This is a genomic window from Domibacillus antri (assembly GCF_001936625.1).
Taxonomy (GTDB): domain Bacteria; phylum Bacillota; class Bacilli; order Bacillales; family Domibacillaceae; genus Domibacillus; species Domibacillus antri.
Genome location: NZ_MSDU01000007.1, coordinates 1 through 57,671, shown reverse-complemented (window position 1 = coordinate 57,671; position 57,671 = coordinate 1). Strand labels below are relative to the sequence as shown.

The following is a 57,671-nucleotide window of genomic DNA, read 5'->3' as shown; positions in this document are numbered from 1 at the left end:
AGCTGCAAAAAATGCTGAAAAAAGCCGTCGATGTATCATTTAACAGCGTATCGGTCGATGGAGATACAAGTACGAGTGACACGGTTGTACTGATGGCGAATGGGCTTGCAGGTGAAGTGAATGTAACGGAATTTGAAACGGTATTAACCGATCTTTGTATTGAGCTTGCAAAAGAGATTGCCCGCGACGGTGAAGGCGCAACAAAATTGGTCGAAGTACAGGTAACCGGTGCGGATGATCATACTGTAGCGAAAAAAATCGGGAAATCCATTATTAACTCGCCTCTTGTCAAAACGGCCATTTTTGGCGAGGACCCAAACTGGGGACGGATTATGTCAACGATCGGCAATTCAGAAGATAAAGTCAATACGGCATCTGTGTCGGTTTCATTTGCGGATGTGTACGTCTTTAAAAACGGCGCACCGGCAGAGGATAAACGGGCTGAACTGGCAGAATACTTGAAAACGGATGAGGTGTTAATCAAAATTTCTCTCGGCGATGGACCGGGAGCGGCAACTGTATGGGGCTGCGATTTGTCATATGATTATGTGAAAATTAATGGAGAATATACAACTTGATCTTGATCCCGCCGTCACCCACGGCGGGATTTTTCTTCGATAGCCTTGCTGTGTTGCTTTTTAACGGCTTACTTGCTAAGATAAACCTAACGAACGGTAGGTAGGTGTTTAAAGTGAGTGCTGATACAATTAAACAAGCCGCGGCGGTTCTGTTTGCCGATCATGGTTACGCAGGAACATCGCTTTCGCAGATCAGCGGGAAAGCCGGAATGAAGAAACCATCTATATACGCCCATTTTAAAAGTAAAGACGATTTGTTTATGTCACTTCTTGATGATGCCTTTTCATCTGAAACTGCACGTGTAAAGACCATGTCAAGTTTACAGCAGCTGCTTGAAGATTATGTGAAACGGCAATCCAGCGATGCGCTCTTCCGTTTTTTAATCAAAAGTTCTTTCTTTCCGCCGGAGCACTTGAAAGCGGACATGTTAAATAGATATTACTCCTTTTTAGATACGCTTGAAGAAAAAACAGGTAAACTGCTGGAAATCGACGCAGCATTGGGAATAATCCGCAGCATTGACATCGCCGATACAGCATCCATGTATACCATTATTGTCGACAGTATTTTCGTTGAGCTATGTTATGGCAGCCGCGAACGAACAGAGAAACGGCTGAATGTGGCATGGGGATTTTTTTGGAACAGCATAAAGAAAGGACAGGATCAAGTTGAATCATAAATGGCTTCTTGTATTATTTGCCGGATTTTTTGAAGTCGGCTGGGTGGCCGGATTGAAACACTCAAGCAGTTTCATTGAATGGATGTTAACTTTTATTGCGATTACAGTCAGTTTCGGGCTCCTGATCTATTGCTCCAAACAGCTGCCAGCCACAACGGTATACGCTTCTTTTGTCGGTCTCGGCACAGCCGGTACAGTTATTCTTGAAATGACACTGCTTGATGAGCCGTTCAGTTGGGTGAAGATACTATTAATTATTATATTGCTGGCAGGAATTATAGGCTTGAAAGTCGTGACAGCTGAAAAGGATGCGGTCACATCATGATGTGGGCATTATTAATTATAGCCGGATTGTTCGAAGTTGTTGGGGTAACGGGCATGTCGATGGTCAACACACGGAAACATGTGCTGTCGTGGATCGTTCTTGTCGGAGGTTTCAGCCTTAGCTTTCTCTGCTTGTCCATCGCAATGACAGCTATTCCGATGGGGACTTCTTATGGAGTGTGGACCGGAATCGGTACAGTCGGCAGCGCTGTTGTCGGCATGATGATATACGGTGAACCGCGCGATGCAAAACGGCTCCTCTTTATTGCGATGATTATTGTTTCAGTCGTTGGATTAAAAATGGTATCGTAACGCATATACGAAAAAAACTGCCGTCATCAGGCAGTTTTTTGTATGTCATGAAAATTTATAATTCAGCCAGCCGCAAAACAGAACATAATCCTGTTTGACGCGCTCTTTATAGGCATTTGATAAGAAGACAAGCTGTGCGGCAAATGCATCATAGTCGTCGCCGATTGCATTTAAAATTTCTTCTTCGCTATGGTATGAAAGCAATGAATGCTCAATATCCGCATCGGCCCGCGCATGAATTTTCGCGGCAATACCGCCAAATACATCAAGCACCTTATCGAACTCTTTTGCATTTTCTATATCTTCCGGCTTCAACCGTTTTTTATAAGGTGAACGTTCACGTACATAGAAATGCCGGTTATCGATTGTCACGTAACCGAGGAAAGGGTCATCATGGTGATGCATCGCTTTTTGCGTCGTGACCACCCGTTCTCCTTGATGGCTGTATTTAGTCCAGAACTCATCATTGTACGGCACAAAATAGGCCGGGACAGGCGCACGCACTTCTTTCATTTCCAAAATAATATCGTCGAGCTGCTCTTCGCAGTCCTTCTTTCCTTCTATCAATATATAATAACGATCCAGCCCGATGGATGCCGTGCCGGAACCATGCTTACGGACAATGTGCTTCATCTCATAAAATTCGCTCTTTTTCCGATCCGCATCGTCAAGGCTGTTAAGATATTCCTGCCAGACTGATTCGATTTTTTCACGCTCTTTCTGCGTGACCTGTACAAGATCATCGGACAGCTCAAATACACGGGTTCCATCTTCTTGAACCGTCCATTTTTCCAGAAGCCGGGCGGAATCACGTTTTTCAAGTTTTTTGAGCACTTTCCGGATCGGTCCTTTCGTATTATCGGCCGTATAAAAAAGCGTGACGGGATCTTCTTTTCCTTTCGCAAACTTTTTCAGCTGCTTGTAATAAGAGTCAAGAAATACGTGCATTCGTTCTTCCGCATTTTCAAAGCCGTACTGTTCACAATAGAGCGCAATACTCACCGTCATACGCAGCAAATCGTACACATAGGACCCCATGTAGCCTTCATCAAAATCATTGGCATCATATACAAGGTCACCTTCACTGTTTTGAAAGGCACCGAAATTTTCAACATGCATATCTCCTTGAATCCATGTCGGCTTTTCATCCGGTGTATGAAAAGAAAATGGAATTTTCGCCACATCATAATAAAATAAGTACGCACTGCCGCGGAAAAAACGGAATGGGTTTTCCGCCATTTGCCGGTATTTTTGCTTTCGCTTTTCATGATTTAATCCAGTAATGCGTGCGTCAAACTCATGGAGCACCGTTTCAAGCAAGTTCGATCGGAGTGCCCGGCGTGTTTTCTGCACTTCTTCCATCCAGTTTTCAATCATCGAAAGTCCCCTCCCTGTCCTCACTATTTTACCATAAGAAAAAAAGCGCGGCTTTAAAAAGCGGCGCTCAAATAACTGATGGATCCAAGTTCGTATCCTTTAAATAAAATGTCCGGTGTTTCGCGGTTTCCAGCTCCCATAGCGATAAAAAGAGGGATAAAGTGTTCCGGACGCGGGACCGCCCGCTGTGCATGCGGTGCTTCTTCCATCGTCCGAAATAATGTATCATAATCGCCTTTAAGCATGTTTTCTTCAAGCCAGCTGTCAAACTGAACGGCCCATTCTTCCACCTCAGTGGCGCCCCAGTTAATCTGACGCAAATTATGAACTGTGACGCCGCTGCCGATGACAAGAATATGATCCTCGCCGAGTGAACGGATCGCTTCTCCAATTTTAAATTGCTGCTCCAGCGGTAAGAACGGCTGAACAGACACTTGCACTACCGGAATATCTGCATCGGGATAAAGGTGTTTTAACAGCGTCCATGATCCGTGATCCAGCCCGCGGCGATGATCAAATTGACTGTCGATGTTAGCAGATTTCAATAATTCTGACAGACGCTTCGCCAGATCCGGCGACCCTTTGGCCGGATACTTCATTTGATACAATTCTTCCGGAAACCCGCCGAAATCATAAATCGTTTCGTACTCACCTTCCACCGATGAAATCGTCAGCACAGGTGTTTCCCAATGTGCTGTAAAAATCACAATCGCTTCCGGTTTTTCTGCCTTGCCGATTTCACTTAATACGTTTGTGTAAGCATTTTCCTGAAGCGCAATCATTGGTGATCCGTGCGCTAAAAATAAAGACGGCATCATCTTTATCACCCTCCTTTGTTTTCTTATACGAATATTTATTTCTTAAAAGATAACAGTCCGGCTCTTGATTTGTCAATCATAATATCTCTATAATAAAACTAAGTTTCCTATAAAGAAACAAGGGGGTGTTTTCATGGATATTGGCGAGAAAATAAGGACAATCCGCCAGCAAAAAAAAATGACGATTGCGTCGATGTGTGACGCAGCCGGTTTATCAAAAGGATTTGTAAGCAATATTGAAAACGGCCATACGTCTCCTTCCATTGCCACGCTGCAGCAGATTGCCAATGCGCTTGATGTGCCGATGGCGTATTTTTTTCTCGAAAAAAAAGACCGTATGCGCGTCATTAGGGAATCGGAACGCACCAAAACGGTCAGCGGAAAAATGGACGGAGCCATTGAACATATTAATTTTACAGGCCATTTGCGCATGATACAGTCGGAACTGCCGCCGGGCGGCTCAACCGGGGACGGCCATTTTCATGCAGGTGAAGAAATTCATCTCGTCTTAAAAGGAAAAGTCCTCGCCCGTCAAGGAGACGATGAAGCGATTCTGGAAGCGGGCGATTCCTTCAGCTGGAACGCGGCGATTCCCCATTATGTTGAAAACATTGGTGACGATACAGCCGTTATTTTGATGGCCATTACGAAATCGGAAACCAAATTTTAACGGGATAAATGACGATTGCTCATGCTCACAGACTAAAAGATCCCGCCCTCATATAGACAGCGGGATCTGGCAAAGGTTATTTTTGTGAACGCATAAAACGTTCTTTGATACGCTTCATGCGGGCGTGATAATTTAATATATCAAGACGCGCTTTTTCGGCTTCCGGTGCAATTGGCCGTAAATTTTCAATATCCCAGTACTTGATGATAACATCCAGTACTTGATCAAAATATTCAAGCGGGCCGTAGTTTGCTTCTTTGGCGATAATCGCCATCCGGTCTTCAAAATCCGGCATAACCGCGCCCGGCATCTGGAAGTTTTTGATGACGTGTCCTAAGTGATAACAGTAGTTCGGCTCAAGCTGCAGATGGAACTTAATAACATCACGGTAAAACGCGTAATGAAGCGTTTCATCTTTGGCCAGCCGGCGCAAAATTTTACCCAGGTCAGGATCATGCTTGTTCGCTTCTTTTGCGACATTGTTATAGAAAACCATCGTGGCAAGTTCCTGCATGGATGTATACACCATCGTTTCAAACGGTGTATGGAAATCCGGGCTCCAGCCGTTTTCAACCGTCATCTTGTGAAGTTCGTGAAGACGGCTCGGGTTTACACTGCGCGTAATAAGTAAATACGTTTCGAGCAAATTCGAGTGCTGGTCCTCTTCCGCTGTCCACGTATGAACGAAGTCTTGAATCACCGTCAGTGACCCTTTAAATGTCTGGGCCAGGTGCGATGTAAACCAAGGCAGGTTCACTTCCGTCAAGAGAGCGGTTTCAATGGCTGTAACTACACTGGATGGCAGCGTTACCTGGCTTGGGTCCCATGGTACGCGGCGGAAATCCTGTGCTTTATCCCACGGTAAGAATTCATGGTAACCCCAGTCAATTTTTGCCGAACGCTGTTTATGTTCTTCGTATAACTCAAGCAGTCTTGGTTCAAGACGAAAATCCAAATCATTTGTTAACAATATATATTTTCCTCCTTCATTTTTATCTCACTTTCTTCTATTTTACATGAAAAATGAAAAAACTACCCGAAAAGTCCGTTTTTTCGGGCAGTTTGTTACTTATTCCCCTGCAAGCATTAACTGCTCAAGTTTAAGCGGTTCAATGTACTCGCCATCTTTGTACGCGCGCATGTTGCCACCGGAAATTTCATCGATCAAAATGATATTGCCTGTCGCCTGTTCACGGCCAAATTCAAATTTAATATCGTATAAATCCAGCCCTTTTTTCGCCAGTTCTTCTTTCACAACCGCACCGATTTTTTGCGTCTGCTCTTTTAATACAGCATACTCCTCTTTCGTCAAAATACCGAGCATATCGAGCGCATCACTTGTAATTGGCGGATCTTCGCGATCGTCATCTTTAATCGTGACTTCAACGAATGCATCGAGCGGCTGACCTTCTTCCGCGTAAGCACCGTAACGGCGCAGGAAGCTGCCGACAGCACGGTAACGGCAAATCACTTCAAGCCCTTTACCGAACACGTTGGCAGGTTTCACTGTCATCGTTGCTTCGTCAATATTTGCATCCACATAATGCGTGTCAATGCCTTGTTCTTGAAGCTTTTCAAAAAAGAATTTTGTTAAACGAAGACCGGCCTGACCGGCTCCTTCAATGGTAAGGCCGACTGTGTTCGCACCCGGATCAAATACGCCGTTTTCCCCCGTTACATCATCTTTAAATTTAAGAAGGAAATTGCCATCCTCCAATTTAAATACATCTTTCGTTTTACCTGTATAAATCTGTTCCATTTTGCCATCCCTCTCACCAGAAAATTTCGGACAATTTTAATTATACAAAACAAATCATTCGGAAAAAAGAGTTTATTCAGGCATATTCACGAATAATTCTTCCACATTCGGATCTTTTTCAATTAATCCGGTTTCTTTCATCCATTCCGCTGTCTCCACCCATGGCTGCTCTTCCTGGTAGCCGAACCCTTGATCAGATGCCATCAGCGGCAGTAAAATCGACATGCTTTCTTTCTCCACTTTTTCTTCAAGAGGGAAGTTGGCTTCGTCTTGATTCGCCATTAAAATATCCAATGCTTCATCCGGGTTTGCTTCCATGTCGTTAAACCCTTTTTCCGCCGCACGCCAGAACGCTTCGATCAATTCCGGTTCTTCCTCCAGCGTCTTGTCGCTTGTGACAGCGACCAGCTCATAAAACGACGGCACACCGTAATCCGTTAAATCAAAATTGGATGTTTTGTAGCCTTCAAATTCAAGCATCGGCACTTCATGGTTAATGTACGCGCCAACCACTGCGTCCGCTTTTTTGCTGACAAGTGTGGAATTCAATTCAAAACCGATATCGATCAATTCCACTTTCGATGGATCACCGCCATCCTCTTCCACCATCGTCTTCACGATCGACTCATTTAATGGAATACCTGTGTAGCCGACTGTCTTTCCTTCAAGATCTTTCGGTGATTTGATATTGCTTTCCTCCAGAGATACAACACGATTCAAAGGCTCACGCACAATCGCGCCGACCGATTTTACACCGACGCCCTGCTCTGTCCGTGCGACAATGACGTCCGGTTGGTATGTAATGCCGAGTGTCACCTGTCCGGATGCCGCTAAATTAATCGGATCGGTCGGGTTCGCCGGAAATTGAATATCAAGATCAATGCCTTCTTCTTCAAAATAGCCTTTTTCTTCCGCCACATATAAAAAGCTGTGTACCGCATTCGGATACCAGTCGAGCATAATGCTGACGTCTTTCAGCTCTCGTTCCCCTTCACTGGCTGTGTCCGTTTCTTCTTCTGCTCCAGATCCGCAGGCCGCTAACATCATAGCAGCCATAATACCTGCTGCCGGCTTCATCCATTTTTTCATTCTGTTTTCCTCCATTTTAATGATTTATGTTCAAGCACTTTTACAATAACAAATAACACAATTCCTACTGCGGACAAAAGGACAATCGGCGCAAATACGGCCGCTCCGTCAAACTGCGTCATCATGCGCCGGCTGAAATAACCGAGACCAGCCTGGGAGCCGAGCCATTCACCGATCGCCGCCCCAATGACACTGAGCGTGACCGCTACCTTCAATCCTGAATAAAAATACGGCTTCGCAGATGGGACCTGCAGTTTAAAGAAAATGTCTTTTTTCCCTGCGCCCATTGTGAGGAGCAGTTCTCTTAATTCTTTGCTGCTTGATTTCAGCCCGTCGAACGTGCTGACCGTAATCGGAAAAAACGTAATCAGCACCGTGACAACCACCTTGCTCCAGATTGAATAACCGAACCACATAATAAAAATCGGCGCGAGCGCAATCGTCGGAATCATTTGCGATGAAATGATAATCGGGTAAAAGGCCCTCTCGGCGGTTTTGCTCATGTTCATCCAGACAGCAAGGCCCACACCAAGTACGATCGAAATAAAAAGGCCGATTAATATAATGGACAGCGTCGACGGCAAGTGTTCAAATACAAGCACTTCACGAAGTTCCCATACCTTCCATGCCACACCTGAAGGCGTCGGCAAAATAAAGAGTAAATCAATCGAACGCGCGGTAAATTCCCAAATGAGCAGAAGGACGACGACAAGACCGGCAGCCGGGAGATAGTTTTTCATAGCGGCACCCCGCTTCGAAGCTGTTCGATCAGTTCATCTTTCCAGCGAAGGACTGCGGGATCATTCAGGTTACGAAGCGAGCGCGGCCGGCCCAGCGGGACAACGACTTCCTGTAAAGTGTGTACAGGTGTATCTTGGAACACAAAAATGCGGTCCGATAAAAAAAGTGCCTCGTTCACGTCATGCGTAATGAATAAAATCGTTTTTTCACGCTTTTCCCATTGGTCAAGAAGCCATTCCTGCATCGACAGCCGTGTAATTGCATCAAGTGCGCTGAATGGTTCATCCAAAAGCAGCACATTGGAGCCGGTTAAAACAGATCGTAAAAACGACACGCGCTGCTTCATGCCGCCGGATAATTCAGCGGGATATTTGTTTTCAACACCGCTCAGCCCAAATTCGTCCAAAAGCGGCAATATACGATTTTTCGCTTCTTTTTTACTGACACCGCCGAGTTCCAGCGGCAAGGTGGCATTGTCCATCACGGTCCGCCATGGCATAAGCAAATCCTGCTGCGGCATGTACCCGACTTTACCGTGGCGGTTTTCGTGGGTTTCACCGTTGATCAAGATCGAGCCCCCGCTTTGAATTTCAAGCCCGGTGATGAGACGGAACATCGTACTTTTTCCTGAGCCGCTTGCCCCGACAATCGTGATGAATTCGCGGTCGTAAATGGTCATGTTAAGACGGTCGAGCACCGGCTTTTTACCGCCGTATGAAAACGACACATCCCGGAATTCGAGTGCCGGTTTACGCATGGCCGGGCCACATTTCTCCGTTATAGGCCATGTCCCAGAACATGTATTCAAAACGGGTGGTGTTTAAGAAGATTTCTTCTAATTTATCGAGCTCAGCTTTTGATTTCCCAGCCGTATGCTGATCGAGAAGATCGATGCACCATTGCGCCATTTGGCCAAACTCTTCCGACGCGTACATATTGATCCATTCGCCGTAAAGCTCATGGTCAGCTGCACCCGGGATGGCGTGCAGTTCTTTGCCGATTTCCCAGTAGCTCCACGCACATGGCAGGACAGCCGCGATCACGTCTGCAAGCGTGCCATTTTGCGCCGCATGAAGCATGTAATGTGTATAGGCAATGGTGATTGGCGATGGTTTCGCTGCTTCCAATTCCTCCTCTGAAATGCCAAAACGGGCCGCATACTGCCGGTGAAGCGCCATTTCTTCATTCAATGTTCCGTCTAACAGCGCGGCGAATTTCCCCATTGTCTCAAGATCATCCGCTTTCACTGCCCCGAGTGCGAACACTTTTGCATATTGAATTAAATATAAATAATCCTGCACCATGTAAAAACGGAATTTTTCCGGTTCCAGGCTTCCGTCCGCCATCCCTTTCACAAAAGGATGGTTGTGATTTTGCCGCCATACAGGTTTTAATTTTTCATGAAGACGTTGACTAAATTTCATTGTCCTTTCCTTTCTGAAACGTAGAAAAGCCGTCTCTTCACAAGGAAGAAGCGGCTGTGATGACGTTATAAAAGAATGTTACAACGATTCAAAACACCTCTTCCCTACGCCGGCATTATCCGGTTCAAGTTATAAGGGTTAAGGCAGATCGCCTCTCTCAGCTCCATTACGAGCACCCCCAGCGGTGATTCTATTTAATTTGATCTTATCAGTAGTTTTATCACACGAAAGTGTTTTATTCAATGGAAAAGGCGATTTTCCCGAGCTGTTCCGCTTTATCCATGCGTGTAAACGCCTGTTCAAATTGATCGAACTTATACACATGATCGATCACAGGGCGTATGTTGTGCTGTTCGATGAACTGTATCATTTCAGCCAGTTCTTCACCGCTGCCCAATGTGGACCCATACATAGTAAACTGACCATAAAAGAATGTGCGCAGGTTAATTGTTACTTCGTCGCCGGCGGATGCTCCAAATGTAACGATCGTGCCGCCCGTTTTCAGCCGGTCGAGCGATTTGTTAAATGTCGCTGCCCCAACACATTCGATAACGAGGTCCATCTTTTGACCGTCAAGCGCTTCAGACCAATCGCCTTCAGAATCAATGGCTTTGTCCGCACCAAGTTCTAGTGCCTTGCGGCGTTTTTCTTCCGAACGGGAGGTGACGTAAACAGCAGCCCCAGCGGCTTTGGCAAATTGAAGCAAAAATGTGGCTACACCGCTGCCGATGCCCGGAATCAGGACGTGCATGCCTTCTTTTACTTTTCCCCGTGTAAAAAGAGCACGGTAAGCGGTCAGTGCTGCCAGTGACAGGACACCCGCTTCTTCCCACGACAGATATGACGGTTTTTTGACAGCGTTTTCTGCAGGAACCACGATCGACTCCGCAAATGTGCCATGGAACGGCAAGCCGACAATTTCAAATCCTGACGGCGGCGCATCACTGTTTTTTTGCCAGCCGAGACCGGGATTAATAATGACTTCATCGCCTAATTGGACAGACGTAACACCTTCGCCGACTGCATCCACAATTCCCGCTCCGTCTGAACCGATAATGAGCGGCGGCTCGTTTTCTTTATGTCGGTGCAGGACAAATAAGTCACGGTGATTCAGTCCCGCTGTTTTTAACTTCACCCGCACTTCTCCTGCAGATGGCTGTACTTCATCCATATCCCGAAATGCAACACCTGTTAAACCCGCTGTTCCTTCATGAACGATTGCTTTCATTTCAATCCCTCCAAAATATGTACGTATAATATGATTTTAACATACACTATTTTGTAAGCAACGTCATTTAAACGTGACGGAATCCGGTTGAATATGTGACTTCCTCTCTGAACATAACCATTTCTGTTATTTCCTGAACAAGTAATCCGCATTTTATGTTTTAATGGAATATACAGGGGGTTTTTCAATATGAAAGAAATAGGTATTGGACTGCTGGCATCTGTCTTTTTTGCGGTGACATTCATTTTAAACCGCTCGATGAAATTGTCCGGCGGCAGCTGGATGTGGAGTGCATCACTTCGTTTTTTATTTATGCTCCCCTTTTTCATCATCATTGTCGCCATGCGCGGCAAAATGAAAGATTTATTCACTGAAATGAAGAGAAACCCGCTCTCTTGGGTCATCTGGAGCTTCTTCGGATTCGTTTTATTTATGCACCGCTTACATATGCAGCGTCGTCCGGTCCCGGCTGGCTTGTCGCCGGCACATGGCAGCTGACCATCGTTGCCGGTGTTCTCTTGACACCGCTTTTCTCGGACTTGATCAACGGGAAAAAAGTCCGGCGAAAAATACCGTTCGGCGCATTGGCGATTTCATGTGTCATTTTAGCAGGTATCGCCCTGATTCAATGTGAAAAAGCAGATGGTATTACCATATCAACACTCGCAGCGGGCGTTGTGCCTGTCTTCATTGCGGCATTCGCCTATCCGCTCGGCAACCGGAAAATGATGGAGCTGTGCGGCGGCCGGCTCGACACATTTACACGTATTCTCGGCATGACCATTGCCAGCCCGCCATTCTGGATGATGATCAGCATTGCCGGCTTCGCTATTGACGGTGCACCATCGGCAAGCCAGCTGACACAGACATTGATTGTCGCCGTTTCTTCCGGTGTCATTGCGACGACATTGTTTTTCATCGCAACCGACCGAGCGCGTGGACATGAAGGAAAACTCGCCTCCGTCGAAGCAACACAGTCCGCGCAGGTTTTGTTTACCATGATAGGAGAAGTGCTTCTGCTCGGCGCTTTATTCCCAGGTCCGATTGCCCTGTCAGGAATCGTTCTTATTATGACCGGCATGACACTGCACAGCTGGTACACAAAAAAACGAAAGGAACGTATTCGATGAACATACGGCCCGAACTCTTTAAAGAAAAGGAAGTGACCTCATGGATTTACCGCGTGAACCGGATCAGATTATTACTTTTAATATGAAAAAAATCCACATTCAAGCATTCCTCATTACAGTCGCAGCGATTATCATTGGTGTATTATTGATGCTGTTCATCCATACGGAAAGCGGTTTTGACCTTTCATTCCTGGGCTTTTTTTTATGGGTGGTTTTATACATTTTACTGATCGTTTTGCATGAGATCTTTCATTTAATCGGCTTCATGATCTGGGGGAAATGCAGGTGGAGTGATCTTGTGTACGGCCTAAACCGGGAGCTTGGCATTGCTTATGCAGGCACGAAAAAGGTGCTGGAGAACCGCGCAATGAAAAAAGCATTGCTACTGCCGTTTTGGATAACGGGCATGCTTCCATTTGTCATCGGAATCTGGATGAACAGTGCGGTTTTGATGATTGTTTCTGCCTTTTTAATTGGCGGGGCAGCCGGTGATTTTTCTATGTACAAACAGCTGCGAAAAGTGAAAAAAGATGCGTTCATTATAGATGATTTGAATGAGCCAACATTATATGTTTACAACGAAAACCCATCTGCTCTCCAATAGGCAGACGGGTTTTTTCTTATGAAATATCCAGTACGATTTTTCCAAACGCCCGGTTTTCTTCCATATACTTCAGCGCTGAAACGGCGTCTTTAAGCGAAAACTGTTTGTCGATCACCGGACGAATTTCGTGCTGCTCAAAAAATTGCAGCATGTCCGCAAATTCCTCCGGGCTGCCCATCGTCGTTCCCCGTATATCGAGCTGTTTAAAGAACACGCGCGGCAGCACAAATTCAGGTACAGGACCTGCTGTTGCACCGAAACTCACCAATTTCCCGCCCGGTTTCGCTAAAAAAACAAAATCTTTAAATGCTGCGCCGCCTACACCATCAATGATTACATCCGCGCCGCCCATTTCCTTATTCAGTTCCTGCACCCATTGATCCGACCGATAGTTAATGCCTCCCGCCGCACCCATTTCTTTCGCCCGCGCAATCTTCTCATCACTGCTGGATGAAACAAATACGCGCGCGCCTCTCGCAGCGGCAATCTGTAAAGCAAATAACGCAACACCGCCGCCGATGCCCGGTATAAAAACGGTATCACCTTCCGCCAGTTCACCGCGCGTAATGATCGCCCGGTACGCCGTTAGGGCGGACAGAGGGATGGCCGCTGCTTCCGACCATGTTAAATATGCCGGTTTCCTGTACACACTTTCAGCCGGAACTTTCACGTATTCCGCATATGTGCCATCGGCAGGCATTCCTAAAACATGAAAGTCCGGTGCGCTGCAGTTTAAATTAGATCCCCAATTCATCCCCGGATTGATGACAACTTCATCCCCTTCACTCAAGCCCTCCACATTTTCACCAGCCGCATAGACTATACCTGCACCGTCCGCCCCTAAAATGGACGGCAGTTTCATTCCTGGATACAACCCGTATGTAATAAACAGATCCCGTCTGTTTAATGATGCATTTTTCAAACGTACAAGCACTTCACCAATTCCTGGAACCGGCCGTTCCACATCTGTATACTGCACCTTTTCCGGCCCGCCTGTCCCATGTAATAAAACCGCTTTCATTTCTTCGGCCCCCTTCTGAACAATTCTCAACCCCTTGCCATTCCATTTTATCAAGAAAATGCCCTCGTGCCTATTCTGTAACCCCTACCCTGTAAAAGCAACATTTTTGCATTTTTGTGCTGTCTTCCCTCTTAAAAGGATCAGCCGTATATTTCAAGTTTTTTTCTATTCTTCTTTTGAAATCCCACTACAAAAAAGCGAACCGGATCTACATCCAATTCGCTTTTTATAAAACTTTGTACTACAGTCGATTAGACATTAAATTTCCCAATAGCGTGCTGTAATTCTTCGGCTCTATGCGTGAGCGACGCAGCAGCCGCTGAAATTTCTTCCATAGATGCGAGCTGTTCTTCCGTAGCCGCAGATACATTTTGTGTTCCGTCAGCCGCCGTTTCCGCCACTTCAGCAATCACGTTGATTGAATGAACAACCTTTTCAGCCGCAGCTGAAATTTGCTGAACAGAAGATGATACCTGCTCAATTTGACTGGCCACTTCGTTAACGGAATAATGGATTTTTCCAAAAGACTCACCCGACAAATCCACAATGCCAATTCCTTCTGCCACTTCTTTCGCGGCAAGATCCATTGACATGACAGTTTTATTTGTTTCTTCCTGAATTGCGGCAATTAACTGAGCAATCTTCTGTGCGGAATTGGAGGATTGTTCTGCCAGTTTTCGCACTTCATCTGCCACAACAGCAAATCCTTTCCCCTGCTCTCCCGCTCTTGCCGCTTCGATGGCTGCATTTAAAGCCAACAGATTCGTTTGTGAAGAAATATCTGTGATGACCTGAACGATCTGGCTGATTTCGCTGGAACGCTCCCCTAAATTTTTAACCGTTTCTGACAGGCTGCCGAACGTAGCACTGATGGCATGCATTTGGTTAATTGCCTGTTGAATATTTCGGGTCCCTTCTTCCGCTCTTTCAGAAGTATGAGACGCCGCAGCGGTCACATGCTGAGCGCTGTCGGTAATATGCTGGATGCCCACTGCCAGCTCAGAAATAATTCTTGAACTGTCCTCCACGCTTTTCATCTGTTTATCAGCGCCTGCTGCAACCTCTTGAACAATCAATGCAATTTGTTCGGTTGCTTTTCCTGTTTGTTCAGAGCTTGCGGCTAATTCTTCCGCTGAAGCAGCAACCTGTTCTGAATTACTTGAGATTTTCCCGACCAGATCCTTAAGACTAATAGACATTTCATTCACATGATGAAACATCCGGCCGATTTCATCATTTCGTGTTGACGTGTACGTTTTTGTTAAATTGCCCGAAGCAATTTCCTCCATCGCTCCTTGTATTTCATTCATCGGCTTTGTAATATTTTTTTTCGAATAATATAGCATAAATAAAATGGATAAAATAATAATAATAATACCGCACGCGATCAGTTTAAACATTAGGCTATGCAGCGTATTCAAATAGTCCTCCACTTCAACAGAGGCCATCATAATATGTCCGTCAGATGTTCGTTTGAATGCCATATACTTCGTTTCCCCATTTTCTTCATAGGAGAAATTCCCCTCTTCTTCAGGGGATATCAAACTCCCAAAAGAAAGCTCCTGTATGGCTTTCCCTATAAAGTCCTGTTCCGGGTGGGCAATAATTTCCCCTTGTGGATTTACAATAAAGGCAAACCCTGTTTTGGCGAACGAATTTTTCTCTATTTCATCTTGAAGATTTATAGATTCGACCACTTGCTGATACTCAACCGGCTCCATTCCTAATTGAAACATTCCATTACGATCCTGACGGGCAACACCGATATACATAAACATTTTGTTATCGGCCCCGCGGATAGACGGCTCCTGTGCCAGTTCAAAGTTTTTATTTGTGATAGCTTCCATAAAAGGTTCCGATTGTTCGAACGAATCATATTCATAGCCGATCAGGTCGGGGTTGCTGCTAAATTGCATAATTCCTTTATCATTCATGACATTGACTTCCGATACACCGATCTTATCGGCAAGCGCAGAAAGCTCTTCAATTGTGTAAGTGTCACGACCCGCAAGGATCTCCCTCACAGACTTGGCCAGCATTAAATAATTTTTTTGCAGGCTTTCTTTTAAAATCTCCACTGTTTGATCATACGAGTTAAAATCAGATACTAATTGATCCACCGTATTATCTGCTTCCGCATTCATCTGTTCCATGACCGCTTCCTTTTGGGCACTGTACGTAAAAGCAGAAAGAATGCACACCGTTGCAATAATAAAGACCATCGTAATAAAAGCGATTTTATTTCCAAAACTCCCGCTTATCATCTTTCTTTTTTTCCTGAAAATTCCCAATGGTTCCATCTCCCTGTTTCTAAAATATTAATGTACTTCCATCTTTTCTCTGATCGAAGCCCTTGAACCTAGAATATCTTGAAACGCATGAAGAGACAATAGAATTTGTTCCGATTCAATGGAACGCATAATAAAGACAACGTGAGAACGTTTGTCTTCGTCCGGCCACTCATCCAGGTGTTCCGGCGGGTGGATAATGTGCTGTACGCCATTCAGTAGAACCGGTCCTCTATCCCCAACATCAATCATCCCTTTCACCCGAAGTACATCCTGGCCCCGTGCATGCAGCAGCATACTGAGCCATAAGCCAAAGGCACTCCAGTCCAGCGGCTGATCGAATGTAAGAGAAATAGTTTGAGTATTAGAGGCATGATGCCCTTTTACAGATGTATCAAAGGAACCAGAAACGTTATGGTTTACTTTTTCATTTGGGGCAAACAGCTCAACGGAATCCACATCACCATATACGGATTCGATTATGTCAGCGGAAGGATTAATTAAACGCAGCCTGGAAACTAACTGTTCCGTTTCCTCTTTTGAAGCAATATCCGTTTTGGTTATGATCATTTTATCCGCTACGGCTGCTTGTTTCATCGACTCGGGCTGGCGGTCAAGATGAAGCTGGCCGTTCACGGCATCGATCGTAACAATCACCTGGTCGATTTCAAAGTGATGCTGCAAAACGGTATCAGTCAGTACAGTAAATAAAATCGGTGCAGGGTCAGCCAATCCGCTCGTTTCAATAATAATTCGATCCAGCGGTTCAATATCACCTCTATGATCATGATCCAGAAGCTCGCGCAGTGAGTTTACCAGATCTTCCCTTACGGTACAGCAGAGACAGCCTCCCCCTAAAAGGAGTGTTCTTTCATCCACTCTGCGCAAAAGATGATGGTCGAGCCCTACTCTTCCGAATTCATTCACGAGTACAGCTGTATTTTTTAAAGACGGGTCTTTCAGCAAGTTCGTAAGGAGCGTTGTTTTACCGCTGCCAAGAAACCCTGTAATAATCGTGATCTTGCGTTTTTTACTCATTTATTCTCCCCCTTCAGACCCGGCTTGTTCCGGACGTAAAACTTTTATTAAATAAGGGTCTAACGGATCAATTGGTTTTCCCAGAAGCTTTTCTGCAACCGTCCATAGCGCGCCTAAATCCTGAACAATTTCCGAACGTCCTTTTTTATCAGCCAAGATGTACTTGCTTCCTGTCCAGTCACTCAGTTTCAAGCCATAGACAGCTAATATTTTATTGCTCTGACGGATTCGCAAATGCCTTTCCCTAATGCGGGAACGCTGCGTCTCGCCAGCTGTTTGAATGGTAGACTGGCTCTCATTCTTATTCTTTCGATCTGTCCAATGCACTTGCAGCACGGATCCATTACATAAAACGCACATTATTAACCCTCTCTTTCCGTTAAAATAACAAAAGGGGGCTGGTTCTTATGAAAAACCAGCCATCCTTTCTTTTTTCAATTTATATTTGACAATCTTTATTTTCTCGGAGAACGATTTTTATAGTCGTCCGCAATCTCATCAAACGTTACCCAGCGTACTCCCTCATGGCTGTTAATGTACTCAATCAGGCGCTCATGCATAAGCAGTACTTGCGGCCGTCCGCTTACATCTGGATGAATGGTCATTGTAAAGACTGCATAATCGTTTTCACGATATACCCAATCAAATTGGTCTTTCCACATTTGCTCAATATCACGCGGATTCACGAAACCGTGGCTGTTCGGGGATTTTTTAATAAACATCATTGGCGGAAGATCATCCAAATACCAGTTAGCCGGAATCTCAATTAGATCCGTTTCTTCTCCTCTGACAAGCGGCTTCATCCACTCTTCGGCACTCTTTTCATAATCAATATTTGTCCAGCTGTCGCCAACCCGTACATAATATGGACTAAAATCGTTATGCATTAAGCTGTGATCGTATTTAATTCCATGCTTTAAAAGAAGTTCATTCGTTACTGTGGAAAATTCCCACCACGGCGCTACATAACCAGTTGGACGCTTGCCTGAAACTTTTTCAACTAAATCAATCGTTTTTAAGAGAACCGTTTCCTCTTGATGAGGCGTCATGGCAATCGGATTTTCGTGCGAATAACCATGGATTCCAATTTCATGTCCGGCATCAACGACCATTTTCGTTTGCTCCGGGAACGTTTCAATGGAGTGCCCTGGAATAAACCAAGTTGTTTTTAAATTATATTTTTCGAACAGCTTTAATAAACGCGGTGTACCGACTTCACCCGCAAACAATCCACGTGAAATATCATCAGGAGAATCTTCACCGCCGTAAGAACCGAGCCAGCCGGCTACAGCATCCACGTCTACACCATAAGCAACCAAAATTTCTTTCTTTTTCGTCATTATTCATCACGACTCCTTTTCTTAATATTAAATTATTTAGATTGTTTTGAAAACAGAAATCGGTTCCATACTTTTCTTCACGATTCCGCCGCTACAGGGTCCGGAGAAGTAGTGGATTCTTCATTCATAACATCCCAATCGCGCCCTACAGTGGTGCCTAAAAACTCATCAGAATAATTTGATTCTACTTCCGCCTGCTTATGTTTCTTTAAATACCAGAATTTCATTAACAGATAGTACGAAATAAAACCAAGCGGGAATCCGACAAGATACATATATTCGATGAAATAGAGCGCTGAGCCGCCGCCGATTACCCAGGCGATCAGTCCTGCCAGATTCCAACCTTTATCGTATTGAAATTGGCCGGTTTCGCTGTATAAATCATGAACATTCAATCGTCTTTTACGAATAACATAGTAATCGCATATGATAATGCCAGCTACTGCCGATAAAATAGCACCGTAATAGCCAAGATAAACAAATAATTGATCCAAGATCGCCCATGGCTGAACAATCGTTCCGATAACGCCTGCTAAAACAATACCCGTCACCATCGGCATTTTAATTCCCGCCCCGGCATTAACAAATGTTAAAGCGGCCGGAATAAGATTGGCTGCAGTATTCGTAGACCATTGAGCTAATACGACCATGATGAGAAGAACGACATAAGACCAGCCGCTTGCTGTTCCCTGTATAACTTCGATCGGATTCCAGTTATTAGCCCCCAATATACTGACAGCCCCAATGATACCCATAAATGTCTGCACAAGCGGAAGAGCTGTTACATGCGGCCAAAAGCTATTCCAGTTTCTCTTAAACCAATTTCGTTCTCCCATCGGCGCCTTTACATAGCGGGTGAGATTTGGAATATCAACAGCCAGTGCGGACCAAAAGCCCATATTGACGACCATAATCAGAAACCAGCTTGTTGTCTGAGCTGTCCCTTCATAAGCAGCTATATCAATTCCTTTTTCCTCAGCCATTCCCATCATTTTAAATAAGATCCAGAAAGAAATAATAATAATAGATGGTGCAGCCACGACAGCTAATCGGTCAATCGCTTTAATTCCCATCGCTGTATTAATGATTTGAACAGCCGCAAAGATAAAGTACCAGGTCAGCCAGGAATCAAAGCCTGTCATCTGGGCAACTAAGGCGTTCAACGCAATAGCTCCTAAGTACGTTTGAATACCAAACCATATAGCAGCTACGATCCCGCGGCTCACGGCAGGCAAGTGTACGCCAATCGTTCCAAAAGGCGCCCGTAAATAGGCCGCAAAAGACAAGCCGTGTTCAATTCCGATATCCCCGCTAAGACTGGCAATAAGAGCAATAACTAAATTCGCAATTAAAATAGCCGAAGCCACTTCCCATAGAGACATAGAATCAATTCCATTACCGCCAATTTGGAAAGTGGCAATAATAACCGCCATTCCCACCCATATATTAAAGAATCCAAAACCACTGATAACCCGACTGCTATTTTTTACTGGAACAATATCCGGTGAAATTAACGTATTTCTACCTTTTTTCGACATTGAAAAGCCCCCCTTCATGTTTAACCGTGTTTTAAGATTACTCCAGAAATCCCTTTATAATGGCGCTTTTGTTCCAATCCCGTAAATATGGAATCGTCCGGCGCTGTTTTGTCACGAAAGAAAGATCAATTTCCGACACAATGACTTCTTCATCCTGTCCTGCTTCTGCCAGGACGGTCCCCATTGGATTGATAATCCGGCTCGTCCCGCCAAACGTTGTTTCCTCTTTTTCCGTCCCGGTAAGATTTGAGGCAATGACATATAAACCGTTTTCAAGTGCTCTTGCGCGGGTCGCAATATCCCATGCATACAGTCTCGCTTTGCCGAACGCCGAAGGATACACTACAATATCTGCTCCCTGCATGGCAAGGATACGCGCCCCTTCCGGAAACCCGACTTCATAGCAAATTTGCATGCCTAAACGGGCAAAACCTAAATCAAAGACCGGATAATCCTCCCCTTTTGTGAAACGGGTATTTTCCGCATCCCAAAGATGGATCTTCCGATAGCTGCCGATTAAGCCTTCCGGTCCAGCCGCAACCGCTGTGTCATAAATATTGCCGTTCACAACGCTTTTTTCCAGAATAGCCCCGATTAAATAAATCTGATGTTCACGAGCAATCCGGCAAAACCAATCCGCCGTCTCGTCTGGAATCACTTCAGCGAGTGCTACATCTTGCTCTTCTACGCGGTATCCTGTACTGAACAATTCAGGAACAACAACAAGCTTTGCCCCCTTTTTAACAGCCTTTAAGATTAACGATTCGGCTTTTTGAAGATTCGCTTCTTTGTTGCCAAGAATACAGCTCATTTGAATAGCCGCTGCTTTCAACGTATCGGGGGTACCCATACATTCCCTCCTTTTCTTTTTTAAAATTCCCCACACTTACACATAAGCAAGTTTTGTGCCAACTCGATAAAAAAGGAAAATAAACGCTATTTAAATAGACACCGCCCCCTTGGCGCATTAAAATTTCGTTCTATTTGGCTAGAAAAAAAACCAGTACTATGCATTGATGCATAGTACTGGTTCGAAATATTCACAAAATAGACTAAATTAAAAGCGTATACAGTACATTTTTATATACTATGCATATCCACATAAACATTATGCGAATATGCATAGATTTATAACAATTTCATTTTGCTTATTTTCCTGCTTATAGTAGATTGGTTAACGCCGAGAACTTCAGCCATTTTCACAGTCGTTTGGAACTTTTGTTTAGCAAGCGTTAACAACTGCTTTTCTACTAATTCAACCGCCTCTTTCATTGGCATAATATCACTCACATAAATTGATGGAGATTGTTTTGAAACGGCAAAGCCTTCAGGGAGATGATCCACCTCGATCACCGGCTGGTCGATCGTCACAATTAAACGTTCAATAATATTTTGCAGTTCCCTCACGTTTCCCGGCCACGAATACTCTTGAAGCACCTCTAAAACTTCATGTGAACATGTCTTATCCCGCTTATATTTATGATTGAATTTTTGAATAAAAAAGAGCGCAAGCGGCAGGATATCTTCTTTTCGTTCACGTAATGGATGAATAAAAAGAGGTACGACATTTAAACGATAATACAAGTCTTCACGAAAATGCCCCAGACGGGTCTCTTCCTGTAAATCGCGATTGGTAGCCGTAATGATCCGGACATTCGTTTTTACCGGTTTTGTTCCGCCAATTCTGACCACTTCTCCTTCTTGCAGAACCCGCAATAATTTCACTTGAAGCGGCAGAGGCACTTCCCCGATTTCATCCAAAAAGAGCGTCCCTTCATGAGCTAACTCAAATAAGCCCGGCTTGCCATGTTTCGAAGCTCCAGTAAAGGCCCCTTTTTCATACCCAAACAGCTCTGATTCAAGCAGGTTTTCGGGAATCGCTCCACAATTCACCTTAATAAATGGTTTATTTTTCCGATCGCTATGTTGATGAATGTAAGAAGAAATGACTTCTTTTCCGACTCCGGATTCTCCCTGAATCAGGATTGTCGAATCCACTTCCGCAACCTTTCGGGCCAGTGTCGTGATGGATTTCATCTTTTCACTCTTAAAAACAAGAGAATCGCTTTCTTGTGTCATCTGTCTCAATTGATCCAATTCCTGCTTATATCCTTCCACCAGCAGCTTCATATCATCCAATTCAGATTTTAATTGGCTTTCTCCGGTAATATCTCTGGATGCATTAACGACACGGACAATATTTCCTTCATTATCCTTGATGGGTGTACCGATCACCATAAGCCTTCTACCTGTTTTTGTCGTCTGAATCACTTGAACTTTATCCTTTTTTTCGAGAACCATCCTCGTAATAGATGGTTTGAATACGCCTTTTTCCTCCAATTCGTATACCGTTTTTCCGACCAGGTCTTCATCTTTATATCCCCATAGCTTCTCACAGGCAGCGCTCACCCTTAAGGTCAATCCCTGACCATCTGAAACATAAATCACGTCATAGCTGGACTCGAAAATGGCTTTCAGATCCATTGCCATGCTTTCAAACTGATTCAAATTCATCGCAACATCCTCTATCTCTTCTGCCTCCCAGTAAACCTGGATCGCTCCTGTACATTCATCCTTATCCATTACTTTCGTTTGCGTTAATATCCCTTGTTTGTCATCTGTAATTTTGACAATGTTTTTTTCCTGTGAAGAGGTTAACAGCTCTTCTACGGTGGAATTTGGATAAAATTGATGAATGTTCTTGCCAATGACCTGATCAGGAGTCACTCCGTGTGTCGCTAATACTTTTTGATTGGTAAAAAAGATCCGGGACTGCCGGTCAATGACGGTTACTTCATGAGGAAGAGAGAACAAAATAGAACGGTACTGATGATAAAAAAAAGCATAGAGCTCTTCCCGGCGGACCCATCCTGCTACGTCCCCATTCGGATTCAGCACAATAATCACAGTGTAGTTTTCCCAGTTTGCCTGCGGATTTGCCAGCTGCTCGATCATGTAAATCCCCGGGACGATTCGTTTGGAGATCTCCTCCTTCATTGCCATCCCAACTATGCGATGATCTTGATCGATGATGATATATGGCTGGATGCCTAAGTCAGACTGAGTTCCCCATTGCTGCTCGCTGATATACGTAAATTCTTTATGAAGAATAGTCTCTATATTCACACTGCTTCCCCCATTCCAAATACTCGCAACATTTTTATTCATAGTATACAACAGTTTAAAACAGAAATTTGAGCGGATCGGCGTCTCTGCTTAAATGCTTAACTTGATTTGACAAAAATGAATTCACAAAAAAAGAACAACAACTACACTGTAAAGAGCGGGCATTGCCATGCAGCACAGAAATAATTATCAGTTGTACAGCGATGAGATAGAACTTCTATCCAACGAAAAATCCGAAACAAAAATCCCCTTACGCAAAGCATTGAAGCATCAAAAATTTACTCTTCATTATTTTTACATAACGGATATCCTGTGAGTTAAGATGTAATCGGATTGATCCCACATTCCTTTTAAGAGATTTCCCTTTTCTTTAGCCGAAATCCAAAATATCTATTGGTGAAATGATATTACCTTATTGAAAAACATGCTGAAAAAATGGTATTTTCAGATTGGAAAAGAAATTGTTTTGTCATTACAGCAAAAAATATAAAACGACTTAATGGAGGCGGGCATCATGAGAAAGCGATTAGTATGGATCATTCTTATTGTGCTCGTTTTTTTTCTTGGGAAAGGGCTGTTAAATATGTTTTGGTTTGGTCCGCTTCATGATGTCAAATCGTTTCACATTTTTTACGGAACGCCGGATGAAGAGAAATTGACAGAATTAAGCGGACAGGATGCAGCGGTGATCGAATCGCTCGCATTTTCGGAACAAGATGTGGCGTATTTGAAAGAAAACGGTGTGAAACTGTTTGGATATGTGAGCCTTATGCAGCTGGAAAATTGGAATGAGGAGCTGAAGGAGCGCATTGCGGAATCAGATTATGCAGAATCGGGCGGAAATCGGATTTACATAAAAGAGTGGGATACGTATGTGATGGATCTTCGCGAACCGAATTATCGGGACGCGCTGCTTTGGAAAGTGGAGAAATATGTGACGCAGCGCGGATTAGATGGTGTATTTTTCGATACGGTGGATGATCTTGATTATTATTTTCGCGATGAACCGGCTGTGGAGCAAGCTATGAGAAACGGCTATGCGGCACTGCTGGACGAACTGAAGAAACGCCATCCGGATTTGATCGTTATACAAAACAGAGGATTTGAAACATATGAAACCCTGTCCCGTTCGTACGTTGATGGTGTTTTATGGGAAGGCTTTGATGCGCAGGATATAAAAGAGAGCGAGTGGGCGCAAAAATGGCTGAAATATTTTAAGAAAGAACAGCGGCTGGGACGCGTCCGCGTGCTGACAGTGGTGACGGATGAAAAAAGCAGGCAGTTAAGTGAGAAAAATAAGTTTCCTGCCTACGTCCGGAAAGGAGATACTTATCAATAAAAAAGCTGCCGGCGCGGCAGCTTTTTTAGACGGCGTAATCGCCATTATATTGGACAAGCGACACATCACGAACGCCTTCCACATTGCTGAGGGAATTCATAAAAGCGGTATTGTCAATTTTCAGCCGGACTTCAGCGGTCATCTCCACGATATTTTGCCGGACAATTTTTGATTTGAGCGTGTAATCCAGTTTTTGCAATTCCCTTTTGACCTCTTCGTTCGCTTCCTCAGTATAATGAATGACGAGCAAATAGACAGTATCGGTATGTTTTTTGCGTGATAGAACGATGATCACTACGCCGATGATAAGAGCGCCGAACAGCGTTAAAAAGTAAAGACCTGCGCCGCTTGATATACCGGCTGCGATGGCCCAGAACATAAAAACAACATCAAGCGGATCTTTTATGGCAGTCCGGAAGCGGACAATACTCAGCGCGCCTACCATGCCGAGCGATAAGACGACGTTTGTACTGATCGTCATAATGACAAGAGATGTGATCATGGTCATCACAAGCAGTGTGGCATTAAAGCTTGGGCTGTACAGGACACCTTTATACGTATATTTATAAATCCCGTAAATAAAAGCGCCTGCCATAAATGCGGTCAGCAGACTGAGTAAAATATCGACCACAGATAACGTGCCAAACATGTATTCACGTAAAAAGCTTTTTTTCAAAATATCATTGAATGTAGTAACATTATCCAATTAAACAACCTCCCTTTACATGCCGTGATACTGAATAGACGCCATCCGGCATAAGATGTATTTAGAAATGGCTGACCGGTTATGGGCGTCAATCTGGATAAGCTGGCGAATGTAATCGGGCAGAAATTCATCAAATTTCACTTCCATAATCATCAGCGGATGTGTCAGCACTTCTTCTGAAATGTTACTGAAATCAAATAGATCAATTGAATTTGTAACGAAGCTTAACTCTTTATCAAAGGTAATCCGGACGTTGCTGATGTGTCCAATATACGCTTCACGGATATAATCGACGATGACGCGGGGACGCATATATTCACGGTTCAGATATTGATAAAATTCGTGATAAAGAGGATCTTCTTTTTTCTTTAAAAATTCATAATCCCAGTCAAGCAGTTTCATATATTCTTCCCGGGTAATTGACACCGACGTTTTTAAAATGTGCTCCCCTTGCCGGCTTTTTTTTTCAAGCTTGATGATATGATCCGAATGGTTGTATATACGAATCCGGAATTTTTTACGCCGGAAAATACCGTTATTTTTTTGAAACAGGTCGTTGTCATATACATTATCAAAGTAGAGGCTCCGGATTAAATAGCCGCGCTGATCAATCGAATGCCGGTCCTGCTGCAGGACGAGAGCCAGCTTTTGACGGAGCGTCAAATAGTCATGCTCTGTAATGTAATATTTCAGCTCATGGCGGAATTTTTTCATTTTCCTGCTCCTTTTGGCGCGATAATTTCCTGCACTCCCCAATAATAGATACCGTCATTATCCATATAATAATCGAATGGAATCTGCGTATGGCCGTTTCCGTCTTTTATCAGAACACGCCAGTAATAACGGCCGGACGGCAATGCTGGTATGTTATGCGCAAACCCTGTGGCATTTTCAACATTTGTGATTACAGATGTGAAAGACGGATCTTTACTCAGCTGAAAATGATACGTCAGTGCATCACCCTGCAAGTCATGCGACGGTTCCCATGAAAAAACGTCCCGGTTATTTTTCCGCTCATAATGCAAAAAGATCGGCATCGGATATTGCAGTGATTCTTCATATTTCTTTTTATAACGGGTAGTAACCGCTTCAAGCTGGTTGTAAAATGTGGCAAACTGTGCGGCTTCAATGTTTAAATATTTTATGTCCGGACTTCGCAAGGCATATGATTTGACGACCGGATAATATCGGTCAATCATCTCTCTCGTTGTTTCTTCGTTGATAATCGCGGACAGTTCTTCCATTTTGGCCGTCAGCTTTGCGGCATTTTGCGGGTCGCGCAAGTACCGCTTATGAAGGACCGTCCCCCAATAGCGCTGAATGCCTTGCTGCCAGGCCGGAAGGATATCTCTTCGTTCGGCGTCACGGCCCAGCGCTTTATCAAAATCCCACGGAATAAAATACCACTTCTCCGAGTTCAATGGGCTGTATAAATAATAGTTCGTGGACATCGTGTCGTAGTTGCCGAATAAAAGGTTCACCGCCAGCCATGTTAAATAGTTATCTTCATGAAAATATTTGTCAAAAACAGCATCAAAAGGCTTCGACATATCATTAACATCATCCAGCATGCTGAACAGTTCTTCATGGTCATCACTTCCGTTTATTTTTAAGACGGATTCAAATATTTTTTTATCATACGCCGGATCGTCCGCAGTCTTTAATTTGTCCGGATAACGGTAAAATTCAAAGTTTTCGGCTTTGTACAGATGACCGTCCGGGTTAAGTCCTCGAGCCGCGAGCGCCCGTTCGTTCAGCTGTTCAATATGTGTATACAGTCCATAATCTTCAAATGAAGCGCCGGCTTGCGGATTCGTTAAATCTTTGACATGCAGCTGTACAAAATTCGTCCGCAGACTGATTAAATCTGGGATTTTTTGAAAATAATCGAACGCCAGCTTGTTGCGGACACGGGTACGGTCATCAGCGTGTTTGTTCAAGTTGATCACATTTTGTCCATACCAGAGGCCGCCGTTGTCAGTAAGGCGGATCTTATACGATTTTTGCGCTTCAAGACGGCTCGAACGGCCCCGGAGTTCAATTGTCGCATTCGGCGAACTTGATCCAGCATCTATAAACCCGTTTTTCTCTGGTCCTTCCACTGTGCCAGTTTGAAATAAAATGTCCAGTTTTGGACCTGAATCAAGATTGCTGTATTGTTTGTATGATTCATTCAATTCGTAAAAAGTAATGTCGTTTTCAGGAACACTGTCCTGGTCGAAAATAGTAATGTAGAGATGCTCTACTTGATTACCGTTATGTCCTTCATAAACACGTTTATCCTCCACAAGCGCTTCATCTCCTGGTTCTTCAGGCAAAACTGGAGAAGACGCTTCCTGCACTTGTTGAGGCCCGGGCGCCGTATTTTGCGTGCCGGCCGCATTTTTCATAACAAGCAGAAAGACAAACAGCACTCCCAGAGCGATCGCTGTTTTTGTATAAGGCGGCATTTTCACGCCCTTCACTCCTGTCAATCCAGGCTGCCGATTCGTTTTAGCAGCCATTCAATTTTCGTTTTGGATTCTTTGTAAATAATCGGCTGTGAACAAAATGTCGTGTAGTCAATCTCATTTAATCTGGAAATAAGCAGACGGCTGCCGATCAAAACGCTAATGAGCGCGGCGATAAACATGCCGCCGCCGTATTGGTTGAAAACATTCATGGCGATAATAGTCAATGTGAAGCTGAGTACGGCATAAACACCGGTCAGACGAAACGCCGCTTTCTTTTCATCAAAATAAAGCAAAATAAGAAAAATGGTGATCATTAAGCTCAAAAACCAGCTGCCAAGCACGACAATCATAAAGATATCAATCTGATCCTGTGTCAAACCGAGAAGCGGGAGAAAACGGACGCCGATAAATAAAAAGGCGAATGTAACAAGCAGCTGTACCTGCGCAAGGAAGAGAATTTCCAGCTTCAGCACACGGTACATCTCCTGTTTGGCACTTTCAATGTCCTGGAGCGGAAAGCCATTTAAAATACGCCCGTAATATTTTTTATAGACCGGATAAAAACTTGTTTCTACGGTGACCATAAATAAAATGAGCGCTGGCAAGACGCTTAAATATGCATAAAAAACTGGTGTATCATAATAGGGCGCCATGACAAATGTTTCTTCCACCACAATGCGCCGGTTTCCGAGCCAGACGGCCATGTTGTGTCCATATAAGCCAATGTAATAAAATAGTCCGATGAAAAATAAATACGGATATTTTTCGATATAGGTTAAAAAGTGAAAATACTGCTTATTGTTCAGCTGGAAGTAATGGAAAATATCGCGCATTAACAATATCACAATGACTAAAAAACCGATATCAAGACCGATAAAAACCGTCACAGCCGTCATTTGACCGAATACGCCGGTCAAAAGCCAAATCCACACGGCGGCAATAAGCGTTCCTAACATGTAGCTTTTTACAATTTTTTTATAATCTTTTAAGGCGGAAACGTACATAGACAACACCCAGATAATGCTCAGCTCAGTAAAAAATAAATACGTGAGCAATTTAAACAAGAGAGGAAGCGGCGACGTCCAATAAAATAGCACCGCGCCGATAAAGCCAATGAAAACCGTAATGCCAATAGTTCCATACATAGACGACAGTACATTTTCTTCCCGTTCCATAAACGTCTGATCGGCAACATACCGTGAAATCACGAATAAAAAGCCTCCGGTGAAGATTTGAGAGAAAACAAACGCATATTGCACTGCCGCCATAAAAACGTTTATTTCATCAGCAGGCGCTTTTAAATAGAGCAGCCATTCGCGTGAAGCCGTGATTAGCAGGATGGTTAAAAACATCGGACCAACGGCGGTGATGGTGGAATAGCCATAGGCACGGAGCTGTCCGAAAAAATGTGACTGGTCATACAAAGCTTTCAGTTGAAATCCGATCCCAGCCATGAGTATTCCCCCACCTTTCATATCGAGATTGATACCGGCTGATCATAAGTGGAAGAGTATATAGGCTTCGAACACGCCTCAAGCCGTTTTGCCCGTATTCCGTCCTCTTTTCGGTGTCACGCGACAGGTCAATGATTTCCCGTGCCAGCAAATGAAAATGCATCACTGGCACGACGCTTCCAGCCCGGCCAAAGTGATCATTCGGTCCGAGCAATAGCTCGGAACAGCTCCCGACATCTGTTGCGACATAAGGAATACCCATCGCCAGACCTTCCAAAATGACTAGCGGCTGTCCTTCACTTATGCTCGACAGAACGAGTAAATCCATAAAAGCTAAATACTCCATCACGTTAGCTTCACCGGTAAAATGAATGTTGTTCAGCCCGAGGCTGTCGGCCAGATCGACGCATTCCTCATAATATTCTTCGTCTTCATCATATGGGCCAATGATATAAAAAAACGTATCAGGCAATTCCCTTTGGACAATCGCAAAGCTTTGCAGCATTGATTTAATGTCTTTGATCGGCACGACGCGGACAATGGCGCCAATATGAAGTCCTTCTTTTTTGATCCGGTTTTCCGGCTTAAACTTGGTCACGTCAATCCCATTCGGAATGACCGACGTTTTTTCAGGGGGACAGCCAATTTCCATTTGAATCTCGCGGCTCCGCTCAAAAAGGGAGATGACTTCATCCGAATATTCATAGGCACAGTTTGACAAGTTGTAAAAGTAGTCAATCCAAATGTCTTTAAAATAGCCTTTGATCCAATTTGCTTTTATGATTTCTTCTTCCCGTTCGCGTGTATAAATACCGTGTTCGCTTAACAGAAAAGGCTTGTTGTACTGATGCTTTGCCAATGCGCCAAGCACACCCGCGTACCCGGTGGAAACACTGTGATATAAATCCGCTTCAGGCATTTTCTGATCAATGCATAAAAAGAGAGGCAGCACCATGGAACGAAGCGCCCAGAACATATCAGTAAATGGCACGTGAACGAAGCGTTCCTTGCAGAGCGCCTGGACGATATCAAAAAAGTCTTTACTGGCCAAAAAATTTAAAATCGAATCAATCCTGCCGCTGACAAATAAGTTAAATAGCAGAGGCCAATTTGTATCTGTTCCGCCAATCAGCGACAAAAAAGCCTGTTTTTCTTCCTCGGTAATATTGTAGCGTTTGCCATAGACAATATCGTCGGAAAGAAAAGCACCAAGATGAATGTCGCGCACTTCCAGTAAATTTGGAGGGGCTTCATACCGCTTTTTGGCACCGCTGTTTTCCTTTGCTGAAATCGAAAAAACAATAAACTCATGTTCCGGCATCCGGGTCATCAGGGACTGAATCCAGCTGGATACACCGCCGGTTACATAAGGATAGGCGCCTTCAGCGAGCAGACAAATTCTCATATTCATCCATCCAATCCAATTTTAAATGTAAGATCCTCCGCTTGAATTAAATAAAGATTGTTTCCGATTTTGGTCACTTCACAGTTTTCAGTTGACGTAATCCGCTGATCCGTTGAAAAGTAAAAATAAGCGGGAAAGACAAGTGTATTGACATGAAAAGCAACGCCTTGCCCTGTTTTTTCTTCAAAAACGACGGTATTGGTATAATTTGATAACGATCGTGCCGCGTTCGACAATGTCAATCCTCTCAGCCATGGAACGTCTTTTTTGAGCCGCTTTTGAAAATCTGTCAATTCCTGAAAGGATTCCTCAAAAGAGTCTTCATAAAGAAAAGACTGGGGCATAAGCGAGTGTGAAAAAAATCCGGAAGAAGCGAGTTCATTAAAAACAAGCCAGTCCGTATAGGCGGTTGAATCAAATCCGGTGATCGTCTTTGGCAGAACAGCAAGGCCGTCATCTTGTATAAAAGCTTCCTCAACCGGCGCCATTACTGCGCGCAAATCCGGAAAGACGGTCCGAATAACGGACAGGTGAGAGAACGGATTTTCTTGTTCCACTGGGATGTATGACCGAACAGAATACCCCGGCAATGCATGAGCAATGCGATCAGCGGTATCCTGCTGCAAAATGGCCACATCTGATTTGTTCATTCCGTCAATCGGCAAATGGTTGTAGCCCTGCACTGCAACCTCACCGCCCATCCGCAGAAGCTCGCGTCCGTATACAATCGCATTTTCTTGAGCGGATGACAGTTCGTACGGATTAAACTTTGTTTGTTGATCTTCAAATGAGGCGACAAATGAAGCCGTATAATTTAAATCAAATTTTGCTTCCAGCCGCTGCATACCCGCCCAGAATGTGTGCCGAAAAAACTCTTCATTCGTCATATTGCCTATTTCATGGCGTCCTTTTGGAACCGGAAATGGAAATCCTTCCAGAGCGGTCACTTTTGCATTCATCACAGGATAAATAAAGTGCGGTACCATGAGCTGCATGCCCTTAATAAAGAGCGCACTTTGGGAAGAATCAGCAAGCATGGAGCCATTAAAGACAATGAATCGGCCGCTTCCATGCATGATTTTCCATAAGAGCGGTGTACCATCTGTGGAAGATGCGTAAAGTGAAGCCGTATTGTCAAGCCGGACAGCAAGTGATGAATTTTGAATTCTCTTTGAAGGAAAGGATTTACTGAATGACGAATCAAAAAAAGGCTCTGCCAGTTCAATACCGCCTGTTTCAATAAATGTTCCCGTTTCCACCATGCCTAGGTGCTGATAAAGAGCCGAAAGTGCCGGACCTGGAGATGGCCGGACAGCAAAAAAAACCGAGCCTCCTGATTCTGCATATGTGAGGATCGCTCCAACATCCGGCATGGCGTGAATATTTTCAGTGGCAATGATAATACCCGCATAGCTGGAAGTCAAACGAAGCGGTTCACTAATTGACTGTTTTGTCACTTTTTTGCCTAGTCGTTCAATCACTGATGTTAAGGTTTCTGCCAGATCGGGATAGTCCGGGCTGACCAGCATCAAAAAGGACGGCTGTTCATATGAACGTGCAAGCTGATCGACAGACTGTTCCGGCGGATCAGCTTCCACGGTGTAGCTAAAATGCCGGTATTGGACAAAATACTCCGACCGGATTGCCATGAAAAAAAGACCAATAATTGCGACGAAGATCATCATCATATAAATACTTTTTTCTATATTAAACCTGTTGTTCATGTACATCACCTTGGAGCCAGAACCGGAGCTGATTGAGTCCATCCGGGGATAGTCGGGTGCCGGATGATGCAAGCTGGTTCAGAACGTGTTTAAAATCCGGTTCATTGCGCATATGAAAGTGAACATTCATGGCGCAAAAATAAGCTTCTTCATGATCCGGAAATAGAGCGAGAAATTGCTCGGCTGTCTCACGTGCGCTTTTATGCTCATTAAGAGAAAGCGCCACTTTGATTTTCTCCTCAAGATTGCGGGCATCGCGGGCTGGGGATAAATGGATGAGCTTATCAAGGGTTTGGAGGTAGGAATACATATATTTTTTCCGTGTATTCTCGTCCAAAAATTCAATCCGTATATATTGTTTCAGCGTGTCACGATAAGCTTCCAGTACATCGTAATCCGCTTCATTATCCGCTAACTGCGCTTCCAGACCGCGCATATTTTTCAGTAAGTCGCTTTTTGCCTGCTGAACGGCCGTCGCTGCATAATGAGACGTTTCCGAATCCTCATTTTGAAGGGCGAGTTCAAGAGCGTCCACATTTTTCATAAATTCTCCTTTTAGCAGATCGATCAGCATTTTCCGCTTTATTTTGTTATCGTTCAGCACCAGCGCGTCATCGATTGGAATAATGTTGATTTCTGCTTCGGTATCAGGCGGGCGTAAAGCTACATCTTCATATTGTTCGCGGCGCAGCAGCCAGTCAGGCAGCATACCATGACGATTCGGTGTTCTGGACATGGCATACAGGAGAAAGAGGCTGATAAACGGGCATGCAATCAACATCATCGCCTGCAGCCCGGCACCTTTTCTCCGTAAAATGAAAATGACAGTTACGTAAATGAGCGACAAAACATAGTAAGCAATGAGGACCCTAACTAACATACGGCACCTCCTCCTCAACCGGTACAGCTGTAATGCCTTTTTGATCGAGGCGTTCGATGACAAATTGTGAGTCTTTAAGATGCACATTTGACAGCAGAATAAACAGATGTCCTTCTTCATCAAAGCCGAAATAATCGTTTGTGCGCAGGAGTGAACCGATCAGCCGCAGCACATCCGCTGAATAATCCTCTGACAGCACTTGAAGTTTGACATAGGGAATCCGCAGCTCTAAAAAGGCTTTTCGTTTGTTATCCAAAATACGCTGAAAATAATATGGCATCAAAGCATTTGTTTCCCCCACGTAACGCTCCGTATTAATTTCCTTCATATAGTCATACGCCCGGGCAAGCGATGCCGTAATCAGCCGGCTGACCACGTCAATTAAATTTCGGTAAGACAGTGTCAGCTGTTCAAAGCCTACGTCATAACAGGCAATGACCGCCACAGTCTTGCCGTCCTGTACAATCGGTGACACAAAGAGCGGTTCATCTGCCTGTAGAGATGTATTATAATGAATTTTCTGTTGGGATACCGCCCGGCCAATCAGTGAATCAGGCGACATTTTCAATGAAGCGCCCGGTTGAAAAGCATCATCAGCCGATTTTGCGGCCAGCCGCATGTATCCGCTCGGATTGACAAGATAAATGACGAATTGACGCGCCTTTAATGTCCGTTCTAACACATGAATTGCGCCATTAAACAAAGCTTCCGGTTCAAGGCTGTCTAGTTCCTTTGTCGCGTGATAAATTTTGCCGATTCCGTCCTCCGTTCGCAAAATCTGCTCCTGCAGCTGTTCTTTCACCTGGCGTGTATCTTCATAAATTCCCGTTAAAAACTCATATTTTGATTGAGCGGATTCCAGTTCATCTTTCATAAATTGCAGTTCGATTTTTCTGCGGTCTACCACATAGCTGACGATAAAACCGACAAGCAAATAAATCGTAAATGCAGCCAATATAGAATTGTCGATAAACAGGGATGACCATTCTCGGCCCTGAGACACCATAACGTACACATAAAAACCGATGGCAAGAAAGGATGCAATCACAGTCTGTGTTTTACCAAACAGAAGCGCCGCAATCAAAATATAAACAAGCCATACATCCACGGTGTCCACCATAGGTGCCAAGAATGAGGAAATACAAAGAAATAGTAAAAACAGAACAACATTTTCCACAAATGATAAATAAGGAATTTTATAGGAAGGGGCTCGCGATTCGTTTTGCTGGATGAGCGGTTCCGGACGGTTTTTATAATATTCAAAAGTCTTCGACAAACCTTCATGCAGCGTATATTTTGGCACCCAGTCAAGATCTGCTTTTACTTTTGTATTATCGAGGCGGGAGCGATGAATGTCGCCTGGACGATTTTCAATACGTTGAATATCCGTGATATTGTGGAAAGCGGATAATTCGTCCACAAGCTCGTTTATGCTTGTTTCACTGTTACTGGAGAGATTGTATGTGCCTGATAAACCACTGATAACACCTCTGTAAATCGCTTCTGCCACATCACCGACGTAAATAAAATCACGTGTCTGATCACCGTTTCCGTGAATAACGAGGCTTTTATTTTCAATTAGCCGATTTGTAAAAGTCGCAATAATACCGCTTTCCCTGCTGAGATGCTGACGCGGTCCGTACACATTTGAAAAACGGAAAATAAGGGATGACAAACCATACATTTCTTCCCATTTCCGGCAGTAAGTCTCGCCGGTCATTTTATTCAGACCGTATAGAGAGATTGGACGCCCTTCTTCTATTTCCTTCAAAGGAAGCACCTGGTTATCGCCATAAATCGAAGCGGAAGACGCAAAAACAAATTTCTTCACACCGTACTTTTTCGACAAATTGAGCATGTTAATGAGCCCAAGCAAATTCGTCGACGAATCGCGCAGCGGTTCATCAATTGACTGCTGAACGTGTGTCTGGGCGGCACAGTGTATAACAATATCAAATGAATGAGCTTTAAAAAATTGTTCACACCGCTCATCCTCAATATCGGCAATGAGCGCCTTGTGTCTGAAGTAAATATTCTCTTTTTTCCCTGCAGTTAAATTATCAATAATAAAAATGGAGTGATTTTCTTTGAAAAACCGCTCCGCTACAAATGAGCCGATAAACCCATAACCGCCTGTGATTAAAATATTCATTATACTCACACCTTGGCAATTTTTTGTTTATTTTATACTATAATTATAACGATGGCAACGAGATAAGGAGATTTCGGCGGGAAAAGAATATACATTACTCGGTATAGTAATGATGACGAATCCATAATCCTCCATGTTGTCAAAATACAATATACTGCTTTTGGCTTCCTATGGACAAATTTCATGCCTCTGCAGCTCTTCATTTTCAAATACAGCATCTTCCCACAACGAAACCAGCTGCCCCCTCATCAATTCGAATTAAATCCGCGTTCCGTCACATAACCATCCATCGCCCATACGCCAATCTCTTTCTTTTTTGCAATGCTTTCCTTTGCTTCAAATTCGTCCAGATAGCGCGTATTTGGCGGATACACATAGGCAACCCGCGCCAATCCTTCCTCCAAAAGTATTTCCTGTACACTTTTTCCGTCAACATATACATATACGAGAATTCGATCATACTTATCCAGACGCTGGCCAACATCAAATTCAAGCGTAATACTGCCGCTTGCCAATAATTCTTCTGTCCGTTCCTTTGCCTCATTACCAAGCGGCTGTTTTCCAAGCTGAGGATGGCGGGTCTCCGGCGTATCAATCAACAAGAACCGCGCACTGTACTCTTCCTCTTTCCCATCTGCATCCGCATCAAATGCAAACACGGCAGTATCACCATCGACTGGTCTGACAAGCTTGGCAGGAATGGGCTCCATCGTCCCTTTCGACTTTAAAAGATTGGTTGATCCATTAACCGGTTCTTCCTCACTTGCTGAATCCGTTTCTCCCTGTTCTTGTTCAATCGCTGTCAGCACATCATCCGTTACTTCAAGAAATTCACTCACTTCCTGCACGGTGCAGGCGGATAAAAAAAGAAGACTGCTGATAATGACCGCTGACAAAAATTTGTATCTCTTCATCATAGTCTCTTCATTCCTTTCGTTCCTGTTTCCATTTTATCATCTGATCCAATAAAAAAACCGCCTTAAAAAAGACGGTTATTGTTCAACAGATTCTTCTAAATATTCCGCAATTACCGGAATCGTAAGCTCAAGATTGCTCGTTGCCAGGCTGTTTTTCACATACGTCAGTTTGCTGCCATCACTTGCATACGGCTGGATGCCAAGCACATTATTAATGTACAAAATGCCTTCATTTGTAATCATCGGCTTAATGATCTGTCCATCCGTTTCATCATACAAACGAATTTTTTCAAGTCCGTTGATAAGCCCTTTATCAAACAAATCATTCATAGCAATTTCATACACCGCCGGCTCCATATTTTCACTCATCTGCTCGTGCAGCTCGTACATTGTATCCGGCGTGTTTTTTAAATAATACTGCACATAATACGCAAGAAGCACCTGCTCTTTTACCGCTAATTTGTCCATTTGCAGCCCTCCTTTTTCCTGTCCTATACATTATTTCGCCATAAGATCATCAATTCCCTTTTCGTCCCTTTCGCTTTTACAAAAATGCTATAGAACCTTATTGTGCATCCTATTTAAAGATATCATTACTTTCATTCAGCCTTCCAGTGTACTCATCATATACAGAAAACATTCTTTCATATGTCAGATCCATACAGCTCAATTTGAACGCAAGACATATCCCTAACCTTAAAAATCCGATTCCGTTCCAGTGAACGCAGGAGCGCTCTACCCGCATATGATGAAGAAAGAACGGGGGGGGATTTGCATGGCTCATATAGGTTCAAAAGGATGGTATGTAAAAAAATTAAAAAATGAATTTAGCGTGTCGAGAATTGAAGGGAAAAAGATAGAAACATTGAAAACGCATATTTTGCATAACCATTATTATTACCTGGCTGAAAAGAACACAAAAACGGATTAATTCAATCTTTTTAAGTCAGCGAATTTATATAAATGAAGCTGATTAAGCTGCTTTTCTTGAATATGCATCATAAAATCCTTTCTGGTTTAAAGCAAAAGAAAATGGATTCCAGCTGCTGTGCCGGAATAGCTATTCGTATACACGTCAAAGATAAAAACGAATCGATGATGAATGTCGATTCGTTTTTATCTTCAAAATCTCTCTATCCATTTTCATCTCTCGAAAAATCCTTAACTGAGCCTTACTTTTTTCGCGGAATGGTGCTGCCTTATATAGATTAACAAAAACAACACGATCACAATGAGGTAAAACGCGGTGGCTGCCAAAACGGATATGTGCTGCCAATAATCAATGAGCAATAAAAAGGCGGGAATGGCGGCCGTTACCCAGGATTGTATAATGGCGACCCATCCCGTAAAGACCGCAATATCCTTTTTCTTTGCAAGAAGAAGGTAAAATAACGCCCATAAAAAAGACCAGAACAGCCAGATGATACCAAACTTAACATCTTGAAAATAAGAAAGTTGACAAAAGAATAACCGACCGCTAGAATCGACACCCACAGTGAGTAATAGCCGATCCCGCTTGAATCGGCGTTCATTAAGTTGGCGATCCCAACATACAAATACGTAAATCCAAAAAGAAATATGCCCGACGCCTGAAAAACCGCCCACTGTTCCCCGTCTGCTGTCACAATCAAAAAAAGAGGCGTAAACACCTGCAGTCCGCCGATAAACAAATTGAAGATGCCGGCGCTTATCGGCTCCACTTTTCCAATCAGTATTAACCCATTTATAAATAAAACGGCCCTAACGTATAATAGACCGCCATTTGACATCGCTATTCCCCCTTTTCGACTGGATGAAAGGTCAGTTGTTGTCCATCAGCAGAAACTGTGTAATATACTTTCTCCTCATGATGGGCTTGTTCCAACAGACCGGCGAGAGGAATTTCCAGATGCTTTCGGACAGCGCGTTTAAGCGCCCGCACGCCATACTGCTTGTCATAACCGTTTTTCATTAAAAAATTTTTTGCCTCCGCCGTTAACGCTAGTTCAACTTGATGTTTTTCAAGACGCTTATTCATTTCAGCTGTCAATTTGTCAATAATGGAATGAACCGATTGATCATTAATAAAGTTAAACACGAGGATATCGTCAATCCGATTCAGAAATTCAGGACTGAATTTTTGCTCCAGCTGCTTTTTGATGATCTTATTCAGTATCGCATGATCCGCTCCCGACCAGTTCCCCAGCTTTATCCGATAAAAAAGCTTTTTTAATTTCGCTTTAAAATGACGATTTGAAAATTCGATGATTTCTTTTGATCCGAGATTGCTTGTCATAAAAATCATTGAATTCCGGAAATCAATGGTATGGTCTCCTGATGCAATTAAAAGCCGTCCATTATCCATGACGTTCAAAAGCGACTGAATAACCGTGTTGTCCGCCTTTTCAATTTCATCGAATAAAACAATACCGGGCTTGCTGAACGATCCTTTAATTTTATCTTCGTCAAATAACGTGTTGCCTTCTTTGCTTCCGACGTACCCGGGAGGCGCTCCTGTAATGGCGGCGGAATAGTGTTCCTGCACGAGCGTATTCATATCGATTCTGCATAACGCTTCCCTGTCGCCGTAAATGGACTGGGCCAGAATCCGGACGGTTTCTGTTTTTCCTACACCGGTCGGACCTAAAAAAAGGGCAACATAAAGCGGCCGGTGCTGTTCTGTAATATCAACATGGACAACCCGGAGTAAATCTTCAATTTGATCAATCATTTCATCCTGCCCAAAAATGGTATTCCGCAATTTTTCCACAATCGGCTCCGTTTGGAACACAAAGCGGCTGCGGTTATTTTTCACTTTTCTTTCCTCTTGCTCATCACCTGGCATTTTACTTTTTTCCAGCTTGTCCTCCTGCGTCCGCATCCGGTCAGTGATAAAAGGCATACAGCTTCCTCCTCACGCAAGTATAGGAATGGAGGCAGACCAGATGGCGTGCCTCCATAACATTTTTTATCTTATTTTCCGGCTTCCTGCTCTATTTCTTCGTGCGGAATTCCTTCGATCGGACATTCTGCTGTTCCGACAGTCCGGCGCGTAATTTTTTCTACGTTTTCCCTTGCCTGCTCCGCGTCCATTACCCACGTACGGTAAAAATCAAATGGACACTCCGCTACCCCTTTATCGCCGTCGCCTGATTTAATCGTGCCCGTATAGCCGCGGTGAAGAAGCTTAAATAAATGGTTTTGCGACTGCCAGTTTTGACGGGCATCACGAATTTGAGAAATCGACATTTCCGCATACTGAATGCCGTTTTCTTCTGTTCCGCAAGCTCCGAGAACACTGCCGTCGAATCCGATCAGGCTTGAATGGCCGAAAAATGAATAGACGCCATCAAATCCGCTCGCATTTGCCACGGCCACATACGATGTGTTCATCCAGGCCATCGTTTTCGCCACCATAATTTGCTGCTCTTTAGCCGGATACATATACCCCTGGCATCGGACAATGAGTTCCGCGCCTTTCATGGCACAATCACGCCAAATTTCCGGATAGTTGCCGTCATCACAGATAATTAAGCTGATTTTCATTCCTTTAGGGCCTTCAGCGACATGGGTTGTATCGCCGGGATACCAGGCTTCGATCGGGTTCCATGGAAGTATTTTCCGATATTTTTGAACAATTTCCCCGCGGTTGTTCATTAAGATCAGCGTGTTATACGGCGTTTTAACCGGATGATCTTCATGACGTTCCCCCGTTACGGAAAACACGCCCCAAACATTCGCTTTACGGCACGCTTCGGCAAAAATGTCCGTTTCCGGTCCCGGTATCGTCGTAGCGGTTTCATTCATTTCCTGTTCATCGTACATAATTCCTTGTGTGCTGTACTCCGGAAATACAACGAGATCCATACCGGGAAGCCCTTTTTTCATTCCGATAATCATATCACTGATATTGCGGCAGTTTTCCAGCACTTCTTCTTTCGTATGAAGCCGCGGCATTTTGTAATTGACGACTGCTACCCCTACCGTGTCTTTGCTGCTGCTAATGTCTCCATGTCTCATCTCATCCTGTCTCCCTTCAATTTTAATGTCTGCCCATGAAAATCCGCTAACGGTATGGATTGTCCGGGATTACTGTTACTATTGCAACTAGCGTGCCAATGATGAAAAAAGCCTATTTTACGGGATTTCTCGTTTTTTCGACAAAATTGATTGTGTCAAATTGACACAATTCAACTAGCATTAAGTTTTCAGAATTATTAAAATTGTGTATACTAAACCTTGTACATTGTTTGTCTCATTTTGACACACTGTCTTATTTTGAGACTGACAACGGAAGGAGGAACATAATGCATACGATCGGCTTATTATTCTCGTTAACCGGCACGACAGCTTTTACAGAAAAAGCCATATTTGACGCCTCTATTTTTGCATTAGATGAACATAACGCCAATACCATTCATAAACAGGACCTCATTCAATTGATCATTCGCGACATTCAATCCGATCCGGCAGAAACCCGAAAACAAGCGGAAGCACTCGCAAAGGAGGGTGTGCGTATTTTTATCGGCACCTACACATCCGCCTGCCGAAAAGCGATTTTGCCTGTCCTTGAAAAATATGGATGCCTTCTTCTCTATCCCGCTTTATACGAAGGCCACGAAACACATCCGCATGTCCTTTACACAGGAGAAGTTCCGAACCAGCAAGTCGATACGATGATGAAATTCATAATCGAAAACGTCGGCCCAAATATTTATTTAATCGGCAATGACTACATTTATCCAAGAGAAACAAATAAGCAAGTGAAAAAATATATTAAATCATTAAATGGAAAAGTAGCCGGAGAACACTATTATCCATTCGGTCATTCACAATTTACAGAAGAATGTCAAACGATTATAAACAGCAAAGCGGATGCCATTTTCTCCACAATCGTCGGTGACAGCTTAATTCCCTTTTACCGGACATTTTATCGGCTTGGTCTGAATCCGAAGAAACTGCCGATTTTCAGCCCGATCACGAAAGAAACAGAAATTAAAGCCATAGGAGAAAAATACTGCGCGGGCCATTATGGCGGAGGAAGTTATTTTCAGTCGATTGATTCGCCTGAGAACCATGCATTTACCGCTAAAATGAAGAGCCGTTTTGGAGAGGAGATTGTCGTCTCTTCCTTAATGTTCAATACCTATCTCGGTGTCAAGATGCTGCTCGATGAATTGAAAAACGATGCTGCCTTCGACTATAAAAATGTACTGCTCTCGTTAAGAGAGAAAACCTTTCACACACCATGCGGGCCGGTAAAAATTGAAAAGAACAGCCAGCATTTATCCCGGCCTGTCCGCATCGGAAAAATTGACAGCTCCGGCCAGTTTTCGATTGTATGGGACTCCAAAGGCGCTGTTCAAGCTTTCCCTTATTTCAAAAAAAAGGCGAATTTTTTTGAGCTGGAGCAGCTGAATTGGAAAAAAGCCGTACAAGGATGGGCACAAGTAAGCGATGAAATGGTGATCGTCATCAATGATGAACAGGAAGTCATTTACACCAACCCAAGTGCGGCAAAAGAACTCCGCCTTCATATCGGTCATTTGTTTACGGAAGAAATGATAGAAGATCTGAAGATGCAATATATGTACCATTCGATTGACCTTGATGTATTCAAAATGAATAAAGTGATTATTCTGAAGCCGAAAAAGGATTTGGCTCAATCAGATGATGAAAAGAAAGCAGTCGTAACATTTCATAACATTCATACCCGAAATCCGGTCTTTCAAAACGAATTAAAGGTCGCAAGGGGCGCTGCTGAATCGGATGCAAATGTATTGATTTTCGGGGAAACCGGCTCCGGAAAAGAAGTGATGGCCCATGCGATTCATAAAGAGAGCCATCGAAAGAACGGTCCTTTTATCGCCATTAATGCGGGAGCGATCCCGCGGGAACTGATCGCAAGCGAATTGTTCGGGTTTACAGACGGAGCGTTTACGGGCGCCAAAAAAGGCGGTCAGCCCGGAAAATTTGAAGCAGCCGATGGCGGGACGCTTTTTCTCGATGAAATCGGCGATATGCCGCTCGATTTGCAGGTGTCTCTCCTTCGCGTTCTGGAATCACGAAAAGTAACGAGGCTCGGCGAACATACAGAACGCCCTATTAATGTCCGGATCATTGCCGCCACAAACAAAAGCCTGAAAGAAGAAATTGCCTATCAAGGGTCCTTCCGATCTGATTTATATTACCGGCTCCATGTACTATCTATTACCATTCCGCCGCTGCGAAAACGAATGGAAGATCTTCCTCAGCTGGCGGAACAATTTGCCCGCCATTTTCACTTGTACTACGGAAAAGGGCCGGTACAAATAGCGAGTGACGCCTTGCATTTATTACAAACATACCAGTGGCCCGGCAATATACGCGAATTGAAAAACATTATTGAGCGGGCGTTTATTCTCGCTATGAACAGCGACTTTATTGGCAAAGAGCATTTCCCCGCCGAATTGATGTTTAACGGTCCATCCCGCAGCAACAATGGACCTCAGTCTCTGCAGGATGCCGAAAAGCAGCTGATTGAAGAAGCCATAAATAAAATAGACAGCATGAGCGGCGCCGCAGAACATTTAGGGATCTCGCGAAGTACACTATACCGAAAATTAAAAACATATGGATTAAAAAACGGCTCATTTAAATAAAAAATTTTTAAAAACAAAACACATCCCTTATCAGACGAAGCACAGCGGATAAAGGGATGTGTTTATTTTGACAGTACATAGCCCGTCTATATTATTATATGTTTTGGTTTAACCAGGCCGTTTCAATCTTTTCTTTTGTGAGCGGTTCACTATAATAGTAACCTTGTACGAATTTACAGCCTTTCTCTTGAAGGTATATGAGCTGTTCTTTTGTTTCGACGCCTTCACATACGACATCGAATCCTAAACGGACGGCAAGCGATAATAGGCTTTCTATGATGGCCCGGTCCTTTTCCTTCAAAGGAATGTCCATTATATAGGAACGGTCAATCTTCAATTTGTCAATCGGCATGTCCTTCAAATTTTTGAAAGACGAATAGCCTACCCCGGCATCATCAAACGAAATACCGATGCCCAGTTCTTTCATTTTATGCATGAAAGAATACACTTGATCTATATTGTTCACCAGCGTAGCTTCTGTCAATTCAAATTCCATTGTACCCGGACGTATTTCAAACTCGTCCATATATTGCTGAACCGTTTCGGGAAACAGCTGGTCTTCAATCACAGATGAAGAAATGTTAATAACAATGGATATTTGTCCATATCCGGCTTTTTCCCACTCTTTTTGCTGTTTAAAGGCTTCTCTTATAACCCATTCTGTCACTTCATTCATAATGCCGTTTTTTTCACATAGAGGAATAAATTCCAATGGAGGAATCATACCGATTTGCGGATGGGTATACCTCAATAAAGCCTCTACTCCGGCCTGCCTGCCTTCTTGAATATTCATTTGCGGCTGATAAACTAAATGAAAATGTTCTTTGGAAACAGCTTGCCTCAATCCTTCTTCTATTTCCATTGTTCTTGTAATCTGTGTCGCCAGTTCGTCAGTAAAGAAATGATACATATTCCGGCCTTTTTCTTTTGACTGATACAAGGCTTGATCAGCATGGGCCAGCAGTGTATCCATATCCAATCCATCATTCGGAAAAAGGGCAATGCCGATGGAAGACGTCGTGATGAATTCATGTCCATTGAGATTCCACGGAACCTGTATGTTTTGAATAATTCGATCCGCAATGCGCCCGACATCTTGAACGGTGTCAAAACCGTCCAACAGAATCGCGAATTCATCCCCGCCGAAGCGGGCTAATGTGTCGGTTTCCCGAATGCATTTTTGCACTCTTTCCACAAACCCCTTCAACAGCAGATCGCCGGTATCGTGCCCATACGTATCATTGACCCATTTGAACCGGTCGCAATCTAAATAAAAAAGCGCAAGTTCCCCGTTATTCCTCTTTGCTTTTGTAATGGTTTGCGAGAGCCGGTCATAAAATAACCGCCGGTTTGGAATGCCCGTTAATACATCATAAAAGGCCATTTTTTCCAACTTTTCTTCATACTGTTTACGTTCCGTAATTTCCCGGGCGGTGACAACAAAATGCGACATCACTCCATCATTCATGATCGGAGAACTATGGGCTTCAATCCATATCCAGTAGCCTTCTTTATGCCAAGATCGGTACTCCACAATGGCGCTTTTTTTTTCCTGGAAATGATAAGCATATTTTTTCTTTAAATTTTCCCGATCATCCGGATGAACAATGGCATCATACCGCTTTCCAACCAGCTCATCTGGCGAATAGCCTAAAACATGCTGATGCGAAGGAGAAGCATAGCTCACAGTACCGTCTACTTCGACAATCCGGATCAAATCGGACGAGTTTTCGGCAATTAACCGGTACTGCTCCTCTTTTTCCTTTAACTGTTTCTCAATCTTCAGCCGATTTGTAATATCTTTGACAATGGTATGCACCCCGTCAATGCGGCCTTCTAAAAGCATCGGGACCATTTTGACCTGCAAAGAAAGTTCGTGCCCGTCTTTATGATGAATCCGTACTTGAAATTCATACGGCGTCCCTTCTAACGATTTATCAAAAACCATTGAAACAAAAGAATGGTCATCCGGATGAATATAAGCATTAAATGTCGTCCCTTTTAACTCTTCCAGCGTATATCCTGTTAAAGCTTCAGCTGCTGCATTCGCATTCAAAACCATCCCATCTTTATTAAAAATAAAGATTCCATCTGTATTATGCTTAAACAGAGACAGATACTGAAGTTCTTGACGGTGCGCGTTCCGTTCAGCTTCTGTTTTGGTCTTATGAGAGACGACAAGACCCGTTCCAGCCAAGAGAAAAACGACCGCTGCTACAGCCATGACTAATGAATTTTGATTCATTTCCAGCACATGTTCGGCCAGGTAGTTCGGTTGAAGTTTCACCGCAAACATACCTACATAATGGATCGATGAAATCGCCAATCCGAATAAAACAGCCGCCCCTGTCTTCATCATAATCGTTTGATATTTTTCATATTGAAGGCGTTCCCATAAAAAAAGAAAAAGAGTGGATAAAGCAATCGCGTAGATCACCGATAAAATGACAAGCGGGACCTGATAGTGTACGGTGAATACGAGATTCATGGTATTCATTCCGATATAATGCATGGTGATAACACCAAGACCCATTATCGCGCCGCTCTGTATGAATTTCCGCTTTCTTTCCTTTTGTTTATAAAAAAAGAAAAAAGCAATCGTTATGCTTGAAATCGATGCGAGCAGCGAAACAAATGTTAAGCCTGCATCGTATTGATGAACGGAATGAAATGAAAGCATCCCGGTAAAATGCATAGCCCACACACTAATCCCCAGCATTACAGAACTGCCTGTTAACCAGAAAAGGCGATTATGCTCCGCTGAAGTAAACCGATGCATTAATTCTAAAGACGTATACGCACCAATGACGGCAATGAAGATCGATAAAACGACGATATCCGCTTGATAAGACAGTTGAAGAGGTTCCATTAAAATACCGCCTTCCTCATCATCCAATATAAAAGATAAAAATGATTAAACCTATCATATATAGGCCAATATGTGAAAGCAATATATATTTTTCGAAAAATGTCGAACATTGTCGAAAAAACAACAATTAAGGTTTCAATCCCTTCGTATCCTTCGTAACAAAAATCAGATATGTGTGACAAATCTATTGCATTCTATTTTAATAAGGAGTAGACTTTTGTCGAATAGAATCCCCGGGGGTCTGTGGAATCAGGCTGAGAGTACGGCTAATCTGCCGTAGACCGTTATAACCTGTTGGGTAATGCCAGCGCAGGGAAAGTGATGAAAGATATTTATTATTTACACTTTGCTTGCGCAAAGTGTTTTTTATTTTTTTACGAAAGGACGGGAAAAAATGAAACCACATCAGGACATCGTGCAGCAAGTTGCTCAATTTATACAAAAGGACCGTTCTGAAGAAACGGATTTTAATGAAATGGCTTTGCGTTTATATTCGTATCAATATCAATCCAATCTGCCCTACCGGACATTTTGTATGCAAAAAGGGAAAACACCAAGAATGGTGAAAACATGGCGGGATATCCCCCCTGTTCCGATCAATGCATTTAAGGAAGTCACACTAAGCTGTACAGATTCGGAAAAAGCGGCTGCGATTTTTATGACGAGCGGAACGACACAAGGCATTAAAGGAAAGCATTATCATCCGGATTTGCAGCTTTTTGATCAATCGATGATCGCAAACTTCAAAGAGCGGTTTATGAAAAAGACAGAAAAAATCCGCATGGGAATACTCTTTCCCACCGAGCAGACGATGCCTAATTCATCACTGGCCCATTACTTGGCGCTTGCTGTGAACGAGTTTGGCACAGACGGCAGCCACTATCTTATGAATGACAGCGGCATCGATATAGAGCGCTTGCTGGAGGAACTGCGCCGTGCTGAAGAAACAGGTGAGCCATATGCCCTTTTAGGCGCTAGCTTTAGCTTTGTTCATATGCTCGAAGAATTAGAAAGAATGGGCAAAACATTTGCTTTGCCAAAAGGCAGCAGGATCCTTGATACAGGCGGTTTTAAAAACCAATCAAAAGAACTGTCCTTAACGGATTTTTACCGCCTGCTCTCCGACGCTCTCGGTGTAAAGCGGTCAAATTGTATCAATATGTACGGCATGACCGAGCTTAGTACACAATTTTACGATGATGGAAATGAACAGATCCCGTCCGTTAAATCCGGTCCGCACTGGATACGCACCCGCGTTATTAACCCTTTAACAGGCAATGAGGTGCCTAAGGGGGAACGCGGTGTGCTCGTCCACTGTGATTTAGGCAATGCCAACTCCGTTACGACCATTTTGACAGAAGATGTCGGTGTCGAGCTGGATCACGGATTCCTGCTCTTAGGAAGAGTGCAAGGAACGGAAGCAAAAGGCTGTTCAATTGCAGCAGAAGAATTTTTAAATGGAGCAAAGGGGCTTTCAGAATGAAGGAACGCGCCGGTTATCTTCCCGATATAGGCGTGGAAGAGTTCGAAATAAAGACCTTATCATTTCAAGGAAAAGAGGCAGCAGTCGAAGTCGAAATCCCGCTTCTTAACCGCGAACAAATGGATAAGGTCATTGAAAAGGTGAAAAAAGCCAGTACGGAAACTTTCAAGTCCTTTTCTGTTTCGGACATTGTTCATATCATCGACCAAGCCATCGCCAGGCTTCTGGATCGGAGCTCGCCGCATCGTCAAAAAGCTGAAACGATTTTACCCATTGTCACGGGCTATGATGCGGAAATCATCCGGCTCGGCCTGACATCCTATTTAAAAACCTTTCGAAAGCATGAGCTTCAGCGCTTTCTTGTTGAGGATTTAGGCAACCCCTTCATGCTGGACGACTTTCAGCCCCGTGTGAAAGGCGGTTTTTCAAAGGCAATGGGCCCGGAGCTGATCACGCATATTTGGTCCGGGAATGTGCCGGCTCTTCCTTTATGGAGCTTGATCTCGGGCCTGCTTGTCAAGGCGGGAAATATCGGAAAAGTTCCCAGCAGCGAGCCGCTGTTTTCAGGCTGGTTTGCTCATTTATTAGTAGAAATCGAACCGAAATTAGCCGACTGCTTCGCTGTTGTTTGGTGGAAAGGCGGCGATGAAGAGCGGGAGCGGTCCATCTTTACACAATCGGATGTGGTGGTCGGGTATGGAGGCAATGAATCGCTGCAGTCACTTCAAAGCCGGATGCCGGTTACAACCCGCTTCCTGCCATTCGGCCATAAAATCAGCTTTGGCATGGTCTCTCAATCAAGCCTTGATACGAGAAAAGCGTGGCAGTCTGTTCACCGGGCGGCGCTGGATGTCATTCGGTTTGATCAACAAGGATGCTATTCACCGCACATTTTTTATGTTCAAGACGGCGGCAATGTGTCTCCAAGAGAATTTGCGCGATTTATGGCTCATGAGCTGGAAAACTTTCAAACAACATATCCGCGCCGCGGCCTTTCAATAGAGGAATCCGTTTCATTATCCACATGGCGGCAAAAAGAAGAGATGAACCTTTTTACCCATCCTCATAATGAAGTGCTGGGAAATCAAACCGGTGATTGGACGGTTGTCTATGAAGAGAGCGATATTCACTTTGCGCCCAGCTGTTTAAACCGGGTCATCAAAGTGATGCCGTTCAACAAAATAGACGACATTTTGCCGGTCATTGCCCCGCACCGGACTTTTCTCCAGACAGCCGGCATCGCCGCAAATCCGGAAGAATTGTTCAAATGGGCAGAGCAGCTTGGGAAAATAGGCGTAACCCGAATCACCGCTTTAGGTTCAATGACATCCCCTGAAGCGGGCTGGCATCATGACGGGCGCTTTAATTTGCTGGATTTAGTGACGATGGTCGATATCGAATCGAGCGCAAAAGAAGCCAGTGAACAATTTGCCCCTTACATTGATTAGGAGGTGGAGCATGAGCTTTTTAACGATTAAAGATGGGACGTATGGCTATCAAGGAAAAGAGCCGATCCTGCACGGCATCAACTGGGAAATTGAAAAAGGCGGCTTTCATTGTTTATTAGGCAAAAGCGGCTGCGGAAAGACCACCCTGTTAAAACTGGCAGCCGGGTTACTCAAGCCCGATTCGGGACACATCTATCTGCATGGAAAAGAAATGACCGAACCGTCTCATGAATGCGGATTTGTTTTTCAATCTCCTACATTATTGGAATGGAAAACCGTCATGGATAACGTACTGCTCCCTCTTTCGCTTAGACGAAAGCTGACCGGCGAAGACCGGGAACATGCAGCTTCTATATTAGAGCTGATCGGGCTGTCCGAACACCTTAACCGCTACCCGGCCCAGCTGTCGGGAGGACAGCAGAGCCGGGTAGCGTTAGCCAGAGCGCTTATCCAACACCCATCTATGCTCTTTTTGGATGAACCATTCGCAGCGCTCGATGCCATTACAAGAGAAGAATTACAGGATGACCTTTTAAAAATTTGCCAGCTGCACAACACAACCGTCCTCTTTATTACGCATGATATTGCAGAAGCGGTCTACTTATCCGATCGTGTCGCTGTCATGGATCAAGGACGCATTATTCACGCTGAAGATGTGAATTTGGCAAAACCGCGTACGATGAAGATGAGGTATGACCCTTATTTTAATGAGCTTTGTTTACAATTACGTCAAATAATGAGCGGAGAACCATCATGAAACATGTCAAATTTTATTCCTTTCTGCTGTTGATTCTCCTGCTTGTTTCATGGGAAATGATAGCAGGCAGCATGTCGGAGCTTGTCTTGCCGGCTCCTTCTGTCATCTTTATAACTCTTTTAGACGGCATCCAAAGCGGCTATTTTATGCCTCATATCATTCGGACGACAACTGAAATTCTGCTCGGGTTGTTTTTCGGCGGCCTGTTTGGATTTATCATCGGCATTTTAATGGGGGAAAGCGAATTTTTACGAAAGCTGCTGTTCCCTTATGTCATTGCCAGTCAAGCCGTTCCTAAACTGGCGCTGGCTCCCTTATTTATTCTCTGGTTCGGCTTTGATATAACGTCTAAAGTCGTGATTACAGCGTTAATTTGTTTTTTCCCTCTGCTAGAAAATACCGTTACGGCTATTCAGCATGTGGATAAACAAAAAGCAGACCTGTTTCGAATGCTAAAAGCGAGCCGATGGCAGACATTGATTCATTTAAAAATCCCGGCCGGCCTGCCAGGCATTTTGGCCGGTCTCCGAGTGGCGGTCGTTCTCGCCGTTGTCGGTGCCGTCGTCGGTGAATTTATCGGGGGCAGCGAAGGATTGGGCGCGGTGATCATCGCTTCACAGGGAATGATGGACACCCCGCTCATGTTTGCCTCTTTGCTGTTACTCACCTTCATCGGCATGCTGCTTTATCAAGTGATTACAATACTGGAAAAAAGATGGTTAAAACCATACATGAAGGAGACAAAAAAATGAAAGCGAAACATTTCGTGACACTATTACTCATTTGCGCGTCTGTCTTTCTAACAGCGTGCGGAAACACAGAAGAAAAAAGGGAAACAGCGGAACCGGCAGAAAACGAAAACCTCCGTCTAGCAAGCTGGAGCCAGCCGATTACAGAGCAGACAAACTTATTAGTAGAAGAAGAAAAAGGCTTCTTTCAAGATCAGGGATTAGATGTCACGATTATTCCCGGAGCCGGCGGCGGGGATGCCATTAAAAATATTTTGTCCGGACAAGCGGATATCGCCTTTACCGATCCCGGATCTCTTTATTTCGCACTCGATAAAGGAGAAAAGCTGAAAGTCATTTATAACGTGTATCCCCAAAACGTGTTTAATATCGTTTCCTTGAAGGAAAAAAATATTACGAAACCGGAAGATTTAAAAGGAAAAACGATTGGTGTTTACAGCTTATCAAGCGGCACCCGTCAAAACCTGCTCGTCATGCTGAATCAAGCCGGCCTTTCTGAAAAAGATGTCACGATTGTTGAAACAGGCATTTCCAATTTTGCTCCGTTAATGCAGGGGCAGGTAGATGCGACTGCCGCAACCGATACAGGACTGGCAGCTGGGAAACAAAAAGGCTTAGGTGACGTCAATGTCCTCGAAGTAAAAGATTCGCTGAATGTCCCGAGCGATGTTTTTGTTGTGACAGAGGAAACATTTGAGAAGAAAAAAGAAGAATTAAAGAAATTTTTACAAGCGTATCAAAACAGTGCACAATGGATGATTGAACATCCTGAAGAAGCGGCTTCTTTAGCAAAAGAATATGCCATTGACGGAAAAAATGAAGAGCTGAATGCGGAAATCATTAAACTCCGCAATGCCTCAAGTGTTTCATCTTTAACAGAAGAGCGCGGATTAGGCGCTCTTGATAGCGGCATCCTTCAGCAAGGAGCGGATACGTATCAGCAGCTTGGCTTAATTAAAAACCGCCTTCAATTGGACGGAGTTGTCACAGAGGAGCTTCTTCCTAAAAAATAACGGGGGGCCGGCAATATGGGAAAATTTCAAGGAAAAGTCGTCCTTGTCACAGGGGCCAGCCGCGGAATTGGCGCTGCCATTGCACTCGCTTTCGCGCAAGAAGGAGCGGCTGTCGTCATCAATTATCTTCAAAACAAAGAAGGGGCTGAAAAAGTTGCCTCATCCTGCCGGGAAGCAGGCGGAGACGGCTGGTCCCTTCAGGCAGATGTCACGTCGGAAGCCGCAGTTCATGGAATGATCGAACAAATATCGCTGGAAATGGGCCGAATTGACGTGGTGGTCAACAATGCGTTTAAGCCATATGTATTTAATCCCGATACGCGGAAATTGCTCTGGGAATTGAAATGGGAGGATTATCAGGATCAACTGGACGGGGCGCTTCGTTCTACCCATTATATATGTCAGGCGGTTCTTCCGTTGATGAAAAAGCAAAGCAGCGGAAACATTGTTAATGTGATCAGTAATTTAGTGGAGAGACCCATTGTCCCTTATCACGAATACAATACCGCCAAAACCGCGCTGATGGGCTACAGCCGTAATCTGGCGGCAGAGCTTGGTCCTTTCGGGATTCGAGTCAACTGCGTCGCACCCGGCCTTGTTTATCCGACAAGCGCCAGCCAGTACACAAAAGAAGAAATGAAAGAAATGATCATTGCCCAGACTCCGCTTCGCAGAATTGCACGGCCTGAAGACATTGCAGGACCTGTGTTATTCCTTGCATCCGACTGGAGCCGATTTATGACCGGACAGACATTATTTGTGGACGGCGGATTCATCATGTAGCCTTTCAAGATTCATTCTGTTTTTTCAGAAAACAGCAAAGTGGCTGTCCCATAATTTGCGGCTGGATGGCCGGATTCTACACCATTTAGGCCGATTTATCCATTTTTCGGCCGGATTCTGTATCCTAAAGGCCGGATTACCAAAAATCCGGCCTTTAGAGCAAACATTCCGGCCCAAAATCAGAAAATCCGGCCTTCATAACAATAAATCCGGCTATAGAAATGAAGGAAGGGAATGTTTCAATGAACCTTTGAAACATTCCCTTTTTTTATATAGCCTGCTTCACAGAATCATTACGTTTATAAACGAATTGTAAGACAATCAGCAGAATGAATAATCCCAATCCGATCATATCTGTGATGCCTTCCGGATAGATCAGACATACTCCCCCGACCATACCGATTACTCGTTCGATTCCGTTCAGCTTGCGGAACCAATACCCGATGACCCCCGCTCCGATCGCCGTCATTCCGGCTAATGCCGTAAATACCACCCAGATTAAATAATACCACGTTGTATCAATCATCAATAGCTCCGGTGAGAGAACAAACATATATGGAATGATAAAAGCGGCAATCGCGAGTTTAGACGAGTTTACACCTGTTTTGATCGGTTCTCCGCCGGCTACCCCTGCTGCTGCAAAAGCGGCCAGCGCAACGGGTGGTGTGATATCCGCAATAATACCGAAGTAGAATACGAAAAGGTGAGCTGATAAATCAGGTACGCCTAACAAGATGATGGCCGGCGCCGCAATCGTTGAAGTAATGACATAGTTGGCTGTTGTGGGTGATCCCATCCCCAGAATGAGCGCCGCCACCATTGTCAGCACTAAGGTCGGGATTAAATACCCGCCTGCCAAATCAAGCAGGCCATTTGCCATTTTTAACCCAAGGCCGGTTTTCGTGACGACTCCGACAATAATACCTGCTGCCGCTGTAGCCGCTGCTACTCCCAATGCGGTCCTTGCCCCGTCTACTAAAGCATCAATAAAATCCCTGAATCCCATACGAGTTTCCTTTCGTACTGCGCTTGCTGCAATCGTAATGACGATGGACCATAGCGCCGCACGTATCACACTCATTCCCGTCATTAACAAAATAATGATGGCCAGTATAGGTAACAGAAGATATATATTCTTCAGTACTTCTTTCCGATCTGGCATTTCTTCATCTTTTAATCCGCGAAGCCCCAGACGCTTTGCTTCAAAGTGCGTCATTATCCAAATACCGGCAAAGTAAAGCAAGGCCGGTATAGCGGCTGCTTTGGCTATATCCCAATAGGTGATGCCGCCTCCTATGAACTCAACCATGAGGAAGGCCGCGGCTCCCATGATCGGCGGCATAAGCTGGCCCCCGGTTGAAGCAGAAGCTTCTACCGCTCCGGCAAATTCTTTCTTGTAGCCAAGCTTTTTCATCATTGGAATTGTAAATGCACCGGATGTCACAACATTGGCAACAGAGCTTCCACTGATTGTTCCTTGTAACGCACTGGAGAAAATCGCCACTTTTGCCGGGCCCCCTATTCGTTTTCCTGCGATTGAAACAGCCAGATCATTAAAATACTGACCTACACCTGTTTTAACGAGGAAGGAACCAAAGAGAAGGAACAGAAAGATAAATGTGGATGAAACCCCTAATGGCGTGCCAAGAATCCCTTCTGTAGTAAAAAACATTGTTTGCACAAGACGCTCTAAATCCAGCCCTCTATGAGCAAGGAATCCTGGCATGTAAGGCCCATAAAGAGCATATACCATAAACAAACCGGCGATAATCGTGATAGGCAGTCCAACCGTACGGCGGGTTGCTTCCAACACTAAAATAATTGCCATTAATCCTGCATAAAAGTCCAGCTCGGTCAGACGGCCCGCCCGCATGACAATCTCGTCAATCATAAGCGGCCAATACGCCCCCGCTGCTACACCTAAAATAGCCAGAACGATGTCGTACCAGGCAACTTTTGTTTGGTGCCCCCGCTCTTTTTTTCTTGCTGGAAACAATAAGAAAATAAGCGCCAGCGCAAAGCCTAAATGGACCGAGCGCTGCAGCTGCGCCGTTAACATGCCGAAGATCGCCGTATAAAGATGGAATAACGAAAATGATAATAAACCAATGAAGACAATCCAGCCCATGAATCCCGTCAGTTTTCTCGTTCTAGCCTCAGGATCATATTTCTCCAATAGCTTCTGCTGTTCTTCCAGAGATAACGTTTCCTCCTTATTGCTCAAGGATATTCACTCCTTTCAATAGCTGCAGCGCATTTAACTTTTCCGCTTTTATATGAACCAGTGTCCCCGGTTCTATGTAGAGAGAAAGGGGATACTCTTTCTCTCTGAAAATCACCGTATGATTCGCCCTGACTTTTCCGATCCTTAAGTCAAAGGATGGAAAAATACGGTTCATATTTTTCATGAAATATTTCCCATCCTTTTGTTCGAATATTTCTCCATCCAAAGCGTTTTCCGGCATACCGACCGCAAAATCTTCATACATCAGCTCATCTTGCACGATCTGCCCATCTTGAGTGATGTGATAGCTTTCTACCACATCCGACAGATGAATGGAATGAGTATACTTTATTTTAAATGAGTTATTCTTTGTCAATGGAAGGTAGGCCAGCACGTTTTCCGTATTTACATATTGAAAAACTAAAACCTTTGTAAACGGGATGAAAAATAGGAGGGCAATGCATGTCATGATAATAGGTGCCAATACCAATAGCCATTTCCTTGTTATTTTTTCTTTCATATCAAACCCCACCCAAATGCGGTTCTTTGCTAAAAAATAGGGCCGGCGCACATCCCCTAATCAGGTTGACAGCCGGCCTTATTTTATAAAAGAGAACTACTCAGCAGCCTCTATGCCTTTTTCCTTATAATATTTCTGAGCGCCCGGATGGATATCAATTCCTACACCATTCACGGCATTCTCTGCTTTTATTAACTCTCCCTTCGCATGCGTCACTTTATCGGTGTTTTCAAAAATAGCTTTTGTAATGTCGTAAACAACATCTTCAGAAAGGTCATTTGAAACCACAAGCATCGCCTGAACAGCTACGGTTGAAACAGCGTCTGCCAGTTTGTATGTGCCGGCAGGGACTTCATCCTGAATATAGTATGGATATTTCTCAATTAACGCATCAATTTTGTCCTGTTCAATCGGAACAATCACGATTTCTTCTGTTGCCGAAAGACCTTCTACAGCACCGGTAGGCGTACCGGCTGTAACGAATGCCGCATCAATCGTGCCATCCTGAATGCCTGCAGTGGACTCGTCAAAGGAGAGATCCTGCTTCTCGATATCATCAAATGTCATTCCATGTACTTCAAGAATCTGCTCCGCGTTCGGGTTTGTTCCTGAGCCGGGCGCTCCAACGGATACCTTTTTGCCTTTTAAATCTTCGACTGAAGTAATGCCGGATTTTGCTGTCGTTACAATCTGGATCGTTTCAGGATAGAGTGTCCCGATGGCACTGACATTGTCGATCTGGTCCCCTTCAAACATTAATGTACCTTCTTTCGCATAAGAAGCGATGTCTGTTTGAGAAAAGGCAATCTCCGCATTGCCATCACGCAATGTGTTCATGTTCTCAGCCGATGCACCGGATACTTCAGCGTTTACCTGAATACCTGTTTCATCCGAAATAATTTCCGCAAATGCACCGCCAAGAGGATAGTATGTACCTCCTGTTCCGCCCGTTACGATGCTGAGGAATTCCGGTCGATCAGCGCCGCCTTCCCCGTCATTGTCTCCGGCATTCTCTTCCGGTTCACTGCCGCATGCAGCAAGCACCATCGAAAACACCAACAATACAACCATCGGAATCAGAAACTTTTTTTGCCTCAACGTAACTCCCCCTTTTAAAATATTCAAACTATTCAAATTATATAATACCATATATTTGCCTATAATTGTGAAATTATTGTTATTTTTCCATTGTCATATGAATCTTCATGATATTTACTGTGCATTTTTCTTGAAAATAGGAATGATGACGGTAAATTCACTCATAATTTACTGTTACTATACTTCCTTGCCTAACGATAAAAAAGCAGAGACGATTGCCAATGGGCTTTTCTCTGCTTTAATCATTTATTGTACCAATGTTAAGCTTCACATGTCCAGACAGCTGGTTAGAAAGATATTCGTCAGCTGTTCGAACGCTTTTGTATTAGGTACCGCAAAATGTTCGGTAAGGTATAGCTGATGGCTCAGGTAGTTTGGCGTAATCATCCTGTTCAGAGGTGTGCGCATAGGGACTTGAAAGAGCATCAAGAAGCCGCTCCATCACGCTGTAGTCTCCTTGTTTCACTGCGGCGTCTAATGCCTCTTCTACCCGGTGGTTGCGAGGAATTAGCGCAGGATTGCTGTCTTGCATCCACTTTTGCGAGGAGGCTTTCGGTTCCTGCTGCCTGCCCAGTCTCGCCTGCCACCGCTCATGCCACTGACCAAATTCCTTCGTTCCACACAGGACGGTATCCTCGAGTCTATCAAAAGTGAGTGCACGGAAAGTATTGGTATAGTCCGCACGATATTTCTGCATCATGCTAAGGAGGTCTTCAATAAGCGTTTCATCTTGCTGCTCCTCGTTAAATAGCCCAAGTTTCGCTCTCATTCCAGCGAGCCAATGACGGCGGTAGAGCTCTGGAAAACCTGAAATCGCATCCTGGGCAAATTGAACAGCCTGTTCCTGATTGTCATGTAGCAGCGGCAATAGCGTTTCAGCAAATCGAGCGAGATTCCACCCGGCAATAGACGGCTGATTGCCATAGGCATAGCGGCCTTGAATGTCAATAGAGCTAAATACTGTTGCCGGATCATAAACGTCCATGAAAGCGCAAGGACCATAATCAATGGTTTCACCGCTAATCGTCATGTTGTCGGTGTTCATCACTCCGTGTATAAAGCCGGTCAGCTGCCATTTGGCAACGAGTGAGGCCTGACGCTTGACCACTTCCTGAAGAAGCGAAAAATATCGATTCTCATCCGCTTCAACGTCTGGATAATGGCGCTTTATTGTATAGTCAGCCAGAGCCCTCAGTTCCTCTACTGCGCCCCATTTTGCCGCGTATTGAAAGGTGCCAACGCGCAGATGACTGGACGCGACGCGAGTCAAAATGGCACCCGGAAATTCTGTTTCGCGAAAGACGGACTCACCCGTTGTCACCACCGCCAGACTGCGGGTGGTCGGTATACGAAGTGCATGCATCGCTTCGCTGATAATGTATTCGCGCAGCATCGGTCCAAGTGCCGCCCGCCCATCGCCCCCACGGGAAAATGGCGTTCTGCCTGCCCCTTTCAGCTGTATATCAACCCGCTCACCTGCGGGCGTAATCTGCTCGCCAAGCAGCACAGCCCGGCCGTCCCCTAACATCGTAAAATGCCCAAACTGATGCCCCGCGTAAGCTTGCGCAAGAGGCAATGCACCGTCGGGAATCCGGTTGCCGGCAAATATCGCTTCGCCATCACTGTTTTGCAGCGCCTCGTCGTTTAACCCCAAGGATGCTGCCAGCCGAGAATTGAAAATGATCAACTTCGGTGAGCTTACAGGAGCTGGGTTAAGGCTTGAAAAAAAGGCTTTCGGAAGACGTGCATAACTGTTGTCTAAGTTCCATCCCGCTTCTATTGCTTCTTTTCTCTTCGTCATCATATCCCCTTTTCTGCTTTTAGCTTTTTCTTTGTTGTCAATAACCCTCTCTTTTGAGTACTTAATACGCATCATACTATATTATGCCCAGTCTGTAGATAAACAAAGGAATAAAAAAAGACAGGAAATGCAGTCACTGACTTCATTTCCTGCTTCAAGAGCTAATTATGTTGTTCAGTAAAAATAATCTC

General features: G+C 44.2%; 49 protein-coding genes, 2 pseudogenes and 1 riboswitch (1 of these 52 running past the window's edge). Of the genes and pseudogenes, 16 read left to right on the top strand and 35 right to left on the bottom strand.

Features of this window, described 5'->3' with window-relative positions:
• The 4 genes from argJ to BTO30_RS03925 form a co-directional block, all read left to right on the top strand.
• Positions 1-578: the 3' portion of a bifunctional glutamate N-acetyltransferase/amino-acid acetyltransferase ArgJ gene (gene argJ, locus BTO30_RS03940; protein WP_245796322.1), read on the top strand. 571 nt of this gene lie to the left of the window's left edge; only the last 578 of its 1,149 coding nucleotides appear in the window; its start codon lies beyond the left edge, outside the window; its stop codon occupies positions 576-578.
• A 113-nt stretch (positions 579-691) separates the two neighbouring features.
• The gene (locus BTO30_RS03935) at positions 692-1,258 is read left to right on the top strand and encodes a TetR/AcrR family transcriptional regulator (protein ID WP_075397417.1); all 567 of its coding nucleotides are present in this window, start codon (positions 692-694) and stop codon (positions 1,256-1,258) included.
• The gene (locus BTO30_RS03930) at positions 1,248-1,583 is read left to right on the top strand and encodes a DMT family transporter (RefSeq protein ID WP_075397416.1); all 336 of its coding nucleotides are present in this window, start codon (positions 1,248-1,250) and stop codon (positions 1,581-1,583) included. Before BTO30_RS03935 ends, BTO30_RS03930 begins: the two co-directional genes overlap by 11 nt.
• A complete protein-coding gene (locus BTO30_RS03925) occupies positions 1,580-1,894 on the top strand; it encodes a DMT family transporter (protein ID WP_075397415.1) in 315 nt (104 codons plus the stop codon). Before BTO30_RS03930 ends, BTO30_RS03925 begins: the two co-directional genes overlap by 4 nt.
• A 45-nt stretch (positions 1,895-1,939) precedes the next feature.
• Here BTO30_RS03925 and BTO30_RS03920 read toward each other — a convergent pair whose 3' ends face one another.
• Together BTO30_RS03920 and BTO30_RS03915 are read right to left on the bottom strand one after the other, a co-directional pair.
• Positions 1,940-3,271: a DUF2252 domain-containing protein gene (locus BTO30_RS03920; RefSeq protein ID WP_075397414.1), complete on the bottom strand. Its 1,332-nt coding sequence runs from the start codon at positions 3,269-3,271 to the stop codon at positions 1,940-1,942.
• 53 nt (positions 3,272-3,324) lie between these two features.
• The gene (locus BTO30_RS03915) at positions 3,325-4,089 is read right to left on the bottom strand and encodes a DODA-type extradiol aromatic ring-opening family dioxygenase (RefSeq protein ID WP_075397413.1); all 765 of its coding nucleotides are present in this window, start codon (positions 4,087-4,089) and stop codon (positions 3,325-3,327) included.
• Between the two features lie 133 nt (positions 4,090-4,222).
• Here BTO30_RS03915 and BTO30_RS03910 point away from each other — a divergent pair, with 133 nt between their 5' ends.
• Entirely contained in the window at positions 4,223-4,759 is a 537-nt protein-coding gene (locus BTO30_RS03910) for a cupin domain-containing protein (protein WP_075397412.1), read from the top strand.
• Positions 4,760-4,835: 76 nt separating this feature from the next.
• On the opposite strand, the gene BTO30_RS03905 is transcribed toward BTO30_RS03910, so the two are convergent.
• From BTO30_RS03905 to BTO30_RS03875, 7 genes are all read right to left on the bottom strand, one after another.
• Positions 4,836-5,729 carry an acyl-ACP desaturase gene (locus tag BTO30_RS03905; protein WP_075397411.1) on the bottom strand — a complete coding sequence of 298 codons (894 nt, stop codon included), beginning with the start codon at positions 5,727-5,729 and terminating at the stop codon, positions 4,836-4,838.
• A gap of 99 nt (positions 5,730-5,828) precedes the next feature.
• Complete coding sequence (locus BTO30_RS03900; protein WP_075397410.1) at positions 5,829-6,518, bottom strand: phosphoribosylaminoimidazolesuccinocarboxamide synthase; 690 nt, start codon at positions 6,516-6,518, stop codon at positions 5,829-5,831.
• Between the two features lie 72 nt (positions 6,519-6,590).
• Positions 6,591-7,607, bottom strand: a complete 1,017-nt coding sequence (locus BTO30_RS03895) for an ABC transporter substrate-binding protein (RefSeq protein WP_075397409.1) — start codon at positions 7,605-7,607, stop codon at positions 6,591-6,593.
• A complete protein-coding gene (locus BTO30_RS03890; RefSeq protein ID WP_075397408.1) occupies positions 7,604-8,347 on the bottom strand; it encodes an ABC transporter permease in 744 nt (247 codons plus the stop codon). Before BTO30_RS03890 ends, BTO30_RS03895 begins: the two co-directional genes overlap by 4 nt.
• The gene (locus tag BTO30_RS03885) at positions 8,344-9,105 is read right to left on the bottom strand and encodes an ABC transporter ATP-binding protein (protein WP_075397407.1); all 762 of its coding nucleotides are present in this window, start codon (positions 9,103-9,105) and stop codon (positions 8,344-8,346) included. Before BTO30_RS03885 ends, BTO30_RS03890 begins: the two co-directional genes overlap by 4 nt.
• Complete coding sequence (tenA, locus tag BTO30_RS03880) at positions 9,098-9,772, bottom strand: thiaminase II (protein ID WP_075397406.1); 675 nt, start codon at positions 9,770-9,772, stop codon at positions 9,098-9,100. The genes BTO30_RS03885 and tenA overlap by 8 nt, the downstream gene beginning before the upstream one ends.
• Positions 9,773-9,856: 84 nt before the next feature.
• Positions 9,857-9,962: riboswitch (TPP riboswitch) on the bottom strand.
• Between the two features lie 45 nt (positions 9,963-10,007).
• A complete protein-coding gene (locus BTO30_RS03875; RefSeq protein WP_075397405.1) occupies positions 10,008-11,000 on the bottom strand; it encodes a zinc-binding dehydrogenase in 993 nt (330 codons plus the stop codon).
• Positions 11,001-11,189: 189 nt separating this feature from the next.
• On the opposite strand from BTO30_RS03875, the pseudogene BTO30_RS03870 reads away from it, so the two are divergent.
• Positions 11,190-12,130 (top strand): annotated as a pseudogene (locus tag BTO30_RS03870) (DMT family transporter).
• 40 nt (positions 12,131-12,170) lie between these two features.
• Complete coding sequence (locus BTO30_RS03865; RefSeq protein ID WP_075397404.1) at positions 12,171-12,734, top strand: DUF3267 domain-containing protein; 564 nt, start codon at positions 12,171-12,173, stop codon at positions 12,732-12,734.
• 16 nt (positions 12,735-12,750) lie between these two features.
• Here the strand turns inward: BTO30_RS03865 and BTO30_RS03860 are convergent, their stop codons facing one another.
• The 8 genes from BTO30_RS03860 to BTO30_RS03825 form a co-directional block, all read right to left on the bottom strand.
• Positions 12,751-13,755: a zinc-binding dehydrogenase gene (locus tag BTO30_RS03860; protein WP_075397403.1), complete on the bottom strand. Its 1,005-nt coding sequence runs from the start codon at positions 13,753-13,755 to the stop codon at positions 12,751-12,753.
• A 251-nt stretch (positions 13,756-14,006) separates the two neighbouring features.
• Positions 14,007-16,019, bottom strand: coding sequence for a methyl-accepting chemotaxis protein (locus tag BTO30_RS03855; protein WP_158023562.1), 2,013 nt, complete (start codon positions 16,017-16,019; stop codon positions 14,007-14,009).
• 54 nt (positions 16,020-16,073) lie between these two features.
• The gene (locus BTO30_RS03850) at positions 16,074-17,081 is read right to left on the bottom strand and encodes a CobW family GTP-binding protein (RefSeq protein ID WP_075397401.1); all 1,008 of its coding nucleotides are present in this window, start codon (positions 17,079-17,081) and stop codon (positions 16,074-16,076) included.
• Positions 17,082-17,441, bottom strand: a complete 360-nt coding sequence (locus tag BTO30_RS03845) for a hypothetical protein (protein WP_075397400.1) — start codon at positions 17,439-17,441, stop codon at positions 17,082-17,084.
• A gap of 95 nt (positions 17,442-17,536) precedes the next feature.
• Positions 17,537-18,421 (bottom strand): polysaccharide deacetylase family protein, encoded by an 885-nt coding sequence (locus BTO30_RS03840; protein ID WP_075397399.1) that lies wholly within the window; start codon positions 18,419-18,421, stop codon positions 17,537-17,539.
• 77 nt (positions 18,422-18,498) lie between these two features.
• Complete coding sequence (locus BTO30_RS03835) at positions 18,499-19,959, bottom strand: NCS1 family transporter (protein WP_075397398.1); 1,461 nt, start codon at positions 19,957-19,959, stop codon at positions 18,499-18,501.
• 37 nt (positions 19,960-19,996) lie between these two features.
• Positions 19,997-20,809: a carbon-nitrogen hydrolase family protein gene (locus BTO30_RS03830; protein WP_075397397.1), complete on the bottom strand. Its 813-nt coding sequence runs from the start codon at positions 20,807-20,809 to the stop codon at positions 19,997-19,999.
• 278 nt (positions 20,810-21,087) lie between these two features.
• Positions 21,088-23,085 carry a sigma 54-interacting transcriptional regulator gene (locus tag BTO30_RS03825; RefSeq protein ID WP_075397396.1) on the bottom strand — a complete coding sequence of 666 codons (1,998 nt, stop codon included), beginning with the start codon at positions 23,083-23,085 and terminating at the stop codon, positions 21,088-21,090.
• A gap of 514 nt (positions 23,086-23,599) precedes the next feature.
• On the opposite strand from BTO30_RS03825, the gene BTO30_RS03820 reads away from it, so the two are divergent.
• Complete coding sequence (locus tag BTO30_RS03820) at positions 23,600-24,424, top strand: endo alpha-1,4 polygalactosaminidase (protein ID WP_075397395.1); 825 nt, start codon at positions 23,600-23,602, stop codon at positions 24,422-24,424.
• Positions 24,425-24,449: 25 nt separating this feature from the next.
• Here the strand turns inward: BTO30_RS03820 and BTO30_RS03815 are convergent, their stop codons facing one another.
• The 10 genes from BTO30_RS03815 to BTO30_RS03770 all read right to left on the bottom strand — a co-directional run bounded on the left by BTO30_RS03815 (position 24,450) and on the right by BTO30_RS03770 (position 36,583).
• Positions 24,450-25,130, bottom strand: coding sequence for a DUF4956 domain-containing protein (locus BTO30_RS03815; protein WP_075397394.1), 681 nt, complete (start codon positions 25,128-25,130; stop codon positions 24,450-24,452).
• 15 nt (positions 25,131-25,145) lie between these two features.
• Entirely contained in the window at positions 25,146-25,844 is a 699-nt protein-coding gene (locus BTO30_RS03810) for a polyphosphate polymerase domain-containing protein (RefSeq protein ID WP_075397393.1), read from the bottom strand.
• The gene (locus tag BTO30_RS03805; protein WP_245796324.1) at positions 25,841-27,580 is read right to left on the bottom strand and encodes a CotH kinase family protein; all 1,740 of its coding nucleotides are present in this window, start codon (positions 27,578-27,580) and stop codon (positions 25,841-25,843) included. Before BTO30_RS03805 ends, BTO30_RS03810 begins: the two co-directional genes overlap by 4 nt.
• 20 nt (positions 27,581-27,600) lie before the next feature.
• Complete coding sequence (gene pelG / locus BTO30_RS03800) at positions 27,601-29,037, bottom strand: exopolysaccharide Pel transporter PelG (protein ID WP_075397391.1); 1,437 nt, start codon at positions 29,035-29,037, stop codon at positions 27,601-27,603.
• A complete protein-coding gene (gene pelF / locus BTO30_RS03795) occupies positions 29,000-30,442 on the bottom strand; it encodes a GT4 family glycosyltransferase PelF (RefSeq protein WP_075397390.1) in 1,443 nt (480 codons plus the stop codon). Before pelF ends, pelG begins: the two co-directional genes overlap by 38 nt.
• A 2-nt stretch (positions 30,443-30,444) precedes the next feature.
• Positions 30,445-32,166, bottom strand: a complete 1,722-nt coding sequence (locus BTO30_RS03790) for a DUF2194 domain-containing protein (protein WP_075397389.1) — start codon at positions 32,164-32,166, stop codon at positions 30,445-30,447.
• Positions 32,150-33,046 (bottom strand): hypothetical protein, encoded by an 897-nt coding sequence (locus BTO30_RS03785; RefSeq protein WP_075397388.1) that lies wholly within the window; start codon positions 33,044-33,046, stop codon positions 32,150-32,152. The genes BTO30_RS03790 and BTO30_RS03785 overlap by 17 nt, the downstream gene beginning before the upstream one ends.
• Positions 33,036-35,198 (bottom strand): NAD-dependent epimerase/dehydratase family protein, encoded by a 2,163-nt coding sequence (locus BTO30_RS03780; protein ID WP_075397387.1) that lies wholly within the window; start codon positions 35,196-35,198, stop codon positions 33,036-33,038. The genes BTO30_RS03785 and BTO30_RS03780 overlap by 11 nt, the downstream gene beginning before the upstream one ends.
• A 248-nt stretch (positions 35,199-35,446) precedes the next feature.
• Positions 35,447-36,115: a thermonuclease family protein gene (locus BTO30_RS03775; protein WP_075397386.1), complete on the bottom strand. Its 669-nt coding sequence runs from the start codon at positions 36,113-36,115 to the stop codon at positions 35,447-35,449.
• A 75-nt stretch (positions 36,116-36,190) separates the two neighbouring features.
• Positions 36,191-36,583, bottom strand: a complete 393-nt coding sequence (locus tag BTO30_RS03770; RefSeq protein WP_075397385.1) for a hypothetical protein — start codon at positions 36,581-36,583, stop codon at positions 36,191-36,193.
• 307 nt (positions 36,584-36,890) lie between these two features.
• On the opposite strand from BTO30_RS03770, the gene BTO30_RS03765 reads away from it, so the two are divergent.
• Positions 36,891-37,046, top strand: coding sequence for a DUF2639 domain-containing protein (locus BTO30_RS03765; RefSeq protein ID WP_075397384.1), 156 nt, complete (start codon positions 36,891-36,893; stop codon positions 37,044-37,046).
• Positions 37,047-37,276: 230 nt separating this feature from the next.
• On the opposite strand, the pseudogene BTO30_RS03760 reads toward BTO30_RS03765, so the two are convergent.
• The 3 genes and pseudogenes from BTO30_RS03760 to BTO30_RS03750 all read right to left on the bottom strand — a co-directional run bounded on the left by BTO30_RS03760 (position 37,277) and on the right by BTO30_RS03750 (position 40,114).
• A pseudogene (locus tag BTO30_RS03760) lies at positions 37,277-37,884 on the bottom strand (AmiS/UreI family transporter).
• A 2-nt stretch (positions 37,885-37,886) separates the two neighbouring features.
• On the bottom strand, positions 37,887-38,996 hold the full coding sequence (locus BTO30_RS03755; protein WP_075397383.1) for an AAA family ATPase: 1,110 nt from the start codon (positions 38,994-38,996) through the stop codon (positions 37,887-37,889).
• A 71-nt stretch (positions 38,997-39,067) separates the two neighbouring features.
• On the bottom strand, positions 39,068-40,114 hold the full coding sequence (locus BTO30_RS03750; protein WP_075397382.1) for an aliphatic amidase: 1,047 nt from the start codon (positions 40,112-40,114) through the stop codon (positions 39,068-39,070).
• Between the two features lie 287 nt (positions 40,115-40,401).
• On the opposite strand from BTO30_RS03750, the gene BTO30_RS03745 reads away from it, so the two are divergent.
• Positions 40,402-42,735, top strand: coding sequence for a transporter substrate-binding protein (locus BTO30_RS03745; protein ID WP_075397381.1), 2,334 nt, complete (start codon positions 40,402-40,404; stop codon positions 42,733-42,735).
• A 94-nt stretch (positions 42,736-42,829) separates the two neighbouring features.
• Here the strand turns inward: BTO30_RS03745 and BTO30_RS03740 are convergent, their stop codons facing one another.
• A complete protein-coding gene (locus tag BTO30_RS03740; RefSeq protein WP_075397380.1) occupies positions 42,830-45,604 on the bottom strand; it encodes an EAL domain-containing protein in 2,775 nt (924 codons plus the stop codon).
• 394 nt (positions 45,605-45,998) lie between these two features.
• Between BTO30_RS03740 and BTO30_RS03735 the strand changes: the two genes are divergently transcribed.
• The 6 genes from BTO30_RS03735 to BTO30_RS03710 are packed head-to-tail and all read left to right on the top strand — an operon-like array spanning position 45,999 to position 51,837.
• Complete coding sequence (locus tag BTO30_RS03735; RefSeq protein ID WP_075397427.1) at positions 45,999-47,087, top strand: LuxE/PaaK family acyltransferase; 1,089 nt, start codon at positions 45,999-46,001, stop codon at positions 47,085-47,087.
• Positions 47,084-48,535 carry an acyl-CoA reductase gene (locus BTO30_RS03730; RefSeq protein WP_075397379.1) on the top strand — a complete coding sequence of 484 codons (1,452 nt, stop codon included), beginning with the start codon at positions 47,084-47,086 and terminating at the stop codon, positions 48,533-48,535. The genes BTO30_RS03735 and BTO30_RS03730 overlap by 4 nt, the downstream gene beginning before the upstream one ends.
• A 10-nt stretch (positions 48,536-48,545) precedes the next feature.
• Positions 48,546-49,292, top strand: coding sequence for an ABC transporter ATP-binding protein (locus BTO30_RS03725; protein WP_075397378.1), 747 nt, complete (start codon positions 48,546-48,548; stop codon positions 49,290-49,292).
• Complete coding sequence (locus BTO30_RS03720) at positions 49,289-50,044, top strand: ABC transporter permease (RefSeq protein WP_075397377.1); 756 nt, start codon at positions 49,289-49,291, stop codon at positions 50,042-50,044. Before BTO30_RS03725 ends, BTO30_RS03720 begins: the two co-directional genes overlap by 4 nt.
• A complete protein-coding gene (locus tag BTO30_RS03715; protein ID WP_075397376.1) occupies positions 50,041-51,054 on the top strand; it encodes an ABC transporter substrate-binding protein in 1,014 nt (337 codons plus the stop codon). The genes BTO30_RS03720 and BTO30_RS03715 overlap by 4 nt, the downstream gene beginning before the upstream one ends.
• Positions 51,055-51,069: 15 nt before the next feature.
• A complete protein-coding gene (locus tag BTO30_RS03710) occupies positions 51,070-51,837 on the top strand; it encodes an SDR family oxidoreductase (RefSeq protein WP_075397375.1) in 768 nt (255 codons plus the stop codon).
• Positions 51,838-52,105: 268 nt separating this feature from the next.
• Here BTO30_RS03710 and BTO30_RS03705 read toward each other — a convergent pair whose 3' ends face one another.
• The 4 genes from BTO30_RS03705 to BTO30_RS03690 form a co-directional block, all read right to left on the bottom strand.
• Positions 52,106-54,061: a TRAP transporter permease gene (locus BTO30_RS03705; protein WP_075397374.1), complete on the bottom strand. Its 1,956-nt coding sequence runs from the start codon at positions 54,059-54,061 to the stop codon at positions 52,106-52,108.
• Positions 54,051-54,581, bottom strand: a complete 531-nt coding sequence (locus BTO30_RS03700; RefSeq protein WP_075397373.1) for a DUF1850 domain-containing protein — start codon at positions 54,579-54,581, stop codon at positions 54,051-54,053. The genes BTO30_RS03705 and BTO30_RS03700 overlap by 11 nt, the downstream gene beginning before the upstream one ends.
• Before the next feature lie 96 nt (positions 54,582-54,677).
• Positions 54,678-55,652 carry a TAXI family TRAP transporter solute-binding subunit gene (locus BTO30_RS03695; RefSeq protein WP_143331905.1) on the bottom strand — a complete coding sequence of 325 codons (975 nt, stop codon included), beginning with the start codon at positions 55,650-55,652 and terminating at the stop codon, positions 54,678-54,680.
• A 352-nt stretch (positions 55,653-56,004) separates the two neighbouring features.
• Positions 56,005-57,480 carry a protein adenylyltransferase SelO gene (locus tag BTO30_RS03690; RefSeq protein WP_075397426.1) on the bottom strand — a complete coding sequence of 492 codons (1,476 nt, stop codon included), beginning with the start codon at positions 57,478-57,480 and terminating at the stop codon, positions 56,005-56,007.
• Positions 57,481-57,671: the final 191 nt, after the last annotated feature.

Bases quoted from the DNA above. Each gene is read 5' to 3' on its own strand.
- BTO30_RS03690 (WP_075397426.1), bottom strand. From the start codon at position 57,480: ATGACGAAGAGAAAAGAAGCAATAGAAGCGGGATGGAACTTAGACAAC.
- BTO30_RS03875 (WP_075397405.1), bottom strand. From the start codon at position 11,000: ATGAAAGCAATCGTTCATGAAGGAACAGCGGGTTTAACAGGTGTTGCA.
- BTO30_RS03695 (WP_143331905.1), bottom strand. From the start codon at position 55,652: ATGGTTGTATTGTTGGTGTTTTCGATGGTGCTTGCTGCATGCGGCAGT.
- BTO30_RS03810 (WP_075397393.1), bottom strand. From the start codon at position 25,844: ATGAAAAAATTCCGCCATGAGCTGAAATATTACATTACAGAGCATGAC.
- BTO30_RS03885 (WP_075397407.1), bottom strand. From the start codon at position 9,105: ATGCGTAAACCGGCACTCGAATTCCGGGATGTGTCGTTTTCATACGGC.
- BTO30_RS03910 (WP_075397412.1), top strand. From the start codon at position 4,223: ATGGATATTGGCGAGAAAATAAGGACAATCCGCCAGCAAAAAAAAATG.
- BTO30_RS03735 (WP_075397427.1), top strand. From the start codon at position 45,999: ATGAAACCACATCAGGACATCGTGCAGCAAGTTGCTCAATTTATACAA.
- BTO30_RS03730 (WP_075397379.1), top strand. From the start codon at position 47,084: ATGAAGGAACGCGCCGGTTATCTTCCCGATATAGGCGTGGAAGAGTTC.
- BTO30_RS03850 (WP_075397401.1), bottom strand. From the start codon at position 17,081: ATGAGTAAAAAACGCAAGATCACGATTATTACAGGGTTTCTTGGCAGC.
- BTO30_RS03890 (WP_075397408.1), bottom strand. From the start codon at position 8,347: ATGAAAAACTATCTCCCGGCTGCCGGTCTTGTCGTCGTCCTTCTGCTC.
- BTO30_RS03820 (WP_075397395.1), top strand. From the start codon at position 23,600: ATGAGAAAGCGATTAGTATGGATCATTCTTATTGTGCTCGTTTTTTTT.
- tenA (WP_075397406.1), bottom strand. From the start codon at position 9,772: ATGAAATTTAGTCAACGTCTTCATGAAAAATTAAAACCTGTATGGCGG.
- BTO30_RS03750 (WP_075397382.1), bottom strand. From the start codon at position 40,114: ATGAGACATGGAGACATTAGCAGCAGCAAAGACACGGTAGGGGTAGCA.
- BTO30_RS03925 (WP_075397415.1), top strand. From the start codon at position 1,580: ATGATGTGGGCATTATTAATTATAGCCGGATTGTTCGAAGTTGTTGGG.
- BTO30_RS03845 (WP_075397400.1), bottom strand. From the start codon at position 17,441: ATGTGCGTTTTATGTAATGGATCCGTGCTGCAAGTGCATTGGACAGAT.
- BTO30_RS03790 (WP_075397389.1), bottom strand. From the start codon at position 32,166: ATGAACAACAGGTTTAATATAGAAAAAAGTATTTATATGATGATGATC.
- BTO30_RS03775 (WP_075397386.1), bottom strand. From the start codon at position 36,115: ATGATGAAGAGATACAAATTTTTGTCAGCGGTCATTATCAGCAGTCTT.
- pelF (WP_075397390.1), bottom strand. From the start codon at position 30,442: ATGAGAATTTGTCTGCTCGCTGAAGGCGCCTATCCTTATGTAACCGGC.
- BTO30_RS03835 (WP_075397398.1), bottom strand. From the start codon at position 19,959: ATGTCGAAAAAAGGTAGAAATACGTTAATTTCACCGGATATTGTTCCA.
- BTO30_RS03780 (WP_075397387.1), bottom strand. From the start codon at position 35,198: ATGAATATTTTAATCACAGGCGGTTATGGGTTTATCGGCTCATTTGTA.
- BTO30_RS03920 (WP_075397414.1), bottom strand. From the start codon at position 3,271: ATGATTGAAAACTGGATGGAAGAAGTGCAGAAAACACGCCGGGCACTC.
- BTO30_RS03900 (WP_075397410.1), bottom strand. From the start codon at position 6,518: ATGGAACAGATTTATACAGGTAAAACGAAAGATGTATTTAAATTGGAG.
- BTO30_RS03710 (WP_075397375.1), top strand. From the start codon at position 51,070: ATGGGAAAATTTCAAGGAAAAGTCGTCCTTGTCACAGGGGCCAGCCGC.
- BTO30_RS03785 (WP_075397388.1), bottom strand. From the start codon at position 33,046: ATGTTAGTTAGGGTCCTCATTGCTTACTATGTTTTGTCGCTCATTTAC.
- BTO30_RS03865 (WP_075397404.1), top strand. From the start codon at position 12,171: ATGGATTTACCGCGTGAACCGGATCAGATTATTACTTTTAATATGAAA.
- BTO30_RS03770 (WP_075397385.1), bottom strand. From the start codon at position 36,583: ATGGACAAATTAGCGGTAAAAGAGCAGGTGCTTCTTGCGTATTATGTG.
- BTO30_RS03860 (WP_075397403.1), bottom strand. From the start codon at position 13,755: ATGAAAGCGGTTTTATTACATGGGACAGGCGGGCCGGAAAAGGTGCAG.
- BTO30_RS03805 (WP_245796324.1), bottom strand. From the start codon at position 27,580: ATGCCGCCTTATACAAAAACAGCGATCGCTCTGGGAGTGCTGTTTGTC.
- BTO30_RS03840 (WP_075397399.1), bottom strand. From the start codon at position 18,421: ATGACGAAAAAGAAAGAAATTTTGGTTGCTTATGGTGTAGACGTGGAT.
- BTO30_RS03700 (WP_075397373.1), bottom strand. From the start codon at position 54,581: ATGAAAGAAAAAATAACAAGGAAATGGCTATTGGTATTGGCACCTATT.
- BTO30_RS03720 (WP_075397377.1), top strand. From the start codon at position 49,289: ATGAAACATGTCAAATTTTATTCCTTTCTGCTGTTGATTCTCCTGCTT.
- BTO30_RS03745 (WP_075397381.1), top strand. From the start codon at position 40,402: ATGCATACGATCGGCTTATTATTCTCGTTAACCGGCACGACAGCTTTT.
- BTO30_RS03725 (WP_075397378.1), top strand. From the start codon at position 48,546: ATGAGCTTTTTAACGATTAAAGATGGGACGTATGGCTATCAAGGAAAA.
- BTO30_RS03755 (WP_075397383.1), bottom strand. From the start codon at position 38,996: ATGCCTTTTATCACTGACCGGATGCGGACGCAGGAGGACAAGCTGGAA.
- BTO30_RS03740 (WP_075397380.1), bottom strand. From the start codon at position 45,604: ATGGAACCTCTTCAACTGTCTTATCAAGCGGATATCGTCGTTTTATCG.
- BTO30_RS03895 (WP_075397409.1), bottom strand. From the start codon at position 7,607: ATGAAAAAATGGATGAAGCCGGCAGCAGGTATTATGGCTGCTATGATG.
- pelG (WP_075397391.1), bottom strand. From the start codon at position 29,037: ATGGCTGGGATCGGATTTCAACTGAAAGCTTTGTATGACCAGTCACAT.
- BTO30_RS03715 (WP_075397376.1), top strand. From the start codon at position 50,041: ATGAAAGCGAAACATTTCGTGACACTATTACTCATTTGCGCGTCTGTC.
- BTO30_RS03830 (WP_075397397.1), bottom strand. From the start codon at position 20,809: ATGGGTACCCCCGATACGTTGAAAGCAGCGGCTATTCAAATGAGCTGT.
- BTO30_RS03915 (WP_075397413.1), bottom strand. From the start codon at position 4,089: ATGATGCCGTCTTTATTTTTAGCGCACGGATCACCAATGATTGCGCTT.
- BTO30_RS03765 (WP_075397384.1), top strand. From the start codon at position 36,891: ATGGCTCATATAGGTTCAAAAGGATGGTATGTAAAAAAATTAAAAAAT.
- BTO30_RS03855 (WP_158023562.1), bottom strand. From the start codon at position 16,019: ATGATAAGCGGGAGTTTTGGAAATAAAATCGCTTTTATTACGATGGTC.